Below are 57,671 nucleotides of genomic sequence, written 5' to 3'. Positions count from 1 at the left end.
CTAAAAAGGTCAGCACCTGCACCACCAGCGCTACTGCGCCCCAGATAGCGCAATCAAGCAATGACATAGAATGGGTAATGGCGCTGGCAAGCGGCCAGGCAAAGCCCACCAGAGCGCCGCCAAACGCAATGGCTGCGGCTGGGTTATTGGCCCGGATAAGCGCGAACTCATCATGGGGGGTTACCCAGGTATACAACCTGATAAACAGCAGCAGCAATACCACTGCTACGGCGAAGTAAGCCAGAAAAGACGGGATACCAGCAAGTGAGGTTAGTGCGGTATTTAACATGTTGCTGTTGGTCATTAATAAATCCTGCAAGTAAACGCGAGCATTGATCCTGCTTAAAATGTTGGCGTAATTCAAGTAAAACCGGTTAAACCGAGGTAGTTTGCCTTTTGTCGCAGCCTGGCTGCGGGTTAACCTGCCATGCTTTACAACGCAGGCAGAGCTTTTACACTCGGGTTATATTTCAAACAATAACAGTTATCGACCAGGGAATCTTTATGAATAAAATATCCGCTTTAGCGCTGGGCGTCGCATTATCGCTTGGCCTGACCGCCTGTAGCAGCCAACCTGTTAGCAGCAATGCAACGCAATCGCCCGCTGCCACCGCCTCACAGCCGTTAGGCTCTGGCATTAATCCGGCTAATATGGACACCAGCGTGGCACCACAGCAGGACTTTTTCCGCTATGTAAACGGTAACTGGCTTAGCAGTACCGATATTCCAGCTGACAAAGCCCGCTGGGGCAGTTTCGATGAGCTTAGAGAAAATGCCGAAAAGCAGGTGCTGGCTATTATTCAGGAACTGGCTGCCGGCCAGCATGCAACAGGCACCGATGCTCAGAAGATGGCCGATTTATACCGCTCTTATCTGGACGAGGCACGGATTAATGCTCTGGGGCTGACGCCATTATCCAGCGAGATCAGCCGGATAGAAAACCTGCAAAGCGCTGCCGACTTAAGCCAGTACTGGGGTGAAAATCAGCGCTATCGTTTTGGCACCCCGCTGGCGGTGTATGTGGGCCAGGATCAGCGGCAGTCTGATCAATATATTACCGGCGCCAGCCAGGCTGGCCTGGGCATGCCCGATCGTGATTACTATATAAAAGACGATGAACGCAGTAAGGTATTGCTGGCTCAATATGGCAGCTTTATTGAGCAGTTATGGCAACTGGCAGGCTGGGACAATGCGCAGCAGGCTGCCAAAAACATTCTGGCGATAGAGACCAGATTGGCCGAAGCACAGTGGAGCCGGATCCAGAACCGTGACCGCAACGCCACCTATAACAAATTAAGCAAAGCCGAACTGGCAGAACTGGCGCCGGGCTTTGACTGGCAGCGGTTTTTAACGGCTGCTCAGCTTGCTGATATTGAGCATATTGTGGTGCGTCAGCCCAGTTATTTTAAAGCCTTTGCCAGCATTCAGGCCGAGGTTCCGCTGGCACAGTGGCAGCAGTATCTGAAGTTTCATTTATTGCGGGCTAATGCCAATAACCTGAGTGAGCCTTTTGTTAATGCCAGCTTCGATTTTTACGGCCGTATTCTAAGTGGTCTGCAGGAGCAGCGTAGTCGCGAAAAGCGCGCGGTCAGCACTGTTGAAAGCAACCTGGGCTTTATGGTTGGCAAAGAGTATGTAGAGCGGCATTTTCAGCCTGAAGCCAAAGCGCGGATGGACGAAATGATTGAAAACCTGCGGGTTGCCTTTAAAGAGGCGATTGACGAGCTGGAGTGGATGAGCCCGGCCACCAAAGTGGAAGCGCAGGCCAAACTGGCTAAATTCAACACCAAAATTGGTTATCCTGATGTCTGGCGTGACTATGAGTGCGTTACCATTGCCGCTGACGATTTAATTGGTAACCTGCGCCGCAGTGCCGACTGTGAGTACCAGCGGATGGTTAACCGGCTGGGCCAGCCGGTTAACCGCGATGAGTGGGGCATGACACCGCAAACGGTTAATGCCTATTACAGTTCAACCATGAATGAAATTGTGTTTCCGGCAGCCATTCTGCAGCCACCGTTCTTCAATGTTAACGCTGATGATGCGGTAAATTACGGCGCTATCGGCGGCGTTATTGGCCATGAGTTTACCCATGGCTTTGATGATCAGGGCCGCCGCTCTGACGGCGACGGCAATTTGCGTGACTGGTGGGTACCGGAAGATGAAAGCCAGTTTCGGGAGCGGGCACAGCGGATGATTGACCAGTACAGCAATTTTAACCCGATTGACGATTTACGGTTACAGGGCGCATTAGGTCTGGGTGAAAACATTGCCGATTTAGGCGGCTTAACGGTGTCGTACCGGGCTTACCAGAAAGCAACAGCAGGCCAGCCGGATCGGGTGATTGATGGCTTTACCCCGGAGCAGCGGTTCTTTATGGGCTGGGCTCAGGTATGGCGGATTAAATTCCGGGATGAAGCACTGCGCCAGCAGGTTATCACCGGGCCACATTCACCGGGCATGTACCGGGTACTGGGCGTGCTGTCGAATATGCCGGAGTTTTACCAGGCGTTTGATGTTAAACCAGGTGATGCGATGTACCGCGAAGAAGATGTCCGGGTGAAAATCTGGTAAGGCAGGGCTGCCACTAAGCGCAGGCCGGATAAACCGGCTTGCGCCAATAACTTAAAAAAGGAATAAATCAGTGAAAAAATTTCTTGTGATACCTTTTGGCCTGATACTGATGTTGCTGTGCAGCCAGTTAAACGCAGCAGCGGTAGATACCGGCTACCGGCAACCGGTTGCCGACATTATGGCAATAGTGGATGCGGCACCCACGCCTGGCGCCAGCTTAAGCCCCGATGGCAACACGCTGCTAAGCCTGCAATTTCCGGCCCTGCCCAGCCTGGCCGATTTAGCAGCACCAGAACACCGGCTGGCTGGCGTGCGGTTAAATCCGGCCAATAATGGCCCCAGTCAGCCACGTTATATCGCCGGTGTTACCTTAATTGATATTGCCAGTGGCAACAGCCGTGAAATTAAAGGCCTGCCAGCAAATTTAAAGGTAATAGCAGCAGAGTGGTCACCAGACAGCCGCTACATTGCTGTAGTGCAACTGGATGATACTGCCAGCAGCCTGTGGCGGATTGATACTAAGAATGCGTCAGCAAAGCGCTGGGGCAAGGTGCAGCCCAATGCAGTGCAGGGAGCCCGGCTGGAATGGGCGGCAAACAGCGATGCCGTGTACTTGCTGGCAGTATCCGACAAGCGGCCGGCAACACCTGTTGCGCCGAAAGTACCGGCTGGCCCGGTGGTTACTGAAGCCCGTGGTCGCACGGCACCAGCCCGCACCTATCAGGACTTATTGGCAAATGCCCATGATGAAGCACTGTTCAGCCATTATTTCAGCAGTCAGCTGGTTAAAATAACGCTGAAAAATAAAGTAACCACCATTGGCAAACCAGCCCTGATCCGTAGCTTCAGCCTGTCGCCGGACAACCAGCATATTCTGGTAACCCGGGTAGTACCGCCATTCTCTTACGCAGTGCCTATTTTCCGTTTCGCCACTAACACTGAAGTATGGAACCAGCGTGGTGAAGTTAGCTACACCGTGGCGGAGCAACCGGTAGCTGATAATCTACCTATTGCTTTTGATGCGGTAGTCACTGGCCCACGCAGCGTCAGCTGGCGCAACGACGCCCCGGCAACCCTGCACTGGGCCCAGGCCGCAGACGGTGGCGACCCAGCCAATAAAGCTGAGGTTCGCGACCAGCTATGGCAGCTGGCTGCGCCTTTTACTACCGAGCCGGTAAAACTGCTGGATATGGCGTTCCGCTTCCGTAATTTACTGGCGGCCAACAGCAATACCGCGTTGGTATACGAAGGCTGGTGGCAGGAGCGGCAGGAAAAAGTCTGGCTTATCAGCCCCGATGGCAGTGCCAAACCGCGTTTATTATGGCAGCGCTCTACTGAAGACCGCTACGGTGATCCGGGTGATCCGCTGATGACCACAGCAGACAACGGCCAGCGCCTGCTTCGGCTGGAACAGGGGCACATGTATCTGACGGCGGTTGGCGCGTCAGAAGAGGGTAACCGGCCTTTTATTGACAAATACGAACTGGCAACTGGCGACACTGAACGGCTGTGGCGCTCAGAAGCACCGTATTATGAATACCCGATTACCTTATTGCCGGGCGGTAAATTACTGACTCAGCGCGAAGCACCTACGGAGCCGGCCGACTTTTACGTGCGTGATTTGCAAAGCGGTGAGTTAACGGCCTTAACCGACACACCACACCCGATGCCACATACGCTGGGCATTAGTCGCGAGCTGATTAACTACCAGCGTGCCGACGGCGTACCCATGTCGGCTAATCTGATTCTGCCTGCCGGCTACGATGCCAAACGCGATGGCCCGCTGCCGACAGTTATCTGGGCGTACCCACGCGAATTCCGTAATGCAGCGGCGGCTGGTCAGGTAGCAGACTCACCATACCGGTTTAACCGGATAAGTTACTGGACCCCCCAGTTCCTGGCCACTCAGGGCTATGCAGTGCTGGATAACGCCACTATGCCAATTGTTGGTGAGGGTGAGGTAGAGCCGAATGATAACTTTATCGAGCAACTGGTATTAAATGCCGAAGCGGCGATTGCCGCCGGGGTAAGCCGTGGTGTAACTGACCCTGAGCGGGTCGCCATTGGCGGCCACTCTTACGGTGCCTTTATGACAGCCAACCTGCTGGCCCATACCAACTTATTTAAAGCCGGTATTGCCAGAAGCGGCGCCTACAACCGCAGCTTAACGCCGTTCGGTTTTCAGCGTGAGCAACGCACTCTGTGGGATGACCCTGAGTTGTATCTGGCGATGTCGCCGTTTTTTCATGCTAACAAGCTAAAAACACCGTTGTTGATGATCCATGGCACCGACGACAATAACTCCGGTACTTTCCCAATGCAGAGCGAGCGCCTGTATCAGGCAGTGAAAGGCCATGGCGGTACCGTGCGGTTAGTTATGTTGCCGCTGGAATCGCACGGCTACCGCGCCCGCGAATCAGTACTGCATATGCTGTGGGAAACCCAGCAATGGCTGGATGAGTTTGTTAAAAACGCCAAGCCTGCCAAAGCAAAATAACGGTAGCAACTAAGCCAATACTTTTAACAAAAAGGGCTGCATGGGCAGCCCTTTGCATTGATGAAAATAACACCACGGAAATGCATTGATTTTTATGATTTTTATAAGCTTGCAGCGTAACTTCATTTTTTTTTCAAAAGATAGAATGTAATTTACACCGCATGAAAGCGTGGACGTTACAATTTATTAAGCTGTTATAGCACTTTAAGGAGTAATGGTGTTCGGCATAGAAAATAAGCATAAACTTGTCTCTCTGATTTGTATTTTACTTTCAGCTGTGTTTCTTGCACTAGCGCTACAGCATATCGGTGCAAATGATGGTTTGACGATGAAGTCAGTTTCTATGTTTGCGGGCGTCATCGCGGGAATTGGCTTTTGGTTGGTGCCTGAAAGGTTCTTCCCATTCGTATCAGAGAAAGTGCAGGGAATAAGGCGCCAGATTTCAGATAAATTAATTGTAAGTGCGGGAGTGCTGGCAATAGCGGGTTTTGTAGGTGCAGTCGTGCTGTAACAAGCAAAGCCAGCCGACGCTTACGCGCAGCTGCTTTGGGCGTTATGCGAAAAGATAATTCATGATTAGCGAACCTGAAAAACCAAAAAATTATCACAGGGATTACGCAGTAATATGCGTATTGGCACTACTTATTGCCGCCCTTCTGATTTACTTTCAAGTCCAATACGTAACCGTCATAATTCCTGTTGCCTTTGTAACCATTGCTCCGTTGTTTTGGTTCCGTGATTACCATAAGGCACAGAAAGCGTACTTAGACAAAAAAACCGCAGCTAAAAATCAGGAACAACACCAGAGCAAAAGCGATGTAAATCAAAATATTGCAAATTACGTTGCGACACAGCGTTTAAAAGGGCGAATAAAAAATGGTGGCAGTTTTGGGTTTAGCTGCGCAGAACAAGCGCCATCAAAAACGCGCCCTCTCGGTGCTCGATTCGCAACAAGTTGCTCGCCGTTTAGGCGTGCGTTAGCTGGGATTGCCTTACCCGCAAAGTGATACTATAGTGTCACTTTAAGTTTAGAACAGGGTGAACTTATGAAAGTTGAGCTAGTTACGAATCTAAAGCGGCAAGCTACAAAGATTCTGGCAGATCTGCACTTGTCGAAAGAACCCGTATTGATTACAGAGCATGGCCAGCCATCTGCATACCTTGTTGATGTACAAGATTATGAATTCATGCAGCGCCGGCTTGAACTGCTTGAGGGGCTCTGTCGGGGAGAGCGTGCTGTACTTGAGGGAAGAACGTATAGCCAGAGTGAGGCCAGAGAGAAAATGAGTAAATGGCTGAAGTAATCTGGACAGAGCCAGCCCTCCAGGAACTGGAAGCCATTGCTGAATATATTGCTTTGGACAATCCTGCTGCTGCAAGCGAACTCGTGAAGGCTGTTTTCGATAAGACAGAACGTTTGGAGCATTTCCCCAAATCCGGGCGGATTCCTCCTGAGCTCCCAGATTCGGTATACAGGGAAGTAGTGGTTCCACCTTGTCGTATTTTTTATCGTGAGGATGAACAGCGGGTTTTGGTCCTCTTTGTTATGCGAGAGGAGCGACAGCTTCGTGCGTTCATGCTTGGAAACAGCTAACAAACCTATCAACAACGACTCACAACAAGTTGCTTGCAGTTATGGCGGGCGTTTTCAAAACAAGGAGTAAGTAAATGGATCAAATAAAAAATCGGGTATTCGCCGTCATTTTAGGTATTGTGTTGGCTTATGCATCAATAGCTATCGCAGGCATTGGTGCTGCAGTAGCAATACCAGCTTACTTGCTAAAACCTGTTGCCCAAGTATCAGGCATACTTGCGTTTACTCTGGTCGACTTGTTCACAATTGCCGTGCCGCTGGCAGCAGCATTTTTAGTGGTAGCTTTCGCCAGTAAGTTGGTAATCAGTAAGCCAGATTTCACTTTTTATGCGTTGTTGCTCGCGCCTCTGGTGCTATTGCAGCTGTATTTTGTTGTGCAATCACAGCCTCAGATGTTCAATAACTTCGTTACAACGCTGCCACGTTATCTGTTGTTGGCAGTGTGTTTTTACTTTTTGGTTCTCAGCGCTAAGCGGGTAAATGCCAAACCAGAGTAGCTAATGTAGGTCTTTTCCTGGTGCCTGAAGGAGTTCAGGCGCATGCTGGCCGCTCAGAAGTTAATTTTGCTAATGTCTACTATTCAGAAGATTGTGACTTAGATTATCAGCTGAATTTGCAGCTTGACGGTGATATGTTGTTTCAAAGCAATCACTCCGCTTATCCGTCCTTTAGGGCAAAATGGCGTCTCAGTGATTATCCGTATATCCAGCTGTATCAGGAAGCGCCCTATCTCAACCTTTACTACCAGATCGAGCCTAGCGAAAGCAGTGATATTTTAGGTACGGTCATCGTTATCCGGCTGTTACCACTAAGTACACCAATGAGGTTGCCGGCGTGCAAATTGGTGCATGGCATTAGGGGCTAGCAAGCTGCTGGCAGGCGTCGGTTGCATAAGCTGCCCTATTCAGGCGTTTTATTCTGCCGCTTTTGGCTATGTTACTGTGTTGGTCTTCCGTCCCAAAAATTTCAACACAAACTTGTTGAACAATTAGGCAATATAGGCTAACTTCAATTTGTTTACAAAATCCATAATCCTATTTACATCAGGTTTGGTGTAGAAAGTATAAATAGCTGTATCAAACCCCGAGGCCAGAACCGGAGCCAGAAAAATGCTTAAATTATCTGCCACTGTATTACTTTGCTTATTAATGATTGGTTGTGCTGCAAAGTCTTCCCATCAGTTAACCGGCCAGGCCCGGGCTGCTATTTCACCGGCAGAGGTTGTGGTGTTCAGCGAGCCTCCGCAGCAGTATTCAGAAATTGCTATTGTAACCGCGACCAGTGGTGGTTCTATCACCCCGGCTAACAAAGGCAAAACAGCAGACGTGTTAAATTGGTTAAAAGCTGAAGCGGCGGCACTGGGCGCCAATGGCATTATTTTAACCAGCCTGGAAGAAGACGTTGAAATGGACCGGGTGCCAACCACAACGGGCACGCAAAGCAGCCACAATAACGTAACTAAGTTTTACCAGATCGCACAGGCAACAGCGGTGTATGTTGAGTAATAGTTGCCGGCAATGTTGAAGCGGGCTGGCCGTGCAGATATTTATCAGGCTGACGTGACCACCCGCAGAAGTTAGCGGATTTATTTTCTGCTATGCTTGTTTAACGTTCCTCTGATAGTCAAACAAGGTCATACGAATGCGAATGCGTTGGCTGGGCGGTATGCTGATAGGGCTTGCCGTCTGTTGTTATGCCATGGCAGCACAAGATAACCAACCTGAACTGGAATGGTGTCTTGATCACTTACCTGACAGGCATGATTATCCTGATGACGGTTTACCCTACGGGCCTACTGTGGATTTTATGCAAGAGGTTGCCCGACGGGCCGGGATTAGGCTGCGTTTTAGCCCCAATACGCCTTTTGCCCGTTGTCTGAGACAGATGGAGCGTGGCACCACCGATGTTATGATCCGCTTGAATGGCAGCCCCGAGCGGGAACGCTTTATGTATATGATTCCCGTCGACTACGCCCGGGAAGAAGTACTGCTGTTAAGAAAAGACAGCCCGGATGTGAAATCAATTCTCGAGCTGCTGTCGTTAAACCTGATCGTTATTCGCAGCTATACCTATAACGCCGATACGGTTAAGACGCTGGCAACACACAGAAAGACGATTAAAATGGACTCTCAGGATTCCGGCCTGCAATTGTTGCTAAAAGGCCGGGGTGACGCCTTAATCAGCACTGTCGAAATTGCCCGTAACAGGATCAGAAGTAACCCGTTTTATCATGGCCAGTTTAAGTTCGCCAGTGTCTCTTTTGATCTTACTGAACCACGTTTTGTGCATTTGGGGCTGTCCAGAGCCAGCCCGCATGCACACTTGCATCAGCGCTTAGCCGACGCTGTTCAGTCTATAATTGCCGATGATCTGATTAATCACTATTTTCATCAGTTGCCATCAGGCCAGACCCAACTTGAAACCCAACGCGAGGCCCAGCCATAGCCTCGCTAAAATTAAAAGTAGTAACGTGCACCAAGGCTAAAGTGACTGGTGTTTTCGTCCAACAGTTTGCCGTAGCTTAACTCTGATGTCAGAGCAAACGCAGGTGTGAAACGGTACTGCGCACCAACGCCAAAACCATACTGGCTTTTGTTTTCTAAATCCGCATTAAGATATTCGTAGTGAACCTGAGCCGACAGTTCCAGCTTCTCGTTAATATTCGAGCGTAGCACCACTTCAGTTTTCACCGAATTTTCTGTGCTACTACCGCTAAAGCTTTCAGCAAAACTTAGTTGCTCATTAACGTAGATTTGAAAATCACTCTTTGCAGCTAACCGGTAGCCGCCGAAATAGCCGGCAAAGCTGATATTTGTTTTTTCACTGATTGGCTTTATATAACCGCCACCCACATAATAACGATCCAAGGTTAGTTTGGTGCTTCCTGTCGCGCGCTCATTACCATTGCTTGCAGTAAATGATTCGCTGTCAGAATAGCGTTGCCATTCGGTGGCAATAAACCAGTTATTATTAAACTGCCAGGCGGCATTAAAGCCCCAGCCGGTATCAGAAAAGTTATCTTCACCTGATTGAGAAATACGCTCAACCGAGCCCTGTACATAACGGTAACTCGGAGCCGTGTCGGCCTGTACCGCTGCACAAGTAAATAACGCAGTAACTAACGCAACTTTTTTAAACAACATAAAACATCCTTTTATATATTAAACACAAGGGCAGCTGGAAATACGGCTGTGTTTATATCCGAAACAAGGATGCGGGTAAATAACTTTATTTAAAATAATCTGTAACAAAAAATGTTAAAGAAAAACATTGGTTAAAAAAAGACCAGAGCCTGGTAAGGTGCTGGTCTTATTTGTTTTTTTGTGATCCGTGCTAATGGTCGGAGCGGCGTTGCTGTGCCATGTCAGTGATCAGTTCGCGTACCTCGCTTTGCTGCAGTGCCTGCTCAAACTCAACAGGCAACTTGCGCCGCCAGTTTGGGTATTCGGTGCTGGTACCCGGAATGTTCACCGGGGTGGCGACCAGCAGCAAATCTTCCAGCTGATACGCCATTAAGCGGGCCGGTGTCGCTGCCAGATACAGATGGCTGTTATAAACTAATTGCCTGGGATTACCATGCTCCAGTTGCAACTGCTCAGACAATAGCTGTTTTTCGTCTTTACGTAATTGCTCCAGATTAGCGGCGATCTGCGCGCTGGGGAATAAATCCAGCTGGTGGCGCAGGGCCAAATCGTGCTCATTCCAGAAGCCCACCAGGGTTGGCATATCGTGGGTGGTAACTGTGGCCAGTGACAGCGCCGGGTAGGTTTGGTCACGGTGCTGATAGCTGCCTGCTTTTTGTTCCAGCATAAATACCCGGTACGACATTACCTGATACTTCGCCATTAGCTGACTGATTTCTACCGGCACTGTGCCTAAGTCTTCGCCAATAACCACACAATGATTGCGCTGACTTTCCAGCGCCATAATGGCAAATAAAGCTTCAGCTGGCATGCTGATGTAACCGCCGGCTGTTGCGTCGGCGCCGGGCGGACAGCACCACAGCCGCAGTAAGGCCATAACATGGTCAAGACGAAGCGCCCCGGCATAGCGCATATTGGCGCGGATAAGCGCAATAAACGGCTGATAGGCCTTCTGGCGTAACGTTTGCGGATTATAAGCCAGCAGGCCCCAGTTTTGGCCTTTCGGCGCCATAATATCCGGCGGCGCACCCACGCTTAAATTCATCAGAAAATCTTCCGGTGCGCCCCAGCTTTCGGCACTGTTGCTGTTGGCGCCTACGGCCACATCGCAGTACAGACCAATCGCCATGCCCTGTTGCTGACATTCTGCTTTTACTTCAGCCAGCTGCTGCTGGGCCAGCCATTGCAGATACAATTGCTGCTCAATGGCATCACTGTGCTCGTCAGCAAATTGCTGCACTGCCTCGCTGTGTGGGTTCTGATACTCAGGCGGGAAATTCTGCCAGCAGGCCATTTGCATATCACGGCTGAATAACACAGCCTGTAACACCTGATAACGGGCCAGACTCCGCAGGCTGGAGTCGCTTTGCTCAATAAACTGCTGAAACTGCTGCGCCCGCTGGCTGTTTGTGGCCAAGTGCTGTTGCTTAAAGTGCTGAAACAGCAGGGTTGCCATTTCTGTTTTCAGGCTGCTGACCGCATGGTAGTCAACATCGGCGGCGGCCCGGCAGCGCTGTAAGCGGCTTTGAAATGGCTGGCTTTGCAGTAACTGTTGTGCCTTGGCACATTCGGCAAATTCCGGGCTGTGTTCCAGCGCCACATATAGGGTATTAAGCCATAACCGGCTGTTCGGGCTGTATGGGCTGCAATCCTGCGGTAGCCCCGGATACAGCGCATGTAACGGATTTAAGCCGATAAAATCATTGCCCAGGGCTGCTAGCGGCGCCACCATATTTTTTAAATCGACAAAGTCGCCAATACCCCAGTTACGGCCAGAGCGCAGTGCATAAAGCTGAATAGCCGGCCCCATAGTTTTATGCAGTACCGCCTGATCCTGCAACTGAAAACAGCGGCCTGGGGCCACAATAAGCTGTTGCTGATAGCTGTGACTGTCAGACTGCGCAGCACCGGTTACCGGTGTTAACTGCAGCTGATGATAACCAGGGCCAAGTTCAACATCAATTTTCAGGTTAACCGCCAGGTATTCAGTTCCCGCCAGCTGCTGCCGTTCAATAATATCGCTGGTGGCAATTTGCAACCGGCCAGAATACCGTTGTTGTTGCTCGGTAGTCAGTTGCCATTGCCACTGGCTGTGCGCGGTGGCTGCGGCTTGCTGAAGCCGGACAGTCAGCGGCTGATCTTCAGATAACACCTGCACCGGGGCAACGGTTTCAGCCCACGGCTGTTGTTGCAGCTGCTTGATTTGACTACAGATAACGTCGCTGTTGCTTAAGTCATAACCCATAGCCGCCAGAATAGCCTGTTGATCTGCCAGCGCAATGTGTTCGACATGCCCCTGAGCGTGCACATAGCTGTCTTGCAGCCCGGCTAATGCTGCAAGTTGCTTAATTGGTTCCATACATCACCTGTCGGCTGGCCAGGGGTTGCCCCGGGAAAGAACGGCTGTTTTTGCTGTTGCTGCGCTGGCGATAAACGCCAGGTGGGCAGCCCTGCCAGCTTTTAAATGCTTTTTGAAAACTGCTTTGTTCTTCAAAGCCCAGCTGGGTAGCAATTTCCTGAATATTGTAAGTATTTTCCTGCAGGTACTGCTGCGCCAGCTGGTGGCGACACTCATTTACTACCTGTCGGAAACAGGTGTTGCTGGCCTGCAGGTAGCGTTGTAACGAACGGCTGCTGATATTAAGCAGTCTGGCCATATCATTCAGCCTGGGCACCTGTGGCAGTTGCCGGCAAATATGCTGTTTTAACAACGGCAACGGGCTGTTATGCCAGTTGCTGCAATTACTTGCTGTTGCGCGGTACCGCCAGAAACCATGGCTTGCAATAGTCATTGTGCAATGCTCCAAATTGGCAGCAAAGCAAAATCCCCGGCTTTGCCCGTTACTGCCATTAATTGGTGCAAGCATAAAACAACGTTGGACTATAGTTAAACATGCTGCATACGTATGCAGCGAAAATAGCCGCAAATATCCGGCAGCTACCAGCGGTAATCCGGCTGGATTTCAGACAGAGTAAGCAACATTGTCGTTGGGTGGCAGCTTTATAGCTGGCTTAGCCAGCAAGGCCTGCACTGCAATTGTGCGCAGAGTAATCACTTTGCCCCGGCATTGTGCAATAAGCAGGGTATGAATACGTATTCATATTGAGCTTAGGCCCGAATAAGTTTAATAAATGACCATAGTAAAAGTTGGTTAGTAAGTTTTCACCGTTTGCAATAAACCGGGAAGGCTCTACTGCTGAACAATAACAACCTCACCGGGGACAAGGGTAATGAAAAACTTTAAATTAAATATGCTGACTGTCGCGCTGATTGCAGCCGGCGCCAGCTCTGCCGCTGTTGCGCAGCAAACGACTGACGCCAGCGAACAGGCAAAAGAAGATAACATCGAAGTCATTGCAGTTACCGGCTACCGCGGTAGCCTGCAAAAAGCCCAGGCCATTAAAATGAGCGAAAGCTCGGTGGTGGAAGTGCTGTCAGCCGAAGATATCGGTAAGTTACCAGACACCAGTATTGCAGAATCACTGGCGCGTTTACCTGGCCTGGCCGGTGAGCGTCGTAACGGCCGTACCAGCGGTTTATCGGTACGCGGCTTTAATGAAAACTACGTTGGCACCTCACTGAACGGCCGTGAGCTGTTAGGTATGGGTGACAACCGTGGTGTTGAATACGACTTATACCCGTCTGAAATTGTATCTACCGCAGTAGTGTATAAAACGCCTGATGCCACCGTTATGGCCCAGGGCATTGGCGGTACTATCGATTTACAAACCATCCGGCCGTTAACTGCAGAATCTACCTTAACGTTTAACGCCAACTTTGAGCAAAACGGTACCTCGTCAGGAAACCCGGATTTTGATAATAATGGCCACCGTTTCTCAGTAAACTTTGTTGATAAGTTTGTCGATGACACCCTTGGCGTTGCCCTGGTGGTATCGTCTATGGAAACGCCTCGGCAGGAGCAGCAGTTCCGCGGCTGGGGTTTTGCTAATGTTAACCTGGCTCGCAATGAAGACGGCAGCTTTGTAAATCCGCGCCGTGCTACTGATACAGTAACCGTGCCGGAAGGTACTGTGGTGTCAGGCGGTCACGATTCTTTTACCCGTTCAGCAATGCTGGAGCGTGACTCGTTCGCCGCCATTGTCGAATATATGCCAAGCGACAAACTGACCGTTAAGTTTGACGCCCTGTATATCGACTTTGTTGAAAACGACGTACGCCGTGGCCTGGAAGAAGGTGGTGCTGAGTGGGGTACCGGCGACTACACCATTACCGGTGTTGAAAACGGCCTGGTAACTTCAGGCTACTATGATGGTTTTCACTCAGTAGTCCGTAACGATGCCCGGCGCCAGGAAGCCGAGTTAATGACTTTTGGCTTAAACCTGGAGTATGAGCTAAGCGATGACTGGACCGCACAACTGGATATGTCCAGCGGTAAAGTAGACAAAACCATTACCGACGTGGAAAGTTACTCTGGTGTTGGCCGTGCCGGTACCCCTGGCCGGCCGCTGGCTGCCCGCTCGTGGGAACTCACCTCAACTGGTGTGATTTACAGCGACCACCCAACCCTGCCATCAGTGGATTATACCGACGCCAGCCTGATGCGTTTAGCCGGTCCACAAGCCTGGGGTGGTGCATTAAACCCTATCGAGCGTTTCCAGGGGCAGCCTGGTTTTGGCCCGGATACCGCGCAGGATGGTTTTGTTAACCAACCGGTATTTGAGGAGACTTTAGACAGTATCCGGCTGCAATTTAATGGTTTTGTAAACTGGGGCATTATTACCGGCGTAGAAACCGGCCTGATGTATCAGGAACGTTCAAAAACCAAAATTAACAATGGTGCATTTTTAACCGCGCCAAGCTGGCCGGGCGATGTGGCTATTCCTAACCCGCTTGGCGTGGCCGATTTAAGCTTTGTTGGTATTGCCGGCGTTACCGCTTACGACAGTTTAGGCCTGTATAACAGCGGCTACTTCATTGAAACCGATGCCGCGCTGTTGGAAAACGGTCGTTTTGGTGACACTTATAAAATTGACGAAGAGTTAACCACCGCCTTTGCCAAGTTTGATTTAAATACCGAAGTTGCCGGCATGATGGTGCAGGGTAATTTTGGCTTACAAATTGTGAATGCCAAGCAAAGTGGTGAAGGTTTCAGCACCACCAGTAATGCCCAGGGCTTTACCGTGGCGACCCCGGTGAGTGACAGCGATGACTATACTGATATTCTGCCAACCTTAAACTTAAGTGTGGAAGTGGCCGATCGTCAGTATGTGCGCACGGCCATGTCAAAAGTAATCAGCCGGCCACGGATGGACAACCTGCGCCCGAATGCTCAGGTAACTTTCCAGTTTAACGATGGCAATATTCTAAGCACTGATCCGGCCAACAGCCCCTGGGGTGGTAATGCCGGTAATACCCGGTTAAAACCGCTGGAAGCAAATCAGTTTGACCTGGCTTACGAGAATTACTATCACGACAATGGTTTTATTGCTGTCAGCTTCTTCTTTAAAGATCTGAAAAACTGGCACCGCAATGAAACGGTAATTGCTGATTTCTCTGATGTGTATATTCCGGGTTTCCACCAGTCGTCTGACGCTACCGGTAATCAGCCGCCAGCCCTATTTGTTGGTGGTATTTCTCAGGTCACCGACGGCTTGCAGGGTTTTGTCCGTGGTTATGAATTCCAGGCCAGTGTGCCGTTTGAAATTGTCCATGACGCTTTAGACGGTTTTGGTGTGGTGGCCAGCGCTACCTTTATGGATGGTAAGCTTGATGACGGTGGCCGGGTGCCTGGTTTATCAGAAGAAATTTACACCTTAACCGCTTACTACGAGTACAAAGGCTTTGAGTTCCGGATTTCCGGCACCAAGCGTGACGAGTTCTTAAGTGAAACCCGTGGTTTAAGTTTATCACTGGCCACAGTGGAAGACCGCGGTGCTGAACTGTGGGATGCCCAGATTGGTTACGACTTCAGCGAGTCAGGTATTGATGCACTGGACGGGCTGCGGGTTACCTTCCAGGTGCAGAACATTACGGATGAGCCGACCTTAAAAACCAACGGTGCTGACGTGCGTCAGGTTACCGAGTACCAGAGCTTTGGTACTAACTATATGTTAGGTCTGAACTACAAGTTTTAAGAAGTAAGTTCTGATAAATCTGCCTGGCCGGCCTGCTATAGTAAGAAGCAGGCAGGCTGAAGCAGAGTAGTTTCTCCCTGGTAAAAGCCCGGCCTGGATTAAGGGCCGGGCTTTTTTTTGAGTGGATAATTATGAATAACGCGATTAAGAAAGTGGTGGTGTTAGGCGGCGGTACTGCTGGCTGGATGACAGCCGCCCTGCTGAAAAAAGTGATCGCCGGTGCTGTTGATATTGAGCTGGTGGAATCAGAAGATATCGGCACCGTCGGTGTGGGTGAGGCCACTATTCCGCCCATTCGCTTATTTAATAATGTGATGGGCATCAATGAAGCGGAATTCCTGCGCGAAACCAAAGCAACCATTAAACTGGCCATTAAGTTTGATAACTGGCGGGTACCGGGTGAAGGCTACTTTCATACCTTTGGTGCGCCGGGAAAAAGCCTGGCATTTTGTCATTTTCATCATTTGTGGCTGCGGGCCCGCCAGCACGGTGATACCACCGATTTATGGCAATACGATTTAAACTATCTGTGTGCTATGGCCGGTAAATTTGCGCCAATTAATGCTAAAGACAGTATTCTGGAGCTGCCGTACGCTTACCACTTTGATGCCGGTCTTTATGCCCGTTATTTACGCAAGCTTAGCGAGCAAATGGGTGTGGTGCGCCATGAAGGTAAGGTACAGCAGGTATTTCAGCACACCAACGGTGATATTAAATGCCTGGTGCTGGACGATGGTCGCGAGCTGAGCGGTGACTTATTTATCGACTGCTCGGGTTTTCGCGGTTTGCTTATTCAGGACAAACTGAATGCCGGTTATGATGACTGGAGCCACTTTTTACCCTGCGACCGTGCTGTCGCAGTACCATCTGAGCGCTTTGAGAAAACCGTGCCGTACACCCGTGCTATTGCCCACAGTGCCGGCTGGCAATGGCGAATTCCGTTGCAACATCGCAATGGCAATGGCCTGGTGTACAGCAGCGCCCATTATACTGACCAGCAGGCCAGCGATTTACTGCTGGCCAACTTAGATCGCAAAGCACTGGCTGAGCCTAAATTTTTGCGTTTTAAAACCGGCCGCCGCCGTCAGCAATGGCAGCGCAATGTGGTGGCGGTGGGCTTAAGCAGTGGCTTTTTAGAGCCGCTGGAATCCACCAGTATTCATCTTATCCAGTCGGCCGTGGTGCGGCTTATTCAGCTGTTCCCCCACAATGGCATTTGCCAGAGTGCGATTAAAGAATACAACCGGCAATCAGAGCTGGAATACACCCAGATCCGCGACTTCCTGATTTTGCATTACCACGTTAACGAGCGCAGCGACAGCCAGTTCTGGCGCGATATGCAGCAGTTAGCCATTCCGGACAGTTTACGCCAGAAAATGGCGATTTTCGCTGATAATGGCCAGCTTTTCCGTGATCAAAACGATTTATTCCTGGAAAGTTCCTGGCTGCAGGTGATGTTAGGCCAGGGCATAGAGCCGAAAGATTACCACCCGATAGCCGGTAATTTCAGTCCGGATAAACTGCGCGATATGCTGGCCAGTATTCAGGCCATTAAGCAGGAACCGCTCAGTAAACTGCCGGATCATGATACCTATATTCATACCATGATTAGCCGCAGCTAACCACAGAGGAATTTTGCAATGAAAACCGTACAATACTGCACCGGCTTATTGATCCTTGTTGTATTACTGCTTAGCGGCTGTGCTGGCAGTGCAGCCGGCAATAACGGCGCCGGCGCCGCTGCCATCAGCCCGGGGGTTACCATGACCGACAGTTCACTGCAACGTTACCAGCCTGAGCCGTACGTTAAGCTCAGTCACCCGCAGTGGAGCAAAGATGCGGTAATTTACCAGATAAATACCCGCCAGTTTACGCCAGAAGGCACTTTTGCCGCTGCCCAGCAGCAATTGCCGCGGCTAAAAGCGCTGGGGGTGGATATTCTGTGGTTGATGCCCATTCAGCCAATTGGTGAAGTAAACCGCAAAGGCAGCCTGGGCAGCCCGTATTCGATAAAAGATTACTACGGGGTTAACCCGGAGTTTGGCAATAAACAGGATATTAAAGCCTTTATCAGCGCCGCCCATCAGCAGGGCATGTACGTTATTCTGGACTGGGTAGCGAATCATACGGCGTGGGATAATCCGCTGACAGAACAACACCCCGACTGGTATATCCGTGACTGGAAAGGTGACTTCCGGCCAACCCCGTGGTGGGACTGGAGCGACATTATCGAACTGGATTACAGTAAGCCAGGCTTGCGGAAGTACATGACCGACGCCATGAAATACTGGATTGAGGACATAGGTTTTGATGGTTTCCGGGCGGACGTGGCTGGCTTTGTGCCGCTGGATTTCTGGGAAAACGTCAGGGCCGAGCTTACAACAGTAAAACCGGTATTTATGCTGGCCGAGTTTGAAGGCCGCGATTTTCATGCCGAAGCCTTTGACGCCACTTACGGCTGGACCTGGCATCAGGCGGTACATGCCGTGGTTACCGGCCATGCTGACGTCAATAAGCTGTATGTCTATTATTCGTGGAACGAGAAATACTTTCCACAGCAGGTTATGCGCCTGCTGGGTACCAGCAACCATGACCAGAACGCCTGGGAAGGCACCGAATTTGAAATGTTTGGCGATGCGCTGCCGGCGGTAACGGTATTGTCGTTTGTCAGTGAAGGCATTCCTATGTTGTATAACGGCCAGGAAGCCGGCAACGAAAAGCGGCTGGAATTCTTTGAGAAAGACCCGATTGTCTGGCGCGAACATGCCAATGGCGAGTTATATAAAAAGCTTATCAAGCTGAAAAAATCGCAATCGGCATTGTGGAATTCAACCTGGGGTGCCCGGATGATCCCGGTACATAACAGCCAGGCCAATCAGGTACTAAGCTTTGTTCGTCAGGATGCCAACAGCAAGGTGTTTGCAATATTTAACTTCTCAGATAAACCGCAACAGGTAAGCTTTAAAGCCCACCTGCATCATGGCAGTTACCACGAGTATTTCAGTGATCAGCGCGCCAGCTTTGGTGCAGATACTGTGCTTACTCTGCCAGCCTGGGGCTACCGGGTTTATCTGCGCCGCTAGCATTGCAATTTTTACAATTCTGAACAGCCAGTTTGAATTCTTTACCTGGCCCGTTCTGATTCTGTGTCATGGCAGTGGCTGAAAGTACCGCCTGACAGGCGGTAAAGCAGGTGGAACAACTTTTGCTGGCTATACTGTAGGTAATCAGCATGGCGACATGCTGATTCTATCCGTGTTAACGCAACCCACTGTTAGTAACAAAAGGAGAACTACATGGCAATTATCAATTGGGCAACAGCAACCTATGAAGGGCTGGGCAAAGATGGCAAAGGACATGTATCTACCCAGTCGGGAGCCTTAAAAGACCAGCCTTATGGTTTTAACACCCGCTTTGAAGATAAAGAAGGCACTAACCCCGAAGAGCAAATTGCTGCTGCACATGCCTCCTGCTTCACTATGGCATTATCATTCGGTCTGGCCAAGCAGGGGTATAGCAAAGGGTCGCTGAAATCTAAAGCCAGTATTACCCTGATGAAAGACGGTGATGGTTTTACGGTGACTAAATCTGAAATTAAGTTAGACGCTAAGGTGCCGGGCATGCATGGCTCTGACTTTGAAAAAGCAGCAGTAGAGGCAAAGCTGAACTGCCCGATTTCCAAATTATTAAATTGCGACGTAACACTGGATATTACTTCTTTCGAAGGCAACTAATTCTGCTTCAGTGTGGCGTTTTGCCATAAATTCTGGTGTGCCGGATCATTAAAAAATTGATCCGGCTGCCAGCAGCGAGGCAATAGTTTGCGCAGATAGCGCGCTTCGCCATCCTGATACAGTGCATTCAGCAACGCCTTTAAACGGTGCTCCGGCAGTACTTCCAGCCGCTCACGAGCCACTTTAAAATACAGGTTGTAATCAGTTTGCAGGCTAATGTCTATGCCGGTGTTGCGGTACTGCTGCTGGCGGCTGACCACCCGGCAATTCGGTTGTTCAGGTTTTTGCGGGTACAGGCCGTTAACAATGGCAAACTCGTAGCGATCCTGCGGCTGATTATCTGCTGCCAGAGGGGTGAATACCACGCCATAACCCTGTGGAAACAGGCCGGTGATTCTTAATAACTGATCAACCAGCAGGCCGTTGTATTCATTGCGACGGGCCCCTTCGCGCATTAACAGCGCGGCTTTGGGCAATAAGGCATAGTTAAAACGCTGGCGGCCCGGTAACACAATAGAGGCATACACCTGCGGCACTTTCAGCAGGCTGCCGAACAGAGTTTTATCGGTAGGGTTTAACTGCAATAACTGGCTAAGCCAGTGCAAACGCTGCTGCTGGGCGGCAAAGTATTGTTCACGTTCTGTTTTATTGTTGCCTTTGTATGGCGCTATGCCAAACCCTTGTTGCAGCAATGCCAGACTGGCTTCACTGCTTATTTTCAGCAGCCGCTCGCGTTCTTCCATTTTTAACGGCCGGTCTGTATCAAACTGGGCTAATTCACCCTGAATAATACCCAGCGCGTCGGGGTGCAGTAAGCCAATATCCTGCAGCAGTATTGCCATAACAATCGGTAATTGCACATGCTGACGATACGGGCAATCATCTGGCGCCTGGCGGTTACGCAGCTGATAATGGCTGACCAGTGCCGGGTCGTCCAGCAATTGCTGAGCAAGCAGATGATCTAACAGCCGCAGGCTGAGCACTGCCCGGTAAAGTGGCTTAAAAGCATACTGTACCCGCTCACGCTGCCGTTTTTCGGTTGGCACCATAATTTGTAAACAGCCCAGCAAACGGGCGCTGAATACCAGGGTTTCGCTGTTGCTCTCCCCCTCCGCCAGCTGCAATAACTGTTCGGCCAGCATGTGTAAATCGGCCCAGCGTATCAGCCGGGCTTTTTCATCCTGATACTGCAATTCACTGTAATGTTGCCGCGCTTGCTGGCGTTGGCTCTGGCTGGTGCCCGGGGCCTGCTGTAGTTGCTGCCAACGTTGCTCAGCCTGCTTAAGTTCCATTTGCTGCTGCCGGTAACTGGCAAAAAACGCTTTGCTGCGCTGATAAAAACAGCTGGCGTCGCCGGAATACAACACATCCAGCAAACGCTCCAGCCGGTACACCATTACCGAGCTTTTGGCCGTTTTTTTCACCTGAGGGTTTCCTTATTGCTGAACAAGCAATTTACGTATCTTGCCCGCTACCATAGCCTGAGTTTACGCCAATGAAAAGTCAGCAAGCGGTTGCACCAATTTGGTTACCGGCAAATGACCACTGCGCCATTTTAGCGCTTGTGAATACGTATTCATATTGCCAGTTGCCCCAAATAGGTTAATAACTAAGCTTACAACAATTATGGCTGCATTATTTCGTGCCCGGGTCGGCTGAACCGTATCGCATGGAAAGCGCATCCAACAATAAAAACAAAACGGGGACGAAAGTATGAATAAGTTTAAGCTTAGTCTGCTTAGCCTTGCTGTTAGCACAGCAGGGCTAAGTTCGTTGGCGGCTGCTCAGCAACAGCCACCAGCGGAAGAACCGGTAGCCGCAGAGCAACAGGTTGAAGTAATACAGGTACGGGGCTTTGCCAGCAGCCTGTTTCGCTCACTGGATACCAAACGCTTTGGTGATGTGGTATCGGAAACCATCTCTGCCGATGATCTTGGCGCACTACCTGATGTATCGATAGCCGATGCATTAACCCGCTTACCTGGGATCTCTGCAGTACGAACCGGTGGCCAGGCTGCAGAAATTAACATTCGCGGTATGTCAGGTGGCTTTGTGTTTTCCACCTTAAACGGCCGCGAGCAGGTTTCTACCAGCGGTAAGCGCAATATTGAGTTTGACCAGTATCCGTCAGAACTGATTAACTCGGCTGCGGTATATAAATCGCCAAAAGCGTCACTGATTGAAGGTGGCGTAGCCGGCACCGTTGAGCTGAAAACCACCAGTGTGCTGCTGAACGAAAAAGACCACAGCTTTAACGTTAACCTGCGCGGGATGTTTAATGACCGGGCAGACGAAGTGCCAGATGGTCAGGATTTTGGCCACCGCTTCAGTTTCTCCTATCAGGGTAAGTTTCTGGATAACACCTTAGGCTTAGCCCTGGGTTATGCCCGGTTGTATCAGCCCAGTGTTGCCACCCAGTTTATTGGTCTGGCGTATAATGGCCAGAAAGATGTCACTGGCGATGAGCAGAACGAATTTATCAGCGAAGGCTTTGAAATTCAGCACTTGGGTGGTGAAGAAACCCGCAACGGTTATCTGGGCTCTATTGAATGGCAACCGCATGATGCCTTTAGTTTAAAAGCAGATGCCTTTATTTCTCAGTTTGATAAAGAGTCGTTTGCCCGCGGTTTCCGGGTTAAATTTGGTGGTGACGCAGCAGCTGTTGGTAATCCGGTATTAAACAACCGCTCGGTAATAGGCGGCACCTTTAACCGTACCTCGCAAAGCTTTACCCGGGTAGAAATTGTTAATGACGATAACCGTGACTATGACGAGGTAAAAAGTTTCGGTATTGCCGCCGACTGGGACATTAACGACCGTACCAACATGGTGTTTGACGTCTCACACTCAACCGCCAGCAGCGATTTCAGAAACGGTCTGTTGTGGGCGCTGGTGGCAGAAGATGCGACAGTGGCAAACCCGCAGTTTGATACCAATGTCTCTATTTCTTACCTGCTGAACGGCCTGGACCTGCCCAGTATTGGTTTTAACCAGGCTGATGCCTTCTCCGATATCGGTCGGGTAATGGTAAGTAAGTATGGTATTTACCCCTTTGTAAACAGCGATGAAGTCAGTGCGGTAAAACTGGACTTAAGCTATGACCTGGATTTGCCGATTGTCCGTTCGTTTGAAGTGGGCGTGCGATATTCAGAACGTACCTACAGCAATGATCGTTCAGTATTTGAATATGGCAGTGATGGCAGCTTTTTAAATTCGCAGCCGCCACTACAGCTAACTGCAGACATGGCAAAAGTAGTTGATTTTAAAGGCGACTTTGCTAACTACCCAAGCTATCTGGCGATTGACCTCGATAAGGCATTGGCCGCCTGGTTTCCGCAGGGTATACCGCAGCCGGTACAAACCTGGGGTGCCGGTAATGTCGGGGTGATTAACCGCGACCCAACTTCGAATGTCGATACCAGCTGGTCGGTACTGCAAAGCGGCGAAGTATATGAAGATGTACTTGCGGCTTATCTGATGGCAAATCTGGATACCGAAATTTTTGATTTGCCGCTGACCGGTAATGTCGGCGTACGCCGGGTAACCACGGATCAGTCGGCGACCGATTTAACCGATGTTGGCGGTGATCCGCTGCGCGGCGCCCAGAACATTACTGACGAAGCTGGCCTGGTGAATAACCAGTATGCACCGGGCATTCTGGGTGAGAAATACACCCACTACCTGCCAAGCATTAACTTAAATTTAAGCCTGACTGACAATACCCAGCTACGTTTTGCCGCGGCTAAAGTGATTTCACGGCCACCGATTAACCGGTTGGCGTCGAACACCTCGATTAATATCAGTGATGATGGTGAAATCAGCGGTTCAAGCTCTAACAGCCCGTTCCTGCGGCCGTTTGAAGCTAACCAATATGATTTATCTTATGAATACTATTTTGGCAGTGGCGCTGTTGTTGCTGCAGTGTTTTATAAAGATATTCAAAACTTTATAAATGATTTTACCATTCAGGAATTTGACTTTGCCGGTGCCGGTTTTGCGGTGCCGGATGTCATTATTAATGAAGACGGTGTACCACGTACTACCTTTAACGGCGCCTTTTCTACTGCAGTAAATAACGACCGGGGCGGCTATATCCGTGGCCTGGAGTTGGCATACACCCATGTGTTCGATTTCCTGCCGGATTTATGGTCGGGCCTGGGTGTCAGCGGCAGTTACTCTTATACCGAAAGTGAAGTAGAGCTGATTAACACCCTGGGTGGTGAAGCCATTACCACTACATTCGAAGGGCTGTCAAAAAATGTCTTTAACGGCACTCTGTTCTGGGAGCATGACGGCATAGAAGCCCGGGTTAATGCCCGCTACCGTTCGCCTTTTGTTTCAAGCCAGGTAGGTATTGATGAGCAGATTACCAACTTCGACAGCGAGTTAGTGGTTGATATGCAATTTGGTTACGAGTTTAACGACAACCTGAAGCTGCTATTCCAGGTAAATAACCTGACGGATGAGCCAACCAAAAGTTATTTTGGCCAGAAAGCTCAGACCGGTACCTTGCAGTTTTTTGGCAGACAATACTTTGTCGGCGCCGTGTACTCGTTTTAACCCAGCGTAACGCCATACTGCAGGCTTTGTCTGGTGTGGCGAGTAACAGAATAATCTGGAGTAACTGAATAATGTTTAACCCAACAATATTTAATATAAAAAGTCTGCTCAGACTGAGTACGCTTGCCGTTGGCGTAGGCGTTCTGGCTGCCTGTGGCGACTCAACCGAGCCCGGCGAAGTATTATTAACCTGTAATGTGCCGCAAATACCTAATGCCAATGGCAGTGCCTGTATTGATCCACCGCCGATTTCCTGCCCGACCGGCACTTTCCCTGATGCTAACAATGAAAGTTGTGTCAGTGGCCGCGACCCGAATGCGCCCGACCCGGTGGTATTTGCCGGCGAGAATCAGGCGGTTCTGTTTTATAACCGGCCGCAGGATGATGCATATGACGGTTACCGGTTGCATACCTGGAATAATGAAGCTTGTGATGCGTATCAGCCTTCGTCGATTGCCCGCTCCTGGGATAACGGCTTAGTTCATGACGGTGTTGACCCGAATTATGGCGCTTACTGGATCCTGAATTTAAAACCGGGCTACGCCGGCACACCAGAAGCCTGTGGTAATTTTATTATCCACATTGGCACTGATGACGCCGGTAAAGATCCTGGCCCTGATATGAAAATGCCGTTGTCGCAGGACGACCCGGATTTTGCCCGGATGAACTGGGTATTTTCTGGTGTTAACGGCGTGTTCGAGTTTCCGATTCTATCGCTGGGTGTCAGCATTCAGGGCGCTGCAGGTCATTGGTTAGATACCAATACCTTTATCTGGAACGCCAGCGCTGCGGATACCGCGCCGGTGGTTAAACTGTTTTATTCAGCAGATGCTGATCTGGCAGTGAATAACAATGACGAGCTGGAAGGCAGCAGCATTGAGCTGACGCCGGTTATGCTTAGCGACGAGCAAAAAGCGCTGGTGCCGCATATGGCTGACGCTGCAGCGTTTAGTATTGATTTAACCGCAGATGAAGCCAAAGCGATGGCTAAAAACCAGCTGGCACTGGCCGCTTACAACAGCGACGGTGAACTGGTGGCAGCCAGTTATGTGCAGGTAGCCAAAGTGCTGGATGCGCTGTATGCCAGTGGCGATAACAGTGCATTGAATGCGCAGTTAGGCGTGCATTATGCTGATGGCAACGTTACTGCTGCCGTGTGGGGCCCGACTGCCCGCAGCATGACCTTAAAAGTGTATAACAATGACAAAACCGTAGCGGCCAGCCACCCGATGAGCCTGGATGCGCAAACCGGCGTCTGGTCATACAGCGGTGCTGCAAGTGCGCTGGATCGCAAGTTCTACCGCTATGAAGTAACCGTTTATCATCCGTTAACCCGCGCAGTGGAAACCATTGAAAGCACCGACCCTTATTCAGTCAGTGTGTCGACCAATGGCCGCTACAGCCAGTTTGTTAACCTGGCTGACGCTGATTTAGCGCCAGAAGGTTGGAGCGAGCGCATCGTGCCGGTGGTGGCGAATCCGGAAGATATCGTGATTTACGAGGGCCATGTCCGTGATTTCAGTATTCGTGATAGCAGTATCAGTGCCGCTAACCGCGGTAAATATCTGGCATTTACTGAAATGGAATCGGCGCCGGTTCAGCACCTTAAAAAGCTGGCTGATAATGGCTTAACCCATTTTCATGTGCTGCCGCTTAACGATCAGGCCAATATTGAAGAGCGGGCTAACCGCCGGATCAATTTAACCGATACCGTAGCGCAGCTATGTGCATTAAATGCTGACGCGCCGGTGTGTGGTGTGGAAAGCGACAGCGCCACCCTGCAATCATTACTGGAAGGTTACCTGCCGTACAGTGATGATGCTCAGGCGCTGGTAGAGTCTATCCGCCGGATTGATGGCTTTAACTGGGGTTATGACCCGCATCACTTTATTGCGGTAGAAGGCAGCTATGCCTCTGATCCGGAAGGTGCAGTGCGGATTAAAGAAGTACGTGCCATGGTTAAAGCGTTAAATGATATTGGCCTGCGGGTAGCGCTGGACGTGGTGTATAACCATACCAGCAGCTCAGGCCTGTTTGATAACTCAGTATTCGATAAGCTGGTACCGGGTTACTACCACCGTTATAACGAAGTCAGTGGTGCAATTGAACGCTCAACCTGCTGTGAAAACACCGCAACCGAGCACAAAATGTTCGATAAGTTTATTAAAGACTCACTGGTTATTTTAGCCCGTGACTTTGGCTTTAATGATTTCCGCTTCGACATTATGGGCCACCATCCGAAAGACAACCTGCTGGCGGCGCGTGAAGCAGTGCGCGCTGTTGATGCCAACACGTACTTCTATGGTGAGGGCTGGAATTTTGGTGAAGTAGCCAACAACCGCTTATTTACTCAGGCCAAACAGCAGGATATGGCCGGTACTGAAGTGGGCACCTTTAATGACCGGATCCGGGAAGGGGTGCGTAGCGCCGCCATTTTCAGCGGGGTGAACAACGATGGTAACCTGGCCGAGCAGGATATTATCCGGATCAGCCTGGCTGGTACCTTAAAAGATTATGTCCTGAAAAATTACCGGGATATTACCGGCCCGGCTTCCAGTGCTAACTGGAATGGTCAGGCGGCAGGTTATGCAGAAGATCCGGCCGACATTATCAACTATGTGTCGAAACATGATAATGAAACCCTGTGGGATATTCTGCAGAGCCGCTTACCGCAGACATTAAGTGTGACCGAGCGGGTGCGGGCACAAAATATGGCCATTGCTATCCCGTTAATGAGCCAGGGTATTCCATTCCTGCAAATGGGTGGTGACTTCCTGCGCTCAAAATCAATGGACCGCGACAGCTATGACTCAGGCGACTGGTTCAACCTGGTTGATTTCACCATGCAAACCAACAACTGGGCTGTGGGCTTGCCAATTGCTGAGAAAAACCGGGATAACTGGGACAATATCGCCACATTATTCCTGAATCCGCAAACTCAGGTCAGCAGCAACGATATTATGTTTGCATCCAATGTGTTTGCTGAGTTTCTGGCGATTCGCAGTGGCAGCCCGTTATTCCGTTTAACCACTGGCCAGGACGTGCTGGACCGGGTAGGTTTCCACAATATCGGCAGCAACCAGACCCAGGGCGTTATTGTCATGTCGATTGACGATGGCACCGGCCTGACTGATTTAGACCCGATGCACGATGCCTTGGTGGTAATGATTAACGGCACCGCGCAGGAGCAATCTCATACCGTGCCTACCGCAGCCGGTTTTGACTTACACCCAATGCAACAGGCGTCTGTTGACACTAACGTTACTATGGCGAGCTTTACCGCGGGTACCGATGAAGGCACCTTTACCGTGCCAGCCTACAGCATGGCAGTATTTGTTAAAGCGCAAATGGGTGAACAAGGCCCCGGCCTGGCAGCCGATGCTACTCTGGGCGCGCCAGATATTCCGCCGTACCAGGCCACTACCGTGTTTGTGCGTGGCGGCATGAATGGCTGGGGTGAAGCTGATGCCTTTAATTACGATGGTGCCGGTATTTACAGTGCAACGCTGAATATTGATGCGGGAAGCTATGAGTTTAAAGTTGCCTCGGGCGACTGGGCTACCGTTAACCTGGGTGCTGGTGCTGCTGGCAATCAGGTAACAGTGGATACGCCGATTGTTATTGAGCCAAGCAATGACAACCTGCGGATAGATATTGCCAGTACCTCATCTTATGTCTTTACCTTAAACGCCAATAACCCGGCAGCGCCAACGCTGACAGTAAGTGAATATGTTCCTTACGGTTCAACAACGGTGTTCCTGCGAGGTGGTATGAATGGCTGGGGTGAGGCCGATGCCTTTGAATATGTAGGTTCAAACCTGTACAGCGTTGATATCAGTATCACAGCCGGCAATTATGAGTTTAAAGTTGCATCCAGTGACTGGGCTACAGTAAATATGGGCGCGGGGCCAGACGGCGCTGCAGTAACAGAGGGTACGCCGCTGCGTATTCAGGGTAGTAACGACAACCTGAATATGAACTTCGCCGAAGACGCGGTATATAACTTCCTGTTAGATGCCACGTTAACTGAAACGCCGGAATTGACGGTGACCAAGAAATAAACGGGTAACATTATGAAAAAAGCTGCAGCCAGTCTGCAGCTTTTTTTTTGCGGTTGCCAGATAGGCAAAAGCAATTGCTGCGGGCAGTGAGAAAGCTGGTCTATACTAATCCAGGTTTTACTACAGAAGGAGCAACTGAATGAAACAGGTGTTAGCTGGTGGGTTGGTAGCAGCATTACTGATAAGTAGTCCGCAACTGGTGGCGCAACAACAGCCCGGACAAAGTACCCATTGTCAGTCTGGCGAGTCGGTTCGGGTGGTTGAGGTGGTTTATCCGGAGGGTGGCGAGCTACCCTGTGAAGTACAATACACTAAAGAAGGCGCTACCAGCGTGTTATGGCAGGCAAATAACGAGGCTGGCTATTGTGAACAGCAGGCCGCTGACTTTGTTGAAAAACTCCGGGGCTGGGGTTTTGAGTGTGTGGCGATGCCGGCAGGCAGCAACACACCGGCTGAGGATAGCAGCACCGGTAACCGGTAAAGTAACCCTGGGTACCGGTTAAGCCAGGCCGTTACAACGCCAGCGTGCTTAGCAATTGTTGCGCCTGTTGCCTGCTATCTTGTTCGGCTACTGAGGTCGCTACCGGCGTTAGCATAACACGCTGCAAGTAGCCTTTCGCTTCGGCCTTGCGGCCGGCTTTTAGCAATATTTGCGCGGCCTGTAAATTGGCATTGGCGTCGTGGGGCAGTGCATCAGCAATGATTTTTAAGGTTTTTAGCAACATATCGCCATTGCCTTGCTGGTGATAATACTGGGCATTGCGGTTTTGCAGGCTTAGCCAGTCCAGTTTACCCTCAACATAAGCCTGACCCCATTGTTGTTGTGGTGTTTGCGCTACCGGAAACTGCACATTCACCGGTTCATCCCTAAACGGATAGTCGGCTTTAAGCTGTAAAATACGCAAATAGCCTGCATGCTCTTCTGCCGGGGTTATGGGCCGCTCCTGCCAGGCAATCTCTGACGGCACTGGCTTTTGCCAGCTACCAAGTGCCTGCTCCCTGCCCAGTGCCTTATAAAAACTGTCGGCCAGTAGAAAATAGCCCTGCACATTAGGATGCACATGCTCCAGTAACAGGCCCTTGCCGGGTATACCCTGGGGCGAATTGGCAGTAAAGGCGGCTGCGCTGTCAACCAGGGTAGCGTTGTAACGCTCGGCCAATTGCCTGATTTGCTGGTTAATGGCTTCAGGGGCCCGAAAACGCAGTAAGTCATGCTCTTTTGCCAGCAAAAATTGCTGTTTTGCCAATGTTGCCTTACCTTGCTGCAGAAAGTGCTGGCCTAGCTGATAATGCAGCTCAGCAGACCCAGCTGCCGTTGCCGCAGTGGTCAGGGCCTGCAGCAACTCTGCATAAGTGGCTGTATTCGGGCTGGTCTGCGCCAGTTGCGCCAGTTGTTGCCGGGTTGCAGCTGGCACCGGCTTGCTGTGAAAAGGCGGCTGGTCGGCTAAATTACTGACCAGGGTGCTGATATATACCGGTATGCCGGCGCGCTGATATTTAGCCAGCAGCCGGCTCAGATTGCTGTCAAACTGCTTCAGGCCAGCCTCAAATTGAGCTGAATCCAGCGCAATGTCCTTATCTCTAGCCACTTTAGCCATAAAAGTACGGCTGTTTTCTGCTGTAGTCTCAAGCATCGGGTTCATTTGCTGATACAGCTGTTCGATAAGCTGAAAGCTGTGCAGTTTTCTAAGGCTGATAAGCAGCCGGGTAACGGCCGGACTCTGGCTGGCCAGATAATTTGAACCTACGCCCAATAAACCCAGGTACTCGTTATGGCCGGCATAAATCAGCACCGCATCGGGTTTAACCGCAATTATTTCGTCGGCCAGATCCAGCAGGGTGTAGCTGTTGACAGCAGCCAGTGCGGTATTGACTACCTCTACCCGCTGCTCAGGGAAAGTACGGCTTAACCGTTGCTCCAGCATAGCGGCGAGTGATGCGCCGGCGCCGTAAGGGTAACCGGCGGCAGTTGAGCCACCTTGTACTACCAGCCTGATAGCATTATCTGGTTTTTCTGCCAGCAAAAAGGCCGGTTCCATTTTTACCGAAGGCAGCGCAGTATTATTGGCAAAGTAGCGTTTTACGATATCCGCTTCGGTAACCAGATAAGCCGGATTGGCCGGGTTAACTTTAAACAGCGGCCAGTTGTCACCGGTACCGGTTGCCCGTATTGCCAGTTCAGCCAGCACCAGTACCAGTAACGGTAAAATAAGGGCAATAGCCCGGAACAGCCATACTCGCATGCTGTTAGTCTCCTGTTGTCAGTTGCTGCTGCAATTGCCGTTGCTGACGAAGCGCCACCGGGTGATCAGGCTGGCGTGCCAGGATTTGCTCTACCTGCGCCAGCGCCTGGTGCAGCTGCTGCTGATAATAATAACTGCGTGCCAGCATCAGCCGGTAATCGGTGTTGTCAGGGGCGAGGGCCACCGCCTGGCGTTGATAACGGGCGGCCAATGCCAGTTGTTGACTGTCGAAGTACAGCTGGCCGGCAACAAACGCCAGATGGCTTTCAGTGGGCAATGCATCGGCCAGCAAGGCGGCTACTTTAGCAGCGTCGCTAATCCGACCCAGCTGCTGATACAGAGTAACCAGCCGCTGACTGGCCTCTAACCAGCTTAAACCGGTACTGCGGGCGCGGGCCAGCTCCTGGTATGGATTATTACTCTTGGCGAAGCTGACCTGCTCTGGCATTGACACAAAGGGATAATCGGCTTTTAGCTGGCGTACTTTAAAATCTGCCAGCGCCAGATCAACTTCGGTCAGCGGGATATCGGCCAGTGCCTGTTCTGTCGTATTCGCGCTATTAGCAGCAAGCCCCAGCTGTTGTTGCACGGCAGGTAAAAACGCTTCGGCCAGCCAGAAATAGCCCAGCTGATTCGGGTGCAGGTGCTCCAGCATCAGTTGGTTGTCAATAATGCCATCCGGGCTTTGCCCGCGCAGCAATGCTTCAGCATCAACCAGTTGCAGATTGTAGTCGTGGCTAAGCGTGGTCAGGGTGCTGTTAATAGCCAGCGGTGCCCGGAAGCGCAGCAAATCATGCTCACGCGCCAGCTGATAATGAGAAAGTGCCTGCTGTTTGTCGCCACGTTGCCGGTATAGGCCGGCCAGCTGAAAGTGCCAGGAGGCGACATCAGGGCTGGTTGCAAGTGCCTGCTGCAACCGCGATTCCGTAGGGTTAGCCAACGATAGTTCAGTTGAAGCAAAAGGCGGTTGATCGGCTTCATTGCTGGCAATAGTGCTTATTATTACCGGTACGCCGGCTGCCTGATATTTTGCCAGTAACAAGCGCATGTTGGCATCAAACTGTTTAATGCCGGCATTAAACAGGGCGCTGTCTTTGGCAATTTCTGTATGGCGGGCAATTTGCGCCATCATGGTCCGGTCTGGCTGCAATGCTGGTGAGTCACTGAAACTGGCATAAAAATGCTGCAGCGCCTGAAACAGCGCCAGTTTACGTAGCTTTAAATACAGCAGTTTAGTGCCGTGGCTGTATTGCCCGGCAAAAGCTGAACCTACCCCCATCACTCCTAAGTATTCGTTATGGCCGCCATATATCAATACCAGCTCGGGCTTAAGCGCAATGACTTCATCACTGATATCCAGCAGGGTGTAGGAATTAATTGCCGCCATGGCCAGGTTAATAACTTCAATATTCTGTTCGGGGTACAACCGTTTTAAGCGTTGTTGCAACATGGCCGCCGGCGCGCCCCAGCGGCCATAAGGAAAGCCAGCCGCAGACGATCCGCCGATAAACACGATACGTTGCTGGCCAGGACTTTTTTCGGCCAGAAAATACTGGGTGTCGGGGCTAACCTGCGGCGCCTGTTCCGGCGAAACGAAATAGCGGTTGATCAGCCCGGGATTAGCTTGCAGGTAGCCTGGCATGGTTGGTGCCGGTACCACTAACGGATAGCGCTGATACAGGCTGGTCTGGCGTAACACGAGTTCTGTCAGCAGTAACAGCAATACCGGGATAGTCAGCGCTATCAGGTAATACAGTATTTTTCGGTTGCCAGTGGCTTTGGTTGCTGCTGGTGGATTTACTGACATCAGGTTTGGGATTTCAGGCACAATAAAAATGACGGTACCTGATGTTGGGGTACTCAGCAAGTTTTGGCGCATTTGAACTACCGGCTGTTGTCAATTAAGGTTACTTTAGATAAGTGTTTTAGAATGGACGGTGCGGCAAAAGCCGGTTTATGCAATATATTCTGGGGATTTCCTGTTTTTACCATGACAGTGCGGCCTGTTTGCTGGTCGACGGAGTGATAGTGGCCGCTGCCCAGCAGGAACGGTTCAGCAGGATTAAACACGATGCGGCCTTTCCGGCCGATGCTATCCGTTATTGTCTGGCTGAAGCAGATATCTCGGTAACTGATCTGAGCGCTGTGGTGTTCTACGACAAGCCGCTGTTAAAGTTTGAACGGTTACTGGAAACCTATCTGGCCCACGTACCCCGGGGCTTTCGCTCTTTTCTGGCGGCGATGCCGGTCTGGCTGAAAGAAAAACTGTATTTAAAAACCGTGCTGCGCCGTGAGCTTCGCAACCTGGCCGGGCTGGATAGCAAAACAACATTGCCTAAATTGCTGTTTAGTCAGCATCATCAGGCTCATGCTGCATCAGCGTTTTACCCCAGCCCTTTTCAGCACGCTGCTGTTATTTGTCTGGATGGCGTCGGCGAGTGGGCTACTTCTACGATCTGGCATGGCAAGGACAGCAGCTTAACCCCGTTGTTTGAACTGCAGTTTCCGCATTCTCTGGGCTTATTGTATTCGGCCTTCACCTATTATTGCGGTTTTAAGGTTAATTCCGGTGAATACAAATTGATGGGGCTGGCGCCTTATGGTGAACCCCGCTTTGTTGAAACCATTTACCGCGAGCTGATTGATGTCAAGGCTGACGGCAGCTTTGCTCTTAATATGGCTTATTTCAATTATCCGGTTGGCTCCCGGATGACCAATCGCAAATTTGAACAGTTGTTTGGCGCGCCGCCGCTTAGCCCGGATGCAACGCCGGGCCAGCTGTATCTGGATTTAGCCAGCTCAGTGCAGCAGGTTACCGAAGAAGTGGTACTGAAAATTGCCCGGCATGCGCACCGGTTAACTGGCGAAGACAAGTTGTGCCTGGCCGGCGGGGTGGCGCTTAATTGTGTGGCCAATGGCCGTTTGCTGCGCGAGGGGCCCTTCACTGATATCTGGATCCAACCTGCAGCAGGCGACGCCGGCGGTGCCCTGGGGGCGGCGATGCTGGCCTGGCACCAGTATTATCAGCAACCGCGAATGGCAGATGAGCAGCAGGATCAAATGCAGGGCAGTTACCTGGGGCCGGCTTACTGCAATGAAGAGATATGTCAGTTGCTTGACAGTCAGCAAATACCTTATCAGCAATTGTCGGATGATATGCTGTATCACAGTACCGCCGGCCTGCTGGCAGCCGGTCAGGTGGTGGGGTGGTTTCAGGGGCGGATGGAGTTTGGTCCCAGAGCGCTGGGTAACCGCTCTATTCTGGGTGACGCCAGAAGTGCCACCATGCAAAGCATTCTTAATTTAAAAATTAAGCAGCGTGAGTCATTCCGGCCATTTGCACCGGCGGTTATGGCAGAGCATGCCAGTGAGTATTTTGACCTTAGTGCCGCCAGCCCTTACATGCTGCTGGTCGCAAAGGTCAATCCTGAATTGTGTATCAGTTTGCCGCCGGAAGCACGCGGTTTGGCGCAATTGGCGCAGCAACGCTCCAGCCTGCCGGCCATTACTCATATCGATTACAGCGCCCGGGTGCAAACAGTCAGTAAACAGGGAAACCCCGGGTTTTATCATTTGCTGCAAACTTTTCATGAGCTGACAGCAACGCCGATGTTAATTAATACCTCGTTTAATGTCCGCGGCGAGCCACCGGTTTGCAGTCCGGCTGACGCCCTCCAGGGGTTTCTGGCTACCGATATGGACTATCTGGTGCTCGGGAATTGCTTAATCAGCAAAACTGAACAGCAGCCGGCGAAGCTGGCCGCAGCAAGGTTGCGGAGTTTTACCGCCGATTAACGGCGTTGTATGCCGACAGGCATTTAAGGAAAGTAAGATGCAGTTACTGGTAAAAACGGACCGCGCGGGGTTGCGCACCTTTGGCTGGCAAATGGCGATTGCTGTGCCGCTGCTATTTTCATTATTGTTACCCTGGCTATTCGGCTGGCTTGCTGCAGGCCAGATACCAATGTGGCCGCTGCTGCTGTCAGCCGTTTTCTTACTGCTGGCGGGCCTGTGGCCAACTGGCTTATATTATCCGTACCGGGCGTGGATGGCCTTTGCCCGGGTCATGGCCTGGATTAACACGCGGCTGCTGCTGGGGCTGGTGTTTTACCTGATGTTATTACCGCTGGGCCTGGTGCTGCAGTTATTTGGTAAGTTGCAATATAAGCGTAAACCGACGGGCGACAGTTACTGGTTAGCGCCTGATAAAACCCCCACGGCTAAAAATTTAGAGGATCCGTTTTAATGCAGGAATTTTTAACTGACTTATGGGCTTTTTTACGGGTGCGTAAAAAAATCTGGTTGTTACCGATTATTCTGGTACTGGCGTTACTCGGCGCCCTGGTAGTGGTAAGCCAGCAATCGGCATTAGCGGGCTTTATTTATACTCTGTTCTGATTAATAGCGGAAACGCAGCATCATTGGCTAATCGCAGGCAAATGCTGTAAGCTGCACGCCCTTCAAAATGAGGGCCACTGCAGCTGCGGCAGATTTTTCTCGCAGCCTTTATTGCGGGAACACGCATGCAATTTACCGATTTAAATTTATCAAATGACATTTTAAAAGCTATCAGTGACAAGGGTTACACCACGCCATCGCCTATTCAGGCTCAGGCCATTCCGGCCGTACTGTCAGGTAAAGACTTAATGGCTGCCGCCCAGACCGGCACCGGCAAAACCGCGGGCTTTACTCTGCCATTGCTGCAAATGCTGAGTGAGGGCAGTAACCAGGGCCGTAAAGTGCAGGCTAACCAGGTGCGGGCACTTATTTTAACGCCAACCCGCGAACTGGCGGCACAAATTGCCGAAAGCGTAAAAGTGTATGGTAAGTACCTGCCGCTGCGCTCAGCTGTGGTATTTGGTGGCGTTAGCATTAACCCGCAGTTAATGGCCATGCGCAAAGGCGTGGATATTCTGATCGCCACCCCGGGCCGGCTGCTGGATTTATACCAGCAAAATGCGATGCGTTTTACCCAGCTGGAAGTGCTGGTACTGGATGAAGCTGACCGGATGCTGGATATGGGCTTTATCCGCGATATTAAAAAAATTCTGGCCCTGTTACCGGCTAAACGGCAGAACCTGTTGTTTTCAGCTACCTTTTCTAACGACATTCGCACTCTGGCTAAAGGCCTGTTGCATAACCCCGTTGAAGTAACAGTGACGCCGCCAAACAGCACGGTTGAGAAAATTGAACAGTGGGTGTACCCGGTTGATAAAAACCAGAAAGCCGCGGCGTTAATCTCGCTGGCCAGGCAGCATAACTGGCGCCAGGCGCTGGTATTTACCCGCACCAAACATGGCGCAAATAAGCTGAGTTTACAGCTGGAAAAAGCCGGCATCAGCGCCCTGGCTATTCATGGCAATAAAAGCCAGAACGCCCGTACTAAAGCACTGGCAGAATTTAAAGCCGGCACTATCCGGGTGTTGGTGGCTACCGATATTGCTGCCCGTGGCCTGGATATTGATATGCTGCCGCAGGTGGTTAACTTTGATTTACCCCATGTCGCCGAAGATTATGTCCATCGGATTGGTCGCACCGGCCGCGCTGGTCAGTCAGGCCAGGCGATATCGCTGGTATGTGCTGATGAAAGTAAAGAGCTGGCTGGCATTGAACGCTTAACCAAACAGCAGATCCCACGCCAGGTAATCGCCGGTTTTGAGCCGGTACAGCAACTGCCTGAAAGTAACCCGAACAGCAAACCTTACCGGCCAAAAAAGCCGAAAACTGAACATCGGGATGGCCGTCGCTCGCCCCGCAGTTAAGCGCTGACCCTGCAAACCCGCCCTGACTGCAAGGAGATAAAAGTTGAGGTGGGTTATTGTTATTGCATTAATTCGGCATATACTAAAATGCGTAAGGTAATGGAGTTACGCAGTTATGTACGGTTATATTGCCCGCCAGCCAATCTTTGCCACTGATAAAACAGTATACGGTTATGAGTTGCTGTTTCGTGACGGCGAAGCAAATAGCTTTCCTAAAATTAATGCCGACGAAGCTACCAGCAAGCTACTGATGCAGCACCACTTGTTGTTGGGTGTTGAAAATATTACCGGTAATAAACCAGCCTTTATTAACTTTTCAGAAGACACCTTGCTGCATCGTTTTCCTACCTCAATTAACCCGGCCAGTACTGTAATTGAAATTCTGGAAACCGTACCTGCCACCCCGCAGTTACTGGAAGTTTGTCAGAATTTACACAGCCAGGGTTATAAACTGGCACTGGATGACCACGACTTTGACCCGAAATGGGATGAGTTTTTACCTTATATTACCTATGTAAAGATTGATGTGCTGCAATTTAACTTGCTACAAATCAGCCGCTATTTGCGGCGAATTGCCGACTATCCGCTGACACTGCTGGCCGAAAAGGTTGAAACCGCTGAGCAGTTTGAAAAGCTGAAAATGATGGGCTTTGATCTGTTTCAGGGCTATTTATTTGCCCGGCCAGAGATGATGAAACATAAGCAGTTAAGCTCGAATAAGGTCAATTTGCTGGCGCTAATTGCGGAAGCCTCACGGCCGGAGCTGGATTTTGACGTGCTGGCCGGTATTTGCCAGCGTGATGTTGGCCTGTCCTATAAGTTGCTGCGCTTTGTTAATAACAGCCAGTTTGCCGCCAGGCAGCCAATAAGCTCATTAAAGCTGGCGATGGTGTCAATGGGTGAACCGGAGTTAAAGAAATTTATCGCGTTGCTGGCGCTTGCTAATTTATCTGACGGTGAGCAGGACGACAGGCTGACAGTAGCGTTGGTACGGGCCCGTTTTTGTGATTTGCTGGCAGAGCAGAAGCATCTGTCAAATAATCCGCCCAGCGCCTTTTTAACCGGCTTGTTTTCTAACGTACACGAGATTATTGAGCAGCCGCAACCGGCAATGCTGCAGCAACTACCGTTACAAGCTGAGATTAAACAGGCATTGCTGACCCAAAGCGGCTTATTGGGCAAGATGTTGCAACTGACTATGGCGTTTGAGCGTGGTGACTGGCAAACCACAGTAGCGTTGGAACAGCAAATCAGCGGCATTGCCGAACTGTCCGAGGTATATCAGCAGGCAGTGCGCTGGGCTGATACTATTCTGATTAACTAGCGCTGAGATCACTGCTTTGATTTTCTGTTATACATACCTGATTTCGGCCCTGCGCTTTGGCCTGATAAAGCGCACTGTCAACTTTAGCAATCAGCTGCTCAATATCTTCGCCATTATGGTATGTGGCTACACCAATACTGGCAGTTAACAGCAAACCTGCCGCCGGCGTAAAGGGCTGTTTAACCAGTTGCTGGCGAATGCGCTCAGCTATCATTCGGGCATTAGCCGTGTCGGTATCTGGCAGCAGCACCAGGAACTCTTCTCCACCATATCGTGCCAGCCAATCTTCTGGCCGCAGAACCTGTTTAAAGCACTGGCTGGCATGCACTAACGCTTGATCACCTATTTGATGACCGAATTTATCGTTAATATTTTTAAAATAATCCAGATCAATCAGTAACACGCTAAATACTGATTGGTGGCGGTCACTGCTACGGGCATGATTAATTAACTGCTGATGCATAATGCGCCGGGTCCATAGCCCGGTCAGGCTATCGCGATCAGCCAGGATGCGTATTTTTAAAGCGAGTAAAGCAATAACGAGAATTAGAAATCTGGCTTCAGCTACGGTTACCATGAAACCTCTCCATTCGTTTTTAACTATAGCCAGCATTCGCAGCAATTGACAATTAATGTTATAGCGGAGCGCCTTGTCGATATGCATACGTATGCACCAAAAAAAGGCAGCCATTTACCGTTATTCTGCGGTAACTTACTGGGTTAACACAGTGGCAGGGGATACCGCAATGACAACGCAATCTAACACCAGAACTAATACAATTCGCCCCCGTTTAAAGCTTTTGCTGGCAGCCTTTGCCGCACTGGGCCTGACCAGCTGCGGCCAGCCTCCGGCTGAACAAGCCACAGCGAAGGCCGAACCTGAACCGAAAGCCGAACAAACTGCAGGCAACCGGCAAGGTAAGCCGGTGGTGTATCAGGTGTTTACCCGCTTATTTGGTAATACCAATACCACCAATAAACCCTGGGGTACCCTGGAACAAAACGGTGTTGGCAAGTTTAACGACTTTACCGATGAGGCATTAGCCGGCATTAAGCAGCTGGGTACCAGCCACATCTGGTATACCGGGGTACCACACCATGCGGTGATTAATGATTACACCGCTTATGGCATCAGCCTGGATGACCCGGATGTGGTCAAAGGCCGTGCCGGCTCGCCCTATGCGGTAAAAGACTATTACAGCGTTAATCCGGACTTAGCTGAAGACCCGGCTAACCGGCTGGCCGAATTTAGAGCCCTGGTTGAGCGTACTCACAAGCATGGTATGCAGGTACTGATAGATATTGTGCCAAACCACGTGGCGCGTGATTATCAGTCGTTGGCTAAGCCTGACGGCGTAGCCGATTTTGGTGCCAATGATAACAGCACTGTTGAATATGCCCGCAACAACAACTTCTACTATGTGCCGGGCCAATCGTTTCAGGTGCCAGCCTGGCCTGACAGCTATAAAGTGTTAGGCGGCGAGCCGCATCCGCTGGCCGACGGTAAGTTTGCCGAAAACCCGGCGAAGTGGACCGGTAATGGAGCACGGGCAGCACAGCCGGCGTTTGATGACTGGTACGAGACGGTGAAAATTAATTATGGCGTGCGACCGGATGGTAGCTATGATTTTGACACGCTGCCCTCAGAGTATGCTGAAAAAGACTGGCAGGCTCATTATCAGTTCTGGCAGGGTAAAGACGTGCCTGATTCCTGGCTGAAATTTCGCGATATTACGCTGTACTGGTTGGATTTTGGCGTAGATGGTTTTCGGTACGATATGGCCGAGATGGTGCCGGTAGAATTCTGGAGCTATTTAAACTCGCATATTAAGCGGGTTAACCCTGATGCATTCCTGTTGGCCGAGGTGTATCAGCCTGATTTGTATCGGGATTATATCAAACTGGGCTTAATGGATTACCTGTACGACAAAGTAGAGTTTTACGACAGTTTAAAGCTGGTGATGCAGGGCAAAGGCCCGACATCGGCGTTGGTAGAAACTCAGCAGCGGATGGCTGATATTGAACACCATATGCTGCACTTTCTGGAAAACCATGATGAGCAGCGCATTGCCAGCCCCGATTTTGCCGGTGATGCCCGTAAGGGCATGCCGGCCATGGTGGTATCGGCGTTGATCAGCACCTCGCCCACCATGCTGTACTTTGGCCAAGATGTTGGTGAGCCGGGCGCAGAAGATGCCGGCTTTGGTAAGCCGACCCGCACCAGTATTTTTGATTATGTTGGCGTACCGCATCATCAGCGCTGGATGAATGGCGGTAAATTTGATGGTGGTGCCCTTAGTGAAGATGAAGCGGCGCTGCGCAACTTCTATACCCGGTTAATGCAATTTAGTGCCAGTGCGCCGGCACTGATGGGCGGCTACTTTGAACTGCACAGTGCCAATCTGGCAAATAACAGCGCGTACAGCGAGCAGCAACTGGCTTTTGCCAGGTACACCCACTCCCATCAGCAAGACGACCAACAGTTGCTGGTAGTTAGCAACTTTAATGCAGAGCAGGCGGTAGAGTTTAGTTTGATTGTTCCGGCCGAACTGATTAGCCAGTGGCAGCTAGGCGATGGCAACTATAGCCTGGCAGGTCAGTTAACAGACAGCGTGGCTGAGCTGCGGGTTACAAATGGCGTTGGGCAGGTTAATATTGCTCTGCCGCCGCTGGGCTCAGTGGTGTATCGTGTGCAGTATCAGGAGTAAACATGCGCCATTTCGAAATATTTAGCCGCTTGCTGGCGGTGCTGGCTTTTTTTGCGGCGACCGGGCTGGCCGCGGCTGACTATAAGTCGCACCGGCAGTTGGGCAATCAGTTGTTGTTAACCACCAGCGATGGTGAGCTGGCCATTACCTTTTTTCAGCCGCAGGTAGCAGAGGTGCATTACCTGCCAGCAGGCGTAAAGCAGTTACCGACTTTCGCTATTGGCACATCACCGGCGCCACTGACGCTGACGGTGGCCGATAACGGCGATCACCTGCTGTACCGTTCGGCAGATATGCGGATAAAAATTGCCAAAGCGCCCATTAAACTGAGCTTTTATAAAGGCGATAAGCTTATTACGGAAGAGCAACCGGGCTTTTTCAGCAGTAATAACCAGCTTGGTTTTAAATTCCGCTTAACAGAGCAGGAAAAGCTGTTTGGCGCCGGCCAGCGCGTGTTAGGTATGGACCGGCGCGGCCATCGTCTGCCGCTTTATAACAAAGCGCACTATGGCTACAGCACAGAGTCTGAACAAATGTATTTCAGCCTGGCCGGGGTGATGTCGAGCAACAAATATATGCTGTTGTTTGATAACTCTGCTACAGGCCATATTGATTTAGGTAAAACCGCCGCCGACACTCTGGAATTCAGTGCCGTTGGTGGCCGTAGTGCCTACCTGGTGGTAGCGGGCGACAGCTTTCCTGAGCTGATTGATAATTACCTTACCGTAAGCGGCAAACCGCCACTGCCGGCACGCTGGACTCTGGGCAGCTATGCCTCTCGTTTTGGTTATCGTAACGAGGCCGAAGCGCGGGCGGTGGTGCAAAAATACCGTGAGCTGGGCCTGCCACTGGATGCCTTAGTGCTGGATTTATACTGGTTTGGCCCGGATATTAAGGGCCATATGGGTAACCTGGCCTGGGATCGCGAAGCTTTTCCGCAGCCGGAGCAAATGCTGGCCGATTTTAAAGCCGATGGCGTCAATACCATTTTAGTAACGGAGCCTTTTGTGTTAACCAGCTCAAAGCGCTGGCAGGAAGCCGTAGCCGCTGATGTGCTGGCGAAAGCGCCTGATGGTAGCCCAAAAACCTTTGATTTTTACTTTGGTAATACCGGCTTAATTGATGTGTTCAATCCGGTGGCGGCCGACTGGTTCTGGCAAATTTATAAAGATCTGGCTGAGCAGGGTGTGGCCGGGGTATGGGGTGATTTAGGCGAGCCGGAAGTGCATCCGTCTGATACTCAGCATTTGCTGGGTAGTGCCGATGAAATTCACAATGCCTATGGCCATCGCTGGGCCGAAATGGTGTATCGCGGTTATAAGCGTAACTTTGCCGACACCCGGCCATTTATTATGATGCGGGCCGGCAGCCTCGGCTCACAGCGTTATGGCATGGTACCGTGGACTGGCGACGTTGACCGCAGCTGGGGCGGCCTGCAACCGCAGGTAGAGCTGGCGCTACAAATGAGCCTGTTTGGTTTTGGCTATATTCACTCTGATTTAGGCGGCTTTGCCGGCGGCGAAACCTTTGATCCGGAGCTGTACATCCGCTGGCTGCAATACGGCGTGTTTCAGCCGGTATACCGGCCACATGCCCAGGAGCATATTGCGCCGGAGCCGGTGTTTCACAGCAAGCAGGTTATCGACACCCTGCGCCCGTACCTGAACCTGCGTTATCAGTTATTACCCTATTTATACACCATGGCCTGGCAGCACAGCCAGACCGGTATGCCATTAATGCGGCCGTTGTTTTTCCTCGATGAAACCAACCGCGATTTTATGGACGAAACCAACAGTTACCTGTGGGGCGATGCCTTTTTAGTGGCGCCGGTAACTAAGCCTGGTGTGCGCAGCTGGCCGGTGAATATGCCGGATGGCGTCTGGTTCGACTTTTTCAGCGGTAAGCGTTATCAGGGCGGTGAGCGAACCGAGGTGCCGGTGACTATCGATACCATACCGGTGCTGGTAAAAGCCGGCAGCTTTGTGCCAATGGTTGAGCCAATGGCCAGCACCAAAGACTACAGCTCACAAAAGCTTACCGTGCATTACTATGCCGACAGCAGCGTAACTTGCGCCAAAGGCCAGATGTATGAAGACGATGGCAGCAGCGCCAATAGCTCTGAAAACGGTAACTATGAGTTATTAAACTTTTATGCGCTGGATGATGAGAGTGGCCTGAAGCTGGAATTTAGCCGCAGTGTTGGTGAGTACCAGGGCAAGCCAGATAGCCGCGAGTTAACGGTAGTGCTGCATAATCAGCCTGGCAAAGCAGACAGGGTTACGGTAAATGGCCAGTTTATCGCCATCGTCGCCCAACCCCAGCGCTTCGCCCGCCAGCAAAACGTGGCGTACTACGATAAAGCCAGCAAGCAGCTAAAAGTTAAAACCCACTGGCAGGGCGAAACGCTGCAACTGCAGGTTCACTAAGCCTTCCCTTTTTATAAATTACCTTTACCAAACGGCAATCTCAGTTTGTACTGGGGTTGTTTTTTGGTAAGTTGCTTCGCTGCAGCCCCCATCCGCCACGCTACTCTCGGCCGCGGTTGGCGGTATAACTCGTATCTCATATTGTGGAGAGTCCTATGAACTTTAAAGTTGTAACATCAAAAGCTGACTATGATGCTTTCTACGCATATACAGCGTCTAAAGTGCTTAAATCGTATACTTGGCTACCAATGCTTAAAAATCTACTTCTTTGGTTAGTGTTGGCTTTTAGTTTTATGACTTTTTTTCAATTTCAGTCTGGTGAAATAGAGAAAAATTTTTTCGTTTCTATTTTGACAGTATCAATTCCTTTTTTTGCCTATGTTGCTCTTAGCAAACTGATGGAAGTAAAGGCCGCGCAATGCTTCACCCCTAACGAAAATGGGATAATGATTGGTAACAAGGAGTTTGAGGTTAGTGCTGATGGTATAAAAGAAATCCATCGGTATGGCCACAGCTTTTATAACTGGGACGTCGTAGAACGTGTTGAAGAGGTCAACGGTTCAATATATATATTTGTGGACAAGGTTTTAGCATTAATTTTCAATAGTGAGTCATTGAAATCTGATGAGCTTAAAGAAGAGCTTTTAAATACATTAAAAAAATACGTATAACAGGCCTCCCAATGCGCCTTCAAAGGGACTACCAAAGGAAACCTAAATGCCTCGAATTTTGTTTTTCACCCTGCTTGTCGTATCTTTCAGCGCAAGTGCAATCGTTATTCGGCACGACGTCGATGATTCGAAGTATCGGGTTCAGGCAACTGAGTTTCCTGCTCTGGCCGACATGCCTGGTGAGGGACATGGCGTATTGATTGCGCCGCAGTGGGTTATTACTGCTGCTCATGCGATCAGTTGGCAATCTGAAATCAAACAGATAATGGTTGGCGGTATAGCCAGAGCTGTTGAACGCATCGAGATCCATTCCGGCTACAAAGCACCGCCGCAACAGCTGCTACAGCAAGCGCTGGCTACCTGGGATTGGACACTTTTCAGAGCTCTGCTCGCTTCCTCAGATGACATCGCCCTGCTGAAATTGGCACAACCCATAACTGATATCCCTCCTGTGGCTATCTACAATAGCAACAATGAGTTCGGCCAAACTGTTAAAGTTATAGGCAAAGGCGCTACCGGTAACGGCGTGGGTGGCTATGAATTCAGTAGCTCTCACCGCACAGAACTTCGTCGTGCTTACAACACAGTCAGCAGTGCCGATGGTCGCTGGTTTTGCTATGTGTTCGACAACCCAGCGGATGCTTTGCCTCTTGAAGGCGGATCAGGTAGTGGCGACAGCGGCGGGCCAGTTCTGATTGAAGCTGAGCAGGAGTGGTTGTTGGCTGGGCTCACTTCATGGAGTGATCTACAAAGCACTAACAGAACTCCCGGGCGGTATGGTCAAGTCAGTTGCAATGTTCGGCTGAGCCATTATCAACAGTGGATTGAAAGTATTATTTCGGCGCAGCTGTAGTGGCGGCTGACCACCGTATTTTTAACATGGCCTTTGCCAAGGTTTATCCAATGTATGTGCAAAAAGCCGAGCGCAAAAACCGCACTAAAGCTGAGGTTGACCAGATTATCTGCTGGCTTACCGGCTACAGCCAGGCCGGGCTGGAGCAGCATATAGCCCTGCAGCATGACTTTGCTACTTTTTTTGCCCAGGCACCTGCCATGAACCCGAACTGCTCGCTAATTAAAGGCGTGGTATGTGGCGTGCGGGTAGAGGAAGTCGCCGACCCGCTTATGCGCAACATACGCTATTTAGATAAGCTGATAGACGAGCTGGCCAAAGGCAAAGCCATGGCAAAAATATTGCGCCAGTAGTGCCTGCTGTTTTAACTGTTATCTGGCCCTACTTTTCTTGCCACCAATTTTCTGCGTTAAATTGATGACAATAACACTATGATATATCTGCTATAGTTAGCGCAGTAAAGGTGTATCTGTTTCCATCTGCCGGCCACAAAAAGGGATGCTATGAGAGTCAATCAGCCTGTTACCCAAAAAGATTACCCGTTTCCAGCCAGTTATCGCCTGATTTCAGGCACAGATAGCCGTGGCCATATTACCTACTGCAATGATGCTTTTGCTGAGGTCAGTGGCTTTAGCCGGGAGCAACTGATTGGTCAACCCCATAATATGATTCGCCATCCGGATATGCCGCCCTCGGTGTTTAAAGAAATGTGGCAAACCATATCGTCAGGCAATGTCTGGATGGGTCTGGTTAAAAACCGACGGAAAAATGGTGATCACTATTGGGTTAGTGCCTTTGTTACCCCGGTATATGACGCTAATAAAATCGTTGGCTATGAATCGGTGCGGGTTGCTGCGCTGCCGGATGAAGTTACCCGGGCAGAACAGGCTTACCAACGGATCAGCGCTGGTAAAGCCGCGGTATCAGGCATGGCGGATTTTGCTGCCACTGCAGCAGTAGCATCGCCGGTTGTTGTTCCGGGCTTACTGGCAACTGCTGGTATTGCTTATTTAGCCTCTTTGCCTGTTGCGGCACTGGCACTGACTTCAACTGTGGTTTCTGCGGGCTGGGTGATCCTGAAACGGCGAGCCGAGTGGCAATCATTACTGGATATCAGCCCTGCCTCGTATAGCAATAGTATGGTGGCACAAACCTACTTTAATGCAGATGTCAGCAGCGCCAGAGCCAGGCTGGCGCTGGCATGTGAAATCGCCAGAAGTCGCACCGCATTAACCCGGATAGAAGATGCTGCGGTAACGCTGGACAACATTGTTGGCGAAACCTTAAAAGAAACCAAAGTAACGTTCGCGGCTACAGAGCATCAGGAAAACGCAACACAACTTGTGGCTTCTGCAATCACCGAGATGTCCGCCGCCATTCAGGAGGTGGCGGGTAACGTTGAAGCGAATGCCCAGAGTGCCAAAAATGCGCTGAACAATGTTCGCGACGGTGCCGGCCTGGCAAAAGACGCAAAAACGGCCATTGATCAGTTAAGCGATTCGGTGGCCTCTATTGCCAGGACCGTCAGGGAGTTATCCGAATCTACTACTGAAATTGGTCAGGCGGCGTCTATCATTTCCTCAATTGCTGATCAGACCAATTTACTGGCGCTCAATGCAGCGATAGAAGCAGCACGCGCCGGAGAGCAAGGTCGTGGTTTTAGCGTTGTCGCTGATGAAGTTCGCTCATTAGCATTGAAAACACGCGAATCGACAGACAAAATTCATAAAATCGTAGAAGTGCTGACCCAGCGCGCAACTAACGCAGTAAATATTTCTCAAACCGGTGAACAGGCGGCAACCCGTGGGGTGGATATTGTTGAGCAGACCCGGCAAGCGCTGGAGTCTATCAACACTGCGGTGGGGCAGATAACCGAGTCAACTTTACAAATGTCTGCCGCAGTTGAAGAGCAAAGTACCGTGGCTGACCATATCAATCAGCAAATTGTCGAGATAGCAGATGGTGCCGCCAGCACGAAAACATCGGCGAACAACTCGTTGCAATCTAATACCCGGCTAAGTGCAACGGTAGCAGATGTGCGCTCAATTATTAAACGTTTTACCGTGCGTGGCCGCAGCTAGTCAGTTGCTACTGCCCTTGTTAATCAGACAGGATTATCAAGGGTTAAAATAAAGGCCTGGTATGTACCAGGCCTTATTATATTCAGAACTGCAATAGTTAGAGCTGAATGGCGGTTACATATCGAACCAGCCGTCATCGCTGGCCTTGTTCCATTCATCATTATCCAGGTAACCACTGTCATCTTCATCGTAGTAGTCAAACAGGGAGATATTAAGCTCGTCGTAGGTCAGGTAGGTATCGCCGTCGGCATCCCAGCTGCTGAAATCATCGGCATCAAATACTGAAATGCCCAGCTCTTCTTCATTCAATAAGCTGTCATTGTTAGTGTCCCGTTTGGTATAGACATCGTAATCAAATACATAACGCTGATATTCAGCTGCAGACACCATGCTATCGCGGTTAGTGTCGGCGGTTTCAAACGTATTCGCAGCGAATGCCATGCTGCTTGCCAGCAACAAAGTGGTGAAAAAAGTTGTGTGCTTAATCATTACTGCCTCCTTATGTAAGGTTGAACATTAATGTTCTTGGCGAACAACAATAGGGTTGCAAACATGGTGCCAGGCTTTTAATGCCTATCATGTTGTTATTAATAGGTTTTAAATGAAGCAGGCTCCGGGGTTACAGCATCAGTGCAATATATTCAGGTTGTTGGGTAAGTTCTACAGCCGCTATTGCCGGGCCAGCAGGTTAGCGCAGTTCCAGCCCGGTATGTGCCTGCTGTGTGGTATAACGAGCTTAATTGCTGCCCGTCACAGACCTATTTCTCTAAATTACTGAAGGCAGCACTGCTATCAGCAGGCTTTTGTTTTACAATTAGCTGCCTATTAAAATACCACACAGAACTGCAGGAAACCGCTTGTGTATACCGCTGATTTTAATCATAAACGGAAATTTATCGTCAAACTGGGCAAGATGCTGCACAAGTACGGTACACCGGCTTACCGGCTGGAAGCCCATCTTATCGAGCTAACTAGCCACCTGGGCATTAAGGGCTCATTTATTATCTCGCCTACTTCGATGACCTTTGTATTGTGGACCGAAGGTCATGAGCAGGAATATACCCATGCCTCAAGGGTTAACCCGGGCGATTTAGATTTAGGGGCGTTGTCACGCACTGATGAATTGGTTGATCAGGTATTGCAGGGCCAGGTGAGTATTCATGAAGCGGATGCCCTGCTTGATGTCATAGATGCCCGCCCCAGCTCGTATAATAAGTTGGCCACGGCAGTTGCAATGATGGCGTCGGGCGGCGCCTTTGCGATGCTGATGGCAACCAGCTGGAATGATGTATTGTGGTCGGCGCTGTTATCGTTGCTGGTGTATGTTTTTGTGCTGTGGGCGCAACGCTCGGCCAGAGTGGCCAATATGCTGGAGCCGCTGGTTGCGATGGCAGCAGGTATTGGTGCCTGTGCCATCAGTAGCTTTATTGATCCTGGCATCAATATCAGGCTTACCGTGTTATCGGCTATTATTTCATTTATACCCGGCCTGGCATTAACCATTGGCTTTGCCGAATTAGCCGCACGCCATCTGGTGTCGGGTAATGCCCGGATTATGGACGCCCTGATGATGCTGTTTAAGCTATATTTTGGTGCTTTTCTGGGAATTGCTATTGGCTTTGCGCTGTTTGGCGTGGTCGATTTTGTTAAACCAGAACCGATATCCCGCCATTTCGCCTGGCTGGCGGTGGGCATTCTGGTCAGCTCGCTGATTGTGCTGTTTAAAAGCCGGGGCAAGTACACCCTGTGGTCACTGGCAGCGGGTTTTATTGCCTATGGTGTCAGTATTACCGGCGCGGGTCTGGTTGACTACACCATGGGTGCCTTTTTGGGAGCCTTTGCGGTGGGTATTTACAGTAACCTGTTTACCCGGCTGGCTAAGGCACCGGCAGTTATTGTTGCAATGCATGGTTTAATTGTACTGGTGCCAGGCAGCAAAACCTATATCGGTTTAAATTCGCTGATCTCGGGTCAGGATTTTGTCGTGTCCGACCGGGTGGGCCAGCAAACCTTTCTTATTTTAATGGCACTGGTGGCAGGGCTTATTTTTGCCAACGTCGCTTTGCCGCCGAAAAAGAGCCTGTAAGCTGCAAACGTATGCAGCTTACCCGCCTCTTGCACTAAAAAGCTGTGCTGACTAAGGTTTAACCTGCCCTAATGCAGGAGAACCCAATGCCTAACGCCCGTACCATTGTTTATAGCCGCCCGGTTTTCTACGCCTGTGCTGCCATGCTGTTTAGCAGTGCCGCGACAGCGCAAAGTGTTAAACGCATTGAGCCGGCGAACTGGTGGGCCGGTATGCAGCACCCGCAGCTGCAATTGATGCTGTATGGCGATAAGCTGGCACAGTGCAACGTTAGCCTTGATTATCAGGGCGTGGCACTTAGCGGCACCACAACCACCGCTAACCCAAATTACCTGTTTATTAACCTGACGCTGGCCGCCGATATAGCCCCCGGCGACTTACCGCTTCAGCTTAACTGCGCCGATAGCAAGCAGACGCTGGCCTACCCGCTGTTAGCGCGCCGCCCCGGCTCGGCGCAGCGTGAAGGCTTTAACCCCTCTGATGTGATTTACCTGCTTACACCCGACCGCTTTGCCAACGGCGACCCGACTAACGACACCCTGCCCGGCATGCTCGAGCCGGCAAACCGCAGCGATGACAACGGCCGTCACGGTGGCGATTTAGCCGGTATGGCAAAAGCCCTGCCCTATTTGGCCGACATGGGTTTTACCGCCATGTGGCCCACGCCGCTGACCGAAAACAACCAAAGCGCCTATTCCTACCACGGCTATGCCGCCACCGATTTATATAACATAGATCCGCGCTTTGGTAGCAATGCGCAATACCGCGAGCTGGTCGCTAAGGCCAATAAGCTGGGCATCAAGGTGATCCAGGACATTATTGTTAATCATATTGGTCACCAGCATTGGTGGCTAGACGATCTGCCAGACAGCAACTGGTTAAATAATCAGGATGTGCTGAACGGTGCTGCTTTTGTCGCTACCAATCATAACCGCAGTACCGCGCAGGACCCTTATGCCAGTAAAATCGACAAAGCCTTATTTACTGATGGCTGGTTTGTCGCCACCATGCCCGATTTAAACCAGCGCCATCCGTTGCTGGCAACCTATCTTATTCAAAACAGTATCTGGTGGGTGGAATATGCCGGGTTGGCCGGTATTCGGGAGGACACTTATTCTTATGCCGACCAGACTTTTTTAAGCGAATGGGCGCGACGCCTGATGCTGGAGTACCCGGATTTTAATATCGTCGGTGAAGAATGGAGCCCCAACCCGCTAATCGTTTCATACTGGCAGCGGGGCAAGCAAAATAAAGATGGCTATATCTCGCACACCCCGGCCATGCTGGATTTTCCGCTGTATGATGCCCTGCTTAAAGCGCTAACCACAGAAGAAAGCTGGAATGGCGGCTGGATTGGCTTATATGAAATGCTCAGCAATGATCATATTTACACCGACCCGTCGAATCTGGTGATTTTTGAAGGCAACCACGATACCGCCCGCATTTTTTCGCTGTTAAATGAAGATACTGATTTGTACCGGATGGCCATCAGTTACCTGTTGACTATGCGTGGTATACCTCAGCTGTTTTATGGCACTGAAATCGCCATGACCAGCCCAAAGCAACGTAGCGATGGCCAAGTACGGGCCGATTTTCCCGGCGGTTGGGCTGGTGATAAGGTTAATGCTTTTACCGGCACCGGTTTAAGCCGCACCCAAAAAAATGCGCAGCAGCTAGTAAAGACACTGCTGAACTGGCGTAAAACCGCCACGGCCATCCAAAACGGTAAGCTGTTGCACTTTGCGCCGGACAGAGGCACTTATACTTATTTCCGGTATAACGACACCCAAACGGTGATGGTGGTAATCAATAAACAGCACGAGCCGGTAACCCTGGATTTAGCCCGCTTTAGGGAAGTGCTGCCCCCTGTTAAAACCGCCACCGAGGTAATCAGTGGCCAGCGAATTGAGCTGGATAAACAACTGACGATACCTGCCAGGGGCACCCTGGTGCTGGATATTTATCAGCCATATCAGCTAACTTTAGCAGTAAGCGCTGCTGAATAGTTTAAGCTGACCAGCGACATTACGTTTAGTTTAAATAGTTGCCTTGGTAACTAATATTGGTACATTATGTTTCAGATTGTAATAAAACATAATGAGGTAACAAATGAAGCTGCATCTGGTAATTGCAACTGCCGCAGCGGTAATAACGTTTAAAGTTAATGCCACGAACTATGCTGATGTGAATGTCAGCTATCTGCACCCGGCACAGTCAGACACTATCTGGAGCCGTGCAAAGCAGGTAACGCCGTTATATCCCTTAGAGCTGGCGAGAGCGGGCACTATTGGTTGTGGGGTATTTAAGGTTAGCGTAGACGGATCCGGTAAAACGACCGATGTTACTCTGGTGAGCTCTGTGCCCGGAAAAGGCATCGCCCGGCCGGCGAGCAAAGTTATCCGCGACTGGCAATGGGTTAATAGCAGTGGCCTGGCTGATGCGCCTGAACAAAAGCTGATCCGGCTCGATTTCTGTATGGGCGGCAGTACCATGGAAGAAGCCCAGGCCCGCTGTCAGGTGCAGGCTACAGCAGCTTGTCAGGGTTAAAACGGAACGATATGCTAAAAGGGTTGTCATTGGCTCTGGCAACAAGCTGGGTATGACCTATACTCCATTCTCAGACCGCTCGTAAAACACGAAGGCATATTGATAATTAATGAAAAATGCATCAAAACTGCTGGCAGCGTTATTGCTGTCGGGGTTGAGTAGTGGCATTAGTTGCTTCGCTAGTGAGGAAGAACGACATATTATTGCTGCGTCAGAGTTAAGTGGGCTTTTTACCCTAAGGCAACCTGGGTTGGGTTCGACTGTGGTTTTTGATGGCGCTTATTATCAGCTTCTGCGCAACGTTCTGGAAGCAGCCGGTTTAGCAAAGCAGTACCGGATTGAAGTCATGCCGGCAAAACGGGCCAAGCTGGAGTTTATTAAAGGAAATGCTGCCTGCTATGCTCCGGGCCTGCAAACATTTAGCCCGGATGAATTGGCGTTAGCACCTGATACCGTAGTTAGCAGCTTGTCGTTCAACCGGGCTAAGGTAAGGGTGATATCTGCCACAGCACGAAGGCTGGTCTCAGGTATAAATGATATCCGCCGCAGTGATGTTATCAGCCTGGTTTATGGCGTACCCGTTAACGCCGAAATGCAGCATATGTTAGACAGAGCCAGAGATAGTGTAATGGTTAACTCCGAAGTCGATAGCCTTAAGTTATTGAGAAGTGGCCGGGTTGACTTAATTCTGGCGTTTTATCCGGATGTTATTTTTGCCTACCAGGAGCTTGGCATTAGTGATGAGTATCCGTTCGACAAGAGCTATAGCCCGCTGCAAATTAATGATAATGTTGTCTGTCATCTACAACATAAAGATGCTATCGATGCCATTAATATCAAGTTAGCGCAGTACCAGCAGAATGGCACTTTGCAGCGTATCCTCGGGCCATTATATATTGCCCCGGCTGAAAGCAATTAAGATCTTATCCGCATTAAGTTTAATGCTATAGTTTTGCCAATTCCCTCAGTGCGGCAAGGCAGTAATATGAACCTGGATAAAGCAAAAAAACGGATCGCTAAACAAATAAATAAAGGTTTCGACGGTTACCCGGAAATCTCGCTGGCGTATTTCGGCACCACAGCTGAATGTGCCACCGAAGTGGTAATAAGCTTTATCGCAGAGGCGGGAGCTGCGCCGCAGCAACAGCGTTTTGTCAGTAAACAGGATGTCCGCGAAGATGAGACAATTCAATCGGTATTAATCAGAATTATCGACCGGGCAGAGGCCAGAACCGTTAGCGAAGTACCGGGTGTAACCCTGAAAAACTAAGGAGAATGCCATGACAGACATTACTACCGCCGAACAAAGCCAGTGGCGTAATCTGGAGCAAAGCAGTGGCAAAAGCCAGGCAGAGTGGCTGCAACTGGCCAGCAGTAAAGGCTTTACCAAACACAGTGAACTGGTTAAGTGGCTGAAAAGTGAATTTGGCATTGGTCATGGCAACGCCAACCTGATTGCCCACCGCGCCAAACAAGCCGCCGTTGGTGGCGAACCGGCAGCCGATGACTTACTGGCAGTGCAATACAGTGGTGCTAAATCAGCGTTAAAGCCGTTGTATGATGAACTGGTCGGCTATATCAACAGCCTGGGTAATGACGTGGAGCTTAGCCCGAAAAAAGCTTATGTCAGTGTGCGGCGCAATAAACAATTTGCATTAATTCAGCCCTCCACCGCTACCCGGCTGGATTTAGGTCTGAATTTAAAAGGCGTTGAAGCCGAAGGCAAGCTGGAAGCGTCTGGCAGCGTTAATGCGATGTGTAGTCATCGTATACGCTTAGCCAGCAGCGCCGATATCGACGATAGTGTAAAACACTGGCTGGCAGAAGCCTATAACCGCAGCTAAACTCTTACCGTCAAAGAGGACGCAATGAAAACAGCACTAATTATTTGTCTGCTATTGGGTATAACTGGCTGCAGCAATAAAGGCGTTTACCAGGATTTACAACGTAACAAACGTAACGAATGCCTGCAGTTGCCGCAGGCAGAATACGACAAGTGTATGCAAACGATGGAAATGAGTTACGAAGAATACGAGCGGCAACGCCAGCAAGCTTTAAAGCCGCTACCGACTAAGAAAGAGGGGCATTAACCATGGAATTAGGTGCATTTTCGGTAAGTTTGGCGGTAAAAGATATCGCCGCCTCAAAAGCCTTTTATGAAAAACTGGGCTTTAGCACTATGGGGGGCGATCAAGCACAGGGCTGGCTTATCCTGAAAAATGGCAGCACAGTGATTGGCTTATTTCAGGGCATGTTCGATAAAAATATTCTTACCTTTAACCCCGGATGGGATCAAAACGCCCGGAATTTGGACGACTTTACTGACGTTCGGGAGATCCAAAGTCAGTTGCAGGCGCAAGGTATAACCCTGCTTAAAACGGCTGATGAAGAGGGCAGCGGCCCCGCCCATATTGTGCTGGAAGACCCGGATGGCAACCAGATTATGCTGGATCAGCACCGCTGATAATGCTTTCACTATCAGATTTTGCAAAAAATAAGGCACCTTTAAGGTGCCTTATTTGTATGCAATGCTAAGTATCAGGCTGCAGCAGTCACTTCCTGCTCTTTTACCAGCCAAACTGATAATGCACCCAACACCATGGCACCACCGGCTAACATCACGATATAAACTGCTTCGTTCTGGAACACTGATCCCAAAATCCAGCCGGCAATTAAGCCGGATATAATTTGTGGCGCGGCAATAGTAAAGTTAAAAATGCCCATATACACCCCGGTTTTATTGGCAGGTAAAGCACCGGCCAGTATGGCATAAGGCATGGCCAGAATAGCGGCCCAGGCAATACCTACGCCAATCATCGGGATCATCAGGCCCAGAGCCCCTTTCGGAATATCGACCTGAGTTATTAACAGGTTAACGTGGGTAATAGTCGGGTCGGTAAACAGCACAAAACTTAAATAGCCCAGGCCACCGGCCAGCAACGAAGCGGAGTAAACCAGCTTACGGCCAAACAGGTTGGCTAATTTGGCCATTATCAGCGAGAACAGTACCGCAAATAACGAGTAACCGGCATACAGTATACCTACCCAGTCACCAGCGGCGCCTTTTGCAGCAGCAATATGTGCTGGTACACCGCCCATTTGTGCAATATAGGCACCATCATACCACTCGACACCGACCCCCCACGCATTCTGGGCAATAGCTGCCGGGAAATAGGTCCACATAATAAACAGGGCAAACCATGAGAAAAACTGCACCACGGCCAGCTGCTTCATAATCAGTGGCATACTTTTCATGGTTTGCCAGAAATCGCTAAGTTTCTCGCCCATACTGCGTGACTTACGCACCTGTTCGGCCAAAGCCTGTGCTTCTGAATCCAGCCCCTTGTAAGCGTAATACTGCTCAGGTGGATACTCTTTGGTACGAAATACTGTCCACAGTACACTACCCAGCAGCACCGTAGCGCCGATATAAAAGGCCCAAACTACCGATGGGGCCACTTCACCGGCCCGTGAGGCGTTATCCAGGCCGACAACGTTAGTAAGCACAAATGGCAGAATAGAGCCAAATACTGCACCAATATTGATCAGCAGAGTTTGCACCGAGTAACCAAGGTTGCGCTGCTCTGGCGGCACCATGTCAGATACCAGCGATCTAAACGGCTGAAAGGTAACATTAAAGGCCGCGTCTTTAATGGCAAAAATAACTAAACCAAACAGCATCGGTGGAATAAACGCCACCACCATAGAGGCATTTGGTAGCAGCATCATGGCTCCGGCTGCCACAACAGCGCCACCGAGCATAAAGGGTAACCGGCGGCCCATCTTATTCCAGGTGCGGTCAGAAGCCGCGCCAACAATAGGCTGCACCAACAGGCCCATAATGGGCGCAGCTAACCAGAACAATGACAGGGACGACAGATCCGCGCCCAAATCTGACAAAATGCGGCTGACATTACCGTTTTGCAGGGCAAAGCCAATTTGCACCCCAAGAAAGCCGAAACTGAGGTTCCAGATCTGCCAGAAAGAGAGCTTAGGTTGTTTCATTTTACGTCCCCGAAGGTTGTTATTATCTTTATGTGCAATATGAGTCAGCTTAAACTACACGAAAGCAGCTTATTTGCGCAAAAGGGTGCATACGTATTCATCTTGTTGTTGCACTGTTTTGGCGCTATTACCAAGCTACAGCTTATGTTAGCAAGCATAGCAGCCGTTTATTGCTTCGCTATGGTGCAATAAACAACGGTGCAGCAAAAACCGGTTTTCAGCCAGCAGGCTGCTACAAACAAAAATGGGGATGGAATGAAAGCTTTTACCTTAATCACCCTGGCACTGGCATTACTGTTAACTGGTTGCCAGCCTGAATCGCCAGATACCAGCAGTATGGCGCAACCGCCAGCAGCAACAGCGCAGCAAACAACATCCAGTACACCTTGGTGGAACGATGCGGTGTTTTATCAGATATGGCCACGCAGCTTCTATGACACCGATGCTGATGGCCATGGTGATTTTAACGGCATGACCGCCAAACTGCCTTATTTGCAGGAGCTGGGGGTGAATGCAATATGGCTAACGCCGATGTTTGAAGCACCTTCTTATCACGGTTATGACTTTACCGAGTTTTATCAGGTAGAAAGCGACTACGGCACTATGGCCGAATTTGAGGCTTTTATTCAGGCTGCTGAGGCTAAAGGCATGAAAGTGATCCTGGATTTGGTTATAAACCATATTTCCAGCGAGCATGAATGGTTTGTCCGCTCTGCTGCCGGTGAAGCACCTTACAGTGACTATTTTATCTGGCGTGATGAGATGCCTGCGGCCGGCAGTGGCTGGGGCCATGCCTGGAGCGACAATGATAAACCGGAAGCAGTATGGCACTGGAATGAAAGCCGCCAGCAATATTATTACGCCGCTTTTGGCGCCAGCCAGCCGGACGTTAATTTACGCCATCCCGATGTGGTAGCTGAGATGGAGAAAATGGCTAAATTCTGGCTGGATAAAGGCGTAGCTGGCTTCCGGCTGGATGCGGTACGTTTTGCGATGGAGGGTGGGCCGGACGCGCAGGCCGATACTGACGAAACCATCGCTTACTGGCAAAGTTTTAATCAGTTTGTGAAAAGCGTAAATCCAGAGGCCTACTTAGTCGGTGAAGCCTGGGTCGATATCCCGGTTGCTGCCCGCTATTACGGTGAAGGTAAAGGCTTGGACCAGGGCTTTGATTTTGAAATTGGCTATAAAATTCTTGGCTTGTTGCAGCAGGACACGGCAGGTGAAGCTCAATTTGGCACTATGCAGTCGAACCAGCAGCAGGTAGCGGATGTTTCAGTACTGCGCCAGAACGTGCAACAACGGCTTGATTCAGTCGCACCGCTAAACTTTTTTGCGCCGTTTTTAACCAACCATGATCAGGAACGGGTGGCGTACCAGCTGAAAGAGCACGATAGTAAAGCCAAACTAGCTGCTGCGATGTTATTCAGCTCGCCGGGAACCCCCTATATTTATTATGGTGAAGAAATTGGTTTAACCCAGGACAGAAGCGGCCACGATGTGTTTAAACGGGCGCCGATGTTGTGGAACAACAGTAACCAGGCTGGATTCACCGAAAGTAATAAAAGCTGGGTCGAACAGCTTGAATTGTTTGGCGAGGGTTTTCCTAACTGGTGGCCGGATTTTCTGACTCAGCAGCTGCAGGCGGCAGATCGCAGTGTTGCCGCGCAACAAGCACAGCCGGACTCAGTCTGGCAGCTGTATAAGTTTCTTATTGCTCAGAAAAAACAACGGCCAGAGCTGGCTACTGCCGGTAGCTATCAGGTGATGCAGCTGGATAACGGTGTCGTGCAAATAAGCCGCAAGCTCGATAGCAGTACAAGCGTGTTTCTGCTTAACCTGAGTGACAGTGTACAGGATATCAGTAGCGTTAACCGCGACGGCCTGCACGTCAGCTGGGGGTTTGACACCGACGGCAATAGCTTGGCCGGCTATGGCTTGCTGGTGCTGCAAAGTGCTGACTAGCCAGCGCGATAACCGCCGCTGTGCTGCAGCGGCGGTTTAGCTTTGCAACTCAGACTAATAGCGCATACCTGAATACCGGGTTGTTTGCTATTGTCTTTGCAACTGTTCTGCGTTGGCGGAGTTGTTGTGTCTCATCGTTCTTATCTTTTTTCGCTGCGCCTGGGTTATGCGCTGCGCGAGGTGCTGGCCGAAGGTTACAGCCTTAATAAACTAAGTAAAGACGTCCTGGCCGGCGTTACGGTGGGTATTATTGCCATACCATTGGCGATGGCTCTGGCCATTGCCTCTGGCGTAGCGCCGCAATACGGCTTGTATACTGCTATTATTGCCGGCTTCATTATCGCCCTAACCGGCGGATCCCGCTTCAGCATTTCCGGCCCTACCGCGGCCTTTGTGGTTATTCTGTATCCGGTTGCCATCCAGTATGGTTTAAGTGGTTTATTAATAGCGACTGTACTCTCAGGGCTTATTTTACTTCTGATGGCCGCCATGCGTCTGGGCCGGCTGATCGAGTATATTCCTGAAGCGGTGACCCTTGGCTTTACCGCAGGAATCGCGGTGGTTATTGCAACCTTACAATTTCAGGATTTTTTCGGGCTTCCCGGCGGTAAATTGCCGGAATACTATCTTGAAAAAGTTGTGCTACTGGTGCAACAGTTGCCGCAAGCTACCTGGCCCAGTGTGCTGATTGCCACTGTAACCCTGATAGTGATGTTGCTGTGGCCCAGATTTAAAACGGTG

Annotated in this window: 48 protein-coding genes (2 of these 48 cut by a window edge); 38 read left to right on the top strand and 10 right to left on the bottom strand. The window is 50.4% G+C overall.

Annotation, left to right across the window (positions count from 1 at the left end; translation table 11 throughout):
- A protein-coding gene (locus tag KQY15_RS09570; RefSeq protein WP_254795580.1) for a DUF350 domain-containing protein crosses the window boundary here: on the bottom strand, positions 1 to 304 show its 5' portion. Its footprint begins 125 nt before the window's first position; the window shows 304 of its 429 coding nt (coding positions 1–304); the start codon lies at positions 302 to 304; its stop codon lies beyond the left edge, outside the window.
- Between the two features lie 200 nt (positions 305 to 504).
- On the opposite strand from KQY15_RS09570, the gene KQY15_RS09565 reads away from it, so the two are divergent.
- The 10 genes from KQY15_RS09565 (at position 505) to KQY15_RS09520 (ending at position 9,110) form a co-directional block, all read left to right on the top strand.
- A complete protein-coding gene (locus tag KQY15_RS09565) occupies positions 505 to 2,574 on the top strand; it encodes a M13 family metallopeptidase (protein ID WP_217668956.1) in 2,070 nt (689 codons plus the stop codon).
- 70 nt (positions 2,575 to 2,644) lie between these two features.
- The gene (locus tag KQY15_RS09560) at positions 2,645 to 5,071 is read left to right on the top strand and encodes an alpha/beta hydrolase family protein (protein WP_217668955.1); all 2,427 of its coding nucleotides are present in this window, start codon (positions 2,645 to 2,647) and stop codon (positions 5,069 to 5,071) included.
- 214 nt (positions 5,072 to 5,285) lie between these two features.
- A complete protein-coding gene (locus KQY15_RS09555; protein ID WP_217668954.1) occupies positions 5,286 to 5,582 on the top strand; it encodes a hypothetical protein in 297 nt (98 codons plus the stop codon).
- Positions 5,583 to 5,643: 61 nt separating this feature from the next.
- Positions 5,644 to 6,078, top strand: a complete 435-nt coding sequence (locus tag KQY15_RS09550) for a hypothetical protein (RefSeq protein WP_217668953.1) — start codon at positions 5,644 to 5,646, stop codon at positions 6,076 to 6,078.
- A gap of 39 nt (positions 6,079 to 6,117) precedes the next feature.
- Entirely contained in the window at positions 6,118 to 6,375 is a 258-nt protein-coding gene (locus KQY15_RS09545; RefSeq protein ID WP_217668952.1) for a type II toxin-antitoxin system Phd/YefM family antitoxin, read from the top strand.
- Positions 6,363 to 6,665 carry a type II toxin-antitoxin system RelE/ParE family toxin gene (locus KQY15_RS09540; protein WP_217668951.1) on the top strand — a complete coding sequence of 101 codons (303 nt, stop codon included), beginning with the start codon at positions 6,363 to 6,365 and terminating at the stop codon, positions 6,663 to 6,665. The genes KQY15_RS09545 and KQY15_RS09540 overlap by 13 nt, the downstream gene beginning before the upstream one ends.
- Before the next feature lie 74 nt (positions 6,666 to 6,739).
- Positions 6,740 to 7,162 (top strand): hypothetical protein, encoded by a 423-nt coding sequence (locus KQY15_RS09535; protein ID WP_217668950.1) that lies wholly within the window; start codon positions 6,740 to 6,742, stop codon positions 7,160 to 7,162.
- A gap of 20 nt (positions 7,163 to 7,182) precedes the next feature.
- On the top strand, positions 7,183 to 7,530 hold the full coding sequence (locus KQY15_RS09530; protein WP_217668949.1) for a hypothetical protein: 348 nt from the start codon (positions 7,183 to 7,185) through the stop codon (positions 7,528 to 7,530).
- A 244-nt stretch (positions 7,531 to 7,774) separates the two neighbouring features.
- Complete coding sequence (locus KQY15_RS09525; protein ID WP_217668948.1) at positions 7,775 to 8,170, top strand: DUF4156 domain-containing protein; 396 nt, start codon at positions 7,775 to 7,777, stop codon at positions 8,168 to 8,170.
- A 136-nt stretch (positions 8,171 to 8,306) separates the two neighbouring features.
- On the top strand, positions 8,307 to 9,110 hold the full coding sequence (locus KQY15_RS09520) for a substrate-binding periplasmic protein (RefSeq protein WP_217668947.1): 804 nt from the start codon (positions 8,307 to 8,309) through the stop codon (positions 9,108 to 9,110).
- Between the two features lie 11 nt (positions 9,111 to 9,121).
- Here the strand turns inward: KQY15_RS09520 and KQY15_RS09515 are convergent, their stop codons facing one another.
- The 3 genes from KQY15_RS09515 to KQY15_RS09505 form a co-directional block, all read right to left on the bottom strand.
- The gene (locus KQY15_RS09515) at positions 9,122 to 9,808 is read right to left on the bottom strand and encodes an outer membrane beta-barrel protein (RefSeq protein WP_217668946.1); all 687 of its coding nucleotides are present in this window, start codon (positions 9,806 to 9,808) and stop codon (positions 9,122 to 9,124) included.
- A 190-nt stretch (positions 9,809 to 9,998) separates the two neighbouring features.
- Positions 9,999 to 12,167: a 4-alpha-glucanotransferase gene (malQ, locus tag KQY15_RS09510; protein WP_217668945.1), complete on the bottom strand. Its 2,169-nt coding sequence runs from the start codon at positions 12,165 to 12,167 to the stop codon at positions 9,999 to 10,001.
- Positions 12,154 to 12,600, bottom strand: coding sequence for a helix-turn-helix domain-containing protein (locus tag KQY15_RS09505; RefSeq protein ID WP_217668944.1), 447 nt, complete (start codon positions 12,598 to 12,600; stop codon positions 12,154 to 12,156). Before KQY15_RS09505 ends, malQ begins: the two co-directional genes overlap by 14 nt.
- Before the next feature lie 439 nt (positions 12,601 to 13,039).
- Here KQY15_RS09505 and KQY15_RS09500 point away from each other — a divergent pair, with 439 nt between their 5' ends.
- The 4 genes from KQY15_RS09500 to KQY15_RS09485 all read left to right on the top strand — a co-directional run bounded on the left by KQY15_RS09500 (position 13,040) and on the right by KQY15_RS09485 (position 19,638).
- Entirely contained in the window at positions 13,040 to 15,904 is a 2,865-nt protein-coding gene (locus tag KQY15_RS09500; RefSeq protein WP_217668943.1) for a TonB-dependent receptor, read from the top strand.
- A gap of 131 nt (positions 15,905 to 16,035) precedes the next feature.
- Positions 16,036 to 17,526 carry a tryptophan halogenase family protein gene (locus KQY15_RS09495; RefSeq protein ID WP_217668942.1) on the top strand — a complete coding sequence of 497 codons (1,491 nt, stop codon included), beginning with the start codon at positions 16,036 to 16,038 and terminating at the stop codon, positions 17,524 to 17,526.
- Positions 17,527 to 17,544: 18 nt separating this feature from the next.
- Positions 17,545 to 18,987 (top strand): alpha-amylase family glycosyl hydrolase, encoded by a 1,443-nt coding sequence (locus tag KQY15_RS09490; RefSeq protein WP_254795578.1) that lies wholly within the window; start codon positions 17,545 to 17,547, stop codon positions 18,985 to 18,987.
- A 213-nt stretch (positions 18,988 to 19,200) separates the two neighbouring features.
- Positions 19,201 to 19,638: an OsmC family protein gene (locus KQY15_RS09485; RefSeq protein WP_217668941.1), complete on the top strand. Its 438-nt coding sequence runs from the start codon at positions 19,201 to 19,203 to the stop codon at positions 19,636 to 19,638.
- On the opposite strand, the gene KQY15_RS09480 is transcribed toward KQY15_RS09485, so the two are convergent.
- Positions 19,635 to 21,062, bottom strand: coding sequence for a hypothetical protein (locus KQY15_RS09480; protein WP_217668940.1), 1,428 nt, complete (start codon positions 21,060 to 21,062; stop codon positions 19,635 to 19,637). The genes KQY15_RS09485 and KQY15_RS09480 overlap by 4 nt on opposite strands.
- 289 nt (positions 21,063 to 21,351) lie before the next feature.
- On the opposite strand from KQY15_RS09480, the gene KQY15_RS09475 reads away from it, so the two are divergent.
- The 3 genes from KQY15_RS09475 (at position 21,352) to KQY15_RS09465 (ending at position 28,740) form a co-directional block, all read left to right on the top strand.
- Positions 21,352 to 24,198: a TonB-dependent receptor gene (locus KQY15_RS09475; protein ID WP_217668939.1), complete on the top strand. Its 2,847-nt coding sequence runs from the start codon at positions 21,352 to 21,354 to the stop codon at positions 24,196 to 24,198.
- Between the two features lie 71 nt (positions 24,199 to 24,269).
- Entirely contained in the window at positions 24,270 to 28,259 is a 3,990-nt protein-coding gene (locus KQY15_RS09470) for an alpha-1,6-glucosidase domain-containing protein (protein WP_217668938.1), read from the top strand.
- A 139-nt stretch (positions 28,260 to 28,398) separates the two neighbouring features.
- On the top strand, positions 28,399 to 28,740 hold the full coding sequence (locus tag KQY15_RS09465; protein WP_217668937.1) for a hypothetical protein: 342 nt from the start codon (positions 28,399 to 28,401) through the stop codon (positions 28,738 to 28,740).
- A 31-nt stretch (positions 28,741 to 28,771) separates the two neighbouring features.
- On the opposite strand, the gene KQY15_RS09460 is transcribed toward KQY15_RS09465, so the two are convergent.
- Together KQY15_RS09460 and KQY15_RS09455 are read right to left on the bottom strand one after the other, a co-directional pair.
- The gene (locus KQY15_RS09460) at positions 28,772 to 30,502 is read right to left on the bottom strand and encodes an SGNH/GDSL hydrolase family protein (RefSeq protein ID WP_217668936.1); all 1,731 of its coding nucleotides are present in this window, start codon (positions 30,500 to 30,502) and stop codon (positions 28,772 to 28,774) included.
- Between the two features lie 4 nt (positions 30,503 to 30,506).
- Positions 30,507 to 32,381 carry a tetratricopeptide repeat protein gene (locus KQY15_RS09455; RefSeq protein ID WP_217668935.1) on the bottom strand — a complete coding sequence of 625 codons (1,875 nt, stop codon included), beginning with the start codon at positions 32,379 to 32,381 and terminating at the stop codon, positions 30,507 to 30,509.
- 77 nt (positions 32,382 to 32,458) lie between these two features.
- Between KQY15_RS09455 and KQY15_RS09450 the strand changes: the two genes are divergently transcribed.
- The 5 genes from KQY15_RS09450 to KQY15_RS09430 all read left to right on the top strand — a co-directional run bounded on the left by KQY15_RS09450 (position 32,459) and on the right by KQY15_RS09430 (position 37,588).
- The gene (locus KQY15_RS09450; protein WP_217668934.1) at positions 32,459 to 34,297 is read left to right on the top strand and encodes a carbamoyltransferase family protein; all 1,839 of its coding nucleotides are present in this window, start codon (positions 32,459 to 32,461) and stop codon (positions 34,295 to 34,297) included.
- Positions 34,298 to 34,334: 37 nt separating this feature from the next.
- Entirely contained in the window at positions 34,335 to 34,748 is a 414-nt protein-coding gene (locus KQY15_RS09445) for an SxtJ family membrane protein (protein ID WP_217668933.1), read from the top strand.
- Positions 34,748 to 34,900 (top strand): DUF5989 family protein, encoded by a 153-nt coding sequence (locus KQY15_RS09440; RefSeq protein ID WP_213998125.1) that lies wholly within the window; start codon positions 34,748 to 34,750, stop codon positions 34,898 to 34,900. Before KQY15_RS09445 ends, KQY15_RS09440 begins: the two co-directional genes overlap by 1 nt.
- A 125-nt stretch (positions 34,901 to 35,025) precedes the next feature.
- The gene (locus KQY15_RS09435) at positions 35,026 to 36,264 is read left to right on the top strand and encodes a DEAD/DEAH box helicase (RefSeq protein ID WP_217668932.1); all 1,239 of its coding nucleotides are present in this window, start codon (positions 35,026 to 35,028) and stop codon (positions 36,262 to 36,264) included.
- 115 nt (positions 36,265 to 36,379) lie between these two features.
- Entirely contained in the window at positions 36,380 to 37,588 is a 1,209-nt protein-coding gene (locus tag KQY15_RS09430; RefSeq protein ID WP_217668931.1) for an EAL and HDOD domain-containing protein, read from the top strand.
- On the opposite strand, the gene KQY15_RS09425 is transcribed toward KQY15_RS09430, so the two are convergent.
- Positions 37,581 to 38,165: a GGDEF domain-containing protein gene (locus KQY15_RS09425; RefSeq protein WP_217668930.1), complete on the bottom strand. Its 585-nt coding sequence runs from the start codon at positions 38,163 to 38,165 to the stop codon at positions 37,581 to 37,583. The genes KQY15_RS09430 and KQY15_RS09425 overlap by 8 nt on opposite strands.
- 169 nt (positions 38,166 to 38,334) lie before the next feature.
- Here KQY15_RS09425 and KQY15_RS09420 point away from each other — a divergent pair, with 169 nt between their 5' ends.
- The 6 genes from KQY15_RS09420 (at position 38,335) to KQY15_RS09395 (ending at position 46,327) form a co-directional block, all read left to right on the top strand.
- A complete protein-coding gene (locus tag KQY15_RS09420; protein ID WP_217668929.1) occupies positions 38,335 to 40,296 on the top strand; it encodes an alpha-amylase family protein in 1,962 nt (653 codons plus the stop codon).
- A 2-nt stretch (positions 40,297 to 40,298) separates the two neighbouring features.
- A complete protein-coding gene (locus tag KQY15_RS09415; RefSeq protein WP_217668928.1) occupies positions 40,299 to 42,722 on the top strand; it encodes a glycoside hydrolase family 31 protein in 2,424 nt (807 codons plus the stop codon).
- Between the two features lie 155 nt (positions 42,723 to 42,877).
- Positions 42,878 to 43,393, top strand: coding sequence for a YcxB family protein (locus KQY15_RS09410; RefSeq protein WP_217668927.1), 516 nt, complete (start codon positions 42,878 to 42,880; stop codon positions 43,391 to 43,393).
- 46 nt (positions 43,394 to 43,439) lie between these two features.
- Positions 43,440 to 44,246, top strand: coding sequence for a trypsin-like serine protease (locus KQY15_RS09405; protein WP_217668926.1), 807 nt, complete (start codon positions 43,440 to 43,442; stop codon positions 44,244 to 44,246).
- Positions 44,247 to 44,272: 26 nt separating this feature from the next.
- A complete protein-coding gene (locus KQY15_RS09400; protein ID WP_217669017.1) occupies positions 44,273 to 44,599 on the top strand; it encodes a DUF2200 domain-containing protein in 327 nt (108 codons plus the stop codon).
- A gap of 150 nt (positions 44,600 to 44,749) precedes the next feature.
- A complete protein-coding gene (locus KQY15_RS09395) occupies positions 44,750 to 46,327 on the top strand; it encodes a methyl-accepting chemotaxis protein (RefSeq protein ID WP_217668925.1) in 1,578 nt (525 codons plus the stop codon).
- Between the two features lie 114 nt (positions 46,328 to 46,441).
- Here KQY15_RS09395 and KQY15_RS09390 read toward each other — a convergent pair whose 3' ends face one another.
- Positions 46,442 to 46,816 carry an EF-hand domain-containing protein gene (locus KQY15_RS09390; protein WP_217668924.1) on the bottom strand — a complete coding sequence of 125 codons (375 nt, stop codon included), beginning with the start codon at positions 46,814 to 46,816 and terminating at the stop codon, positions 46,442 to 46,444.
- 370 nt (positions 46,817 to 47,186) lie between these two features.
- Here KQY15_RS09390 and KQY15_RS09385 point away from each other — a divergent pair, with 370 nt between their 5' ends.
- The 8 genes from KQY15_RS09385 to KQY15_RS09350 all read left to right on the top strand — a co-directional run bounded on the left by KQY15_RS09385 (position 47,187) and on the right by KQY15_RS09350 (position 53,424).
- Positions 47,187 to 48,413 carry a threonine/serine exporter family protein gene (locus KQY15_RS09385; RefSeq protein ID WP_217668923.1) on the top strand — a complete coding sequence of 409 codons (1,227 nt, stop codon included), beginning with the start codon at positions 47,187 to 47,189 and terminating at the stop codon, positions 48,411 to 48,413.
- 86 nt (positions 48,414 to 48,499) lie between these two features.
- On the top strand, positions 48,500 to 50,419 hold the full coding sequence (locus KQY15_RS09380; protein ID WP_254795575.1) for a glycoside hydrolase family 13 protein: 1,920 nt from the start codon (positions 48,500 to 48,502) through the stop codon (positions 50,417 to 50,419).
- 103 nt (positions 50,420 to 50,522) lie between these two features.
- Positions 50,523 to 50,960, top strand: a complete 438-nt coding sequence (locus tag KQY15_RS09375) for an energy transducer TonB (protein ID WP_217668922.1) — start codon at positions 50,523 to 50,525, stop codon at positions 50,958 to 50,960.
- A 109-nt stretch (positions 50,961 to 51,069) separates the two neighbouring features.
- Positions 51,070 to 51,879 (top strand): hypothetical protein, encoded by an 810-nt coding sequence (locus KQY15_RS09370; RefSeq protein ID WP_217668921.1) that lies wholly within the window; start codon positions 51,070 to 51,072, stop codon positions 51,877 to 51,879.
- 66 nt (positions 51,880 to 51,945) lie between these two features.
- Entirely contained in the window at positions 51,946 to 52,230 is a 285-nt protein-coding gene (locus KQY15_RS09365) for a hypothetical protein (RefSeq protein WP_217668920.1), read from the top strand.
- 10 nt (positions 52,231 to 52,240) lie between these two features.
- Positions 52,241 to 52,804 carry a DUF5655 domain-containing protein gene (locus KQY15_RS09360; RefSeq protein WP_217668919.1) on the top strand — a complete coding sequence of 188 codons (564 nt, stop codon included), beginning with the start codon at positions 52,241 to 52,243 and terminating at the stop codon, positions 52,802 to 52,804.
- A 24-nt stretch (positions 52,805 to 52,828) separates the two neighbouring features.
- Positions 52,829 to 53,050 (top strand): hypothetical protein, encoded by a 222-nt coding sequence (locus KQY15_RS09355; protein WP_217668918.1) that lies wholly within the window; start codon positions 52,829 to 52,831, stop codon positions 53,048 to 53,050.
- A 2-nt stretch (positions 53,051 to 53,052) separates the two neighbouring features.
- Positions 53,053 to 53,424, top strand: coding sequence for a VOC family protein (locus KQY15_RS09350; RefSeq protein WP_217668917.1), 372 nt, complete (start codon positions 53,053 to 53,055; stop codon positions 53,422 to 53,424).
- 74 nt (positions 53,425 to 53,498) lie between these two features.
- Here KQY15_RS09350 and KQY15_RS09345 read toward each other — a convergent pair whose 3' ends face one another.
- Positions 53,499 to 54,965 (bottom strand): MFS transporter, encoded by a 1,467-nt coding sequence (locus KQY15_RS09345; protein WP_217668916.1) that lies wholly within the window; start codon positions 54,963 to 54,965, stop codon positions 53,499 to 53,501.
- A 255-nt stretch (positions 54,966 to 55,220) separates the two neighbouring features.
- On the opposite strand from KQY15_RS09345, the gene KQY15_RS09340 reads away from it, so the two are divergent.
- Positions 55,221 to 56,930 (top strand): alpha-amylase family glycosyl hydrolase, encoded by a 1,710-nt coding sequence (locus KQY15_RS09340; protein ID WP_217668915.1) that lies wholly within the window; start codon positions 55,221 to 55,223, stop codon positions 56,928 to 56,930.
- A 126-nt stretch (positions 56,931 to 57,056) separates the two neighbouring features.
- On the top strand, positions 57,057 to 57,671 hold the start of the coding sequence (dauA, locus tag KQY15_RS09335; protein WP_217668914.1) for a C4-dicarboxylic acid transporter DauA. Its footprint extends 1,131 nt past the window's final position; 615 of the gene's 1,746 nt are visible here — the first part of the coding sequence; its start codon is at positions 57,057 to 57,059; its stop codon lies beyond the right edge, outside the window.

Source organism: Arsukibacterium indicum (genome assembly GCF_019100565.1).
Classification (GTDB): Bacteria; Pseudomonadota; Gammaproteobacteria; order Enterobacterales; family Alteromonadaceae; genus Alishewanella; species Alishewanella indicum.
The sequence above is the reverse complement of the archived record's forward strand: the minus strand, read 5'-3'. Positions and strand labels throughout refer to the sequence as shown.

Bases quoted from the DNA above. Each gene is read 5' to 3' on its own strand.
- KQY15_RS09565 (WP_217668956.1), top strand. From the start codon at position 505: ATGAATAAAATATCCGCTTTAGCGCTGGGCGTCGCATTATCGCTTGGC.
- KQY15_RS09555 (WP_217668954.1), top strand. From the start codon at position 5,286: ATGGTGTTCGGCATAGAAAATAAGCATAAACTTGTCTCTCTGATTTGT.
- KQY15_RS09550 (WP_217668953.1), top strand. From the start codon at position 5,644: ATGATTAGCGAACCTGAAAAACCAAAAAATTATCACAGGGATTACGCA.
- KQY15_RS09545 (WP_217668952.1), top strand. From the start codon at position 6,118: ATGAAAGTTGAGCTAGTTACGAATCTAAAGCGGCAAGCTACAAAGATT.
- KQY15_RS09540 (WP_217668951.1), top strand. From the start codon at position 6,363: ATGGCTGAAGTAATCTGGACAGAGCCAGCCCTCCAGGAACTGGAAGCC.
- KQY15_RS09535 (WP_217668950.1), top strand. From the start codon at position 6,740: ATGGATCAAATAAAAAATCGGGTATTCGCCGTCATTTTAGGTATTGTG.
- KQY15_RS09525 (WP_217668948.1), top strand. From the start codon at position 7,775: ATGCTTAAATTATCTGCCACTGTATTACTTTGCTTATTAATGATTGGT.
- KQY15_RS09520 (WP_217668947.1), top strand. From the start codon at position 8,307: ATGCGAATGCGTTGGCTGGGCGGTATGCTGATAGGGCTTGCCGTCTGT.
- KQY15_RS09515 (WP_217668946.1), bottom strand. From the start codon at position 9,808: ATGTTGTTTAAAAAAGTTGCGTTAGTTACTGCGTTATTTACTTGTGCA.
- malQ (WP_217668945.1), bottom strand. From the start codon at position 12,167: ATGGAACCAATTAAGCAACTTGCAGCATTAGCCGGGCTGCAAGACAGC.
- KQY15_RS09505 (WP_217668944.1), bottom strand. From the start codon at position 12,600: ATGACTATTGCAAGCCATGGTTTCTGGCGGTACCGCGCAACAGCAAGT.
- KQY15_RS09500 (WP_217668943.1), top strand. From the start codon at position 13,040: ATGAAAAACTTTAAATTAAATATGCTGACTGTCGCGCTGATTGCAGCC.
- KQY15_RS09495 (WP_217668942.1), top strand. From the start codon at position 16,036: ATGAATAACGCGATTAAGAAAGTGGTGGTGTTAGGCGGCGGTACTGCT.
- KQY15_RS09490 (WP_254795578.1), top strand. From the start codon at position 17,545: ATGAAAACCGTACAATACTGCACCGGCTTATTGATCCTTGTTGTATTA.
- KQY15_RS09485 (WP_217668941.1), top strand. From the start codon at position 19,201: ATGGCAATTATCAATTGGGCAACAGCAACCTATGAAGGGCTGGGCAAA.
- KQY15_RS09475 (WP_217668939.1), top strand. From the start codon at position 21,352: ATGAATAAGTTTAAGCTTAGTCTGCTTAGCCTTGCTGTTAGCACAGCA.
- KQY15_RS09470 (WP_217668938.1), top strand. From the start codon at position 24,270: ATGTTTAACCCAACAATATTTAATATAAAAAGTCTGCTCAGACTGAGT.
- KQY15_RS09465 (WP_217668937.1), top strand. From the start codon at position 28,399: ATGAAACAGGTGTTAGCTGGTGGGTTGGTAGCAGCATTACTGATAAGT.
- KQY15_RS09460 (WP_217668936.1), bottom strand. From the start codon at position 30,502: ATGCGAGTATGGCTGTTCCGGGCTATTGCCCTTATTTTACCGTTACTG.
- KQY15_RS09455 (WP_217668935.1), bottom strand. From the start codon at position 32,381: ATGCGCCAAAACTTGCTGAGTACCCCAACATCAGGTACCGTCATTTTT.
- KQY15_RS09450 (WP_217668934.1), top strand. From the start codon at position 32,459: ATGCAATATATTCTGGGGATTTCCTGTTTTTACCATGACAGTGCGGCC.
- KQY15_RS09445 (WP_217668933.1), top strand. From the start codon at position 34,335: ATGCAGTTACTGGTAAAAACGGACCGCGCGGGGTTGCGCACCTTTGGC.
- KQY15_RS09440 (WP_213998125.1), top strand. From the start codon at position 34,748: ATGCAGGAATTTTTAACTGACTTATGGGCTTTTTTACGGGTGCGTAAA.
- KQY15_RS09435 (WP_217668932.1), top strand. From the start codon at position 35,026: ATGCAATTTACCGATTTAAATTTATCAAATGACATTTTAAAAGCTATC.
- KQY15_RS09430 (WP_217668931.1), top strand. From the start codon at position 36,380: ATGTACGGTTATATTGCCCGCCAGCCAATCTTTGCCACTGATAAAACA.
- KQY15_RS09425 (WP_217668930.1), bottom strand. From the start codon at position 38,165: ATGGTAACCGTAGCTGAAGCCAGATTTCTAATTCTCGTTATTGCTTTA.
- KQY15_RS09420 (WP_217668929.1), top strand. From the start codon at position 38,335: ATGACAACGCAATCTAACACCAGAACTAATACAATTCGCCCCCGTTTA.
- KQY15_RS09415 (WP_217668928.1), top strand. From the start codon at position 40,299: ATGCGCCATTTCGAAATATTTAGCCGCTTGCTGGCGGTGCTGGCTTTT.
- KQY15_RS09410 (WP_217668927.1), top strand. From the start codon at position 42,878: ATGAACTTTAAAGTTGTAACATCAAAAGCTGACTATGATGCTTTCTAC.
- KQY15_RS09405 (WP_217668926.1), top strand. From the start codon at position 43,440: ATGCCTCGAATTTTGTTTTTCACCCTGCTTGTCGTATCTTTCAGCGCA.
- KQY15_RS09400 (WP_217669017.1), top strand. From the start codon at position 44,273: ATGGCCTTTGCCAAGGTTTATCCAATGTATGTGCAAAAAGCCGAGCGC.
- KQY15_RS09395 (WP_217668925.1), top strand. From the start codon at position 44,750: ATGAGAGTCAATCAGCCTGTTACCCAAAAAGATTACCCGTTTCCAGCC.
- KQY15_RS09390 (WP_217668924.1), bottom strand. From the start codon at position 46,816: ATGATTAAGCACACAACTTTTTTCACCACTTTGTTGCTGGCAAGCAGC.
- KQY15_RS09380 (WP_254795575.1), top strand. From the start codon at position 48,500: ATGCCTAACGCCCGTACCATTGTTTATAGCCGCCCGGTTTTCTACGCC.
- KQY15_RS09375 (WP_217668922.1), top strand. From the start codon at position 50,523: ATGAAGCTGCATCTGGTAATTGCAACTGCCGCAGCGGTAATAACGTTT.
- KQY15_RS09370 (WP_217668921.1), top strand. From the start codon at position 51,070: ATGAAAAATGCATCAAAACTGCTGGCAGCGTTATTGCTGTCGGGGTTG.
- KQY15_RS09365 (WP_217668920.1), top strand. From the start codon at position 51,946: ATGAACCTGGATAAAGCAAAAAAACGGATCGCTAAACAAATAAATAAA.
- KQY15_RS09360 (WP_217668919.1), top strand. From the start codon at position 52,241: ATGACAGACATTACTACCGCCGAACAAAGCCAGTGGCGTAATCTGGAG.
- KQY15_RS09355 (WP_217668918.1), top strand. From the start codon at position 52,829: ATGAAAACAGCACTAATTATTTGTCTGCTATTGGGTATAACTGGCTGC.
- KQY15_RS09350 (WP_217668917.1), top strand. From the start codon at position 53,053: ATGGAATTAGGTGCATTTTCGGTAAGTTTGGCGGTAAAAGATATCGCC.
- KQY15_RS09345 (WP_217668916.1), bottom strand. From the start codon at position 54,965: ATGAAACAACCTAAGCTCTCTTTCTGGCAGATCTGGAACCTCAGTTTC.
- KQY15_RS09340 (WP_217668915.1), top strand. From the start codon at position 55,221: ATGAAAGCTTTTACCTTAATCACCCTGGCACTGGCATTACTGTTAACT.